General features: G+C 72.9%; 55 protein-coding genes (1 of these 55 running past the window's edge). 13 read left to right on the top strand and 42 right to left on the bottom strand.

What is annotated here, in order from left to right; all coding sequences use genetic code 11:
* The 5 genes from ACIRPK_RS20965 to ACIRPK_RS20945 form a co-directional block, all read right to left on the bottom strand.
* Positions 1–1,843 carry the 5' portion of a family 20 glycosylhydrolase gene (locus ACIRPK_RS20965; RefSeq protein WP_403040764.1) on the bottom strand. Its footprint begins 464 nt before the window's first position, so 1,843 of the gene's 2,307 nt are visible here — the first part of the coding sequence; it begins with the start codon at positions 1,841–1,843; its stop codon lies beyond the left edge, outside the window.
* A gap of 25 nt (positions 1,844–1,868) precedes the next feature.
* Complete coding sequence (locus ACIRPK_RS20960; protein ID WP_403040763.1) at positions 1,869–3,803, bottom strand: RICIN domain-containing protein; 1,935 nt, start codon at positions 3,801–3,803, stop codon at positions 1,869–1,871.
* 179 nt (positions 3,804–3,982) lie between these two features.
* Positions 3,983–4,513 (bottom strand): SixA phosphatase family protein, encoded by a 531-nt coding sequence (locus ACIRPK_RS20955; protein WP_403040762.1) that lies wholly within the window; start codon positions 4,511–4,513, stop codon positions 3,983–3,985.
* A gap of 73 nt (positions 4,514–4,586) precedes the next feature.
* Positions 4,587–4,709, bottom strand: coding sequence for an SGM_5486 family transporter-associated protein (locus ACIRPK_RS20950; RefSeq protein ID WP_403040761.1), 123 nt, complete (start codon positions 4,707–4,709; stop codon positions 4,587–4,589).
* A gap of 43 nt (positions 4,710–4,752) precedes the next feature.
* Positions 4,753–6,027, bottom strand: a complete 1,275-nt coding sequence (locus tag ACIRPK_RS20945; protein WP_403040760.1) for a CynX/NimT family MFS transporter — start codon at positions 6,025–6,027, stop codon at positions 4,753–4,755.
* A gap of 71 nt (positions 6,028–6,098) precedes the next feature.
* Between ACIRPK_RS20945 and ACIRPK_RS20940 the strand changes: the two genes are divergently transcribed.
* Entirely contained in the window at positions 6,099–6,764 is a 666-nt protein-coding gene (locus tag ACIRPK_RS20940; protein WP_403040759.1) for a FadR/GntR family transcriptional regulator, read from the top strand.
* Positions 6,765–6,817: 53 nt separating this feature from the next.
* On the opposite strand, the gene fabI is transcribed toward ACIRPK_RS20940, so the two are convergent.
* Positions 6,818–7,588 carry an enoyl-ACP reductase FabI gene (fabI, locus tag ACIRPK_RS20935; protein ID WP_403040758.1) on the bottom strand — a complete coding sequence of 257 codons (771 nt, stop codon included), beginning with the start codon at positions 7,586–7,588 and terminating at the stop codon, positions 6,818–6,820.
* A gap of 2 nt (positions 7,589–7,590) precedes the next feature.
* A complete protein-coding gene (fabG, locus tag ACIRPK_RS20930) occupies positions 7,591–8,310 on the bottom strand; it encodes a 3-oxoacyl-[acyl-carrier-protein] reductase (RefSeq protein ID WP_403040757.1) in 720 nt (239 codons plus the stop codon).
* 296 nt (positions 8,311–8,606) lie between these two features.
* Here fabG and ACIRPK_RS20925 point away from each other — a divergent pair, with 296 nt between their 5' ends.
* The 4 genes from ACIRPK_RS20925 to ACIRPK_RS20910 all read left to right on the top strand — a co-directional run bounded on the left by ACIRPK_RS20925 (position 8,607) and on the right by ACIRPK_RS20910 (position 13,437).
* Complete coding sequence (locus tag ACIRPK_RS20925) at positions 8,607–9,740, top strand: MBL fold metallo-hydrolase (RefSeq protein ID WP_403040756.1); 1,134 nt, start codon at positions 8,607–8,609, stop codon at positions 9,738–9,740.
* Between the two features lie 141 nt (positions 9,741–9,881).
* Positions 9,882–11,474: a TldD/PmbA family protein gene (locus tag ACIRPK_RS20920; protein WP_403040755.1), complete on the top strand. Its 1,593-nt coding sequence runs from the start codon at positions 9,882–9,884 to the stop codon at positions 11,472–11,474.
* On the top strand, positions 11,474–12,871 hold the full coding sequence (locus ACIRPK_RS20915; protein WP_403040754.1) for a metallopeptidase TldD-related protein: 1,398 nt from the start codon (positions 11,474–11,476) through the stop codon (positions 12,869–12,871). Before ACIRPK_RS20920 ends, ACIRPK_RS20915 begins: the two co-directional genes overlap by 1 nt.
* Positions 12,868–13,437: an RNA 2'-phosphotransferase gene (locus tag ACIRPK_RS20910; RefSeq protein WP_403040753.1), complete on the top strand. Its 570-nt coding sequence runs from the start codon at positions 12,868–12,870 to the stop codon at positions 13,435–13,437. Before ACIRPK_RS20915 ends, ACIRPK_RS20910 begins: the two co-directional genes overlap by 4 nt.
* On the opposite strand, the gene ACIRPK_RS20905 is transcribed toward ACIRPK_RS20910, so the two are convergent.
* Positions 13,420–13,743, bottom strand: a complete 324-nt coding sequence (locus ACIRPK_RS20905; RefSeq protein WP_403040752.1) for a GlsB/YeaQ/YmgE family stress response membrane protein — start codon at positions 13,741–13,743, stop codon at positions 13,420–13,422. The genes ACIRPK_RS20910 and ACIRPK_RS20905 overlap by 18 nt on opposite strands.
* 89 nt (positions 13,744–13,832) lie before the next feature.
* Here ACIRPK_RS20905 and ACIRPK_RS20900 point away from each other — a divergent pair, with 89 nt between their 5' ends.
* Positions 13,833–14,201 carry a DUF3099 domain-containing protein gene (locus ACIRPK_RS20900; protein WP_403040751.1) on the top strand — a complete coding sequence of 123 codons (369 nt, stop codon included), beginning with the start codon at positions 13,833–13,835 and terminating at the stop codon, positions 14,199–14,201.
* Positions 14,202–14,474: 273 nt separating this feature from the next.
* Positions 14,475–14,720 (top strand): hypothetical protein, encoded by a 246-nt coding sequence (locus ACIRPK_RS20895; protein ID WP_403040750.1) that lies wholly within the window; start codon positions 14,475–14,477, stop codon positions 14,718–14,720.
* Between the two features lie 7 nt (positions 14,721–14,727).
* Here the strand turns inward: ACIRPK_RS20895 and moaA are convergent, their stop codons facing one another.
* From moaA to ACIRPK_RS20875, 4 genes are all read right to left on the bottom strand, one after another.
* Positions 14,728–15,717 (bottom strand): GTP 3',8-cyclase MoaA, encoded by a 990-nt coding sequence (moaA, locus tag ACIRPK_RS20890; RefSeq protein WP_403040749.1) that lies wholly within the window; start codon positions 15,715–15,717, stop codon positions 14,728–14,730.
* A gap of 114 nt (positions 15,718–15,831) precedes the next feature.
* Positions 15,832–17,442, bottom strand: a complete 1,611-nt coding sequence (locus ACIRPK_RS20885; RefSeq protein WP_403040748.1) for a cation acetate symporter — start codon at positions 17,440–17,442, stop codon at positions 15,832–15,834.
* Positions 17,439–17,792, bottom strand: coding sequence for a DUF485 domain-containing protein (locus tag ACIRPK_RS20880; RefSeq protein ID WP_403040747.1), 354 nt, complete (start codon positions 17,790–17,792; stop codon positions 17,439–17,441). The genes ACIRPK_RS20885 and ACIRPK_RS20880 overlap by 4 nt, the downstream gene beginning before the upstream one ends.
* A gap of 208 nt (positions 17,793–18,000) precedes the next feature.
* Positions 18,001–19,044, bottom strand: coding sequence for a zinc-dependent alcohol dehydrogenase family protein (locus ACIRPK_RS20875; RefSeq protein ID WP_403040746.1), 1,044 nt, complete (start codon positions 19,042–19,044; stop codon positions 18,001–18,003).
* Positions 19,045–19,212: 168 nt separating this feature from the next.
* On the opposite strand from ACIRPK_RS20875, the gene ACIRPK_RS20870 reads away from it, so the two are divergent.
* From ACIRPK_RS20870 to ACIRPK_RS20860, 3 genes are read left to right on the top strand one after another with little or no spacing between them, the layout of a single operon-like run.
* Complete coding sequence (locus ACIRPK_RS20870; protein ID WP_403040745.1) at positions 19,213–20,202, top strand: DEDDh family exonuclease; 990 nt, start codon at positions 19,213–19,215, stop codon at positions 20,200–20,202.
* 30 nt (positions 20,203–20,232) lie between these two features.
* Positions 20,233–21,048, top strand: a complete 816-nt coding sequence (locus ACIRPK_RS20865; protein WP_403040744.1) for an SURF1 family protein — start codon at positions 20,233–20,235, stop codon at positions 21,046–21,048.
* Between the two features lie 29 nt (positions 21,049–21,077).
* Positions 21,078–21,839: an SDR family oxidoreductase gene (locus tag ACIRPK_RS20860; RefSeq protein WP_403040743.1), complete on the top strand. Its 762-nt coding sequence runs from the start codon at positions 21,078–21,080 to the stop codon at positions 21,837–21,839.
* Positions 21,840–22,114: 275 nt separating this feature from the next.
* Here the strand turns inward: ACIRPK_RS20860 and ACIRPK_RS20855 are convergent, their stop codons facing one another.
* The 9 genes from ACIRPK_RS20855 to ACIRPK_RS20815 all read right to left on the bottom strand — a co-directional run bounded on the left by ACIRPK_RS20855 (position 22,115) and on the right by ACIRPK_RS20815 (position 29,100).
* Positions 22,115–22,732 (bottom strand): alkaline shock response membrane anchor protein AmaP, encoded by a 618-nt coding sequence (locus tag ACIRPK_RS20855; RefSeq protein WP_403040742.1) that lies wholly within the window; start codon positions 22,730–22,732, stop codon positions 22,115–22,117.
* On the bottom strand, positions 22,729–23,262 hold the full coding sequence (locus ACIRPK_RS20850) for a DUF6286 domain-containing protein (protein WP_403040741.1): 534 nt from the start codon (positions 23,260–23,262) through the stop codon (positions 22,729–22,731). Before ACIRPK_RS20850 ends, ACIRPK_RS20855 begins: the two co-directional genes overlap by 4 nt.
* On the bottom strand, positions 23,259–23,579 hold the full coding sequence (locus ACIRPK_RS20845) for a hypothetical protein (protein ID WP_403040740.1): 321 nt from the start codon (positions 23,577–23,579) through the stop codon (positions 23,259–23,261). The genes ACIRPK_RS20850 and ACIRPK_RS20845 overlap by 4 nt, the downstream gene beginning before the upstream one ends.
* Positions 23,579–23,770 carry a hypothetical protein gene (locus ACIRPK_RS20840; protein WP_403040739.1) on the bottom strand — a complete coding sequence of 64 codons (192 nt, stop codon included), beginning with the start codon at positions 23,768–23,770 and terminating at the stop codon, positions 23,579–23,581. Before ACIRPK_RS20840 ends, ACIRPK_RS20845 begins: the two co-directional genes overlap by 1 nt.
* Before the next feature lie 25 nt (positions 23,771–23,795).
* Positions 23,796–24,254 carry an Asp23/Gls24 family envelope stress response protein gene (locus ACIRPK_RS20835; RefSeq protein WP_403040778.1) on the bottom strand — a complete coding sequence of 153 codons (459 nt, stop codon included), beginning with the start codon at positions 24,252–24,254 and terminating at the stop codon, positions 23,796–23,798.
* A 174-nt stretch (positions 24,255–24,428) separates the two neighbouring features.
* The gene (locus ACIRPK_RS20830) at positions 24,429–25,235 is read right to left on the bottom strand and encodes an enoyl-CoA hydratase/isomerase family protein (protein WP_403040738.1); all 807 of its coding nucleotides are present in this window, start codon (positions 25,233–25,235) and stop codon (positions 24,429–24,431) included.
* Positions 25,236–25,476: 241 nt separating this feature from the next.
* A complete protein-coding gene (locus ACIRPK_RS20825; RefSeq protein ID WP_403040737.1) occupies positions 25,477–25,710 on the bottom strand; it encodes a helix-turn-helix domain-containing protein in 234 nt (77 codons plus the stop codon).
* A 341-nt stretch (positions 25,711–26,051) separates the two neighbouring features.
* Entirely contained in the window at positions 26,052–27,650 is a 1,599-nt protein-coding gene (locus ACIRPK_RS20820; RefSeq protein ID WP_403040736.1) for an ABC-F family ATP-binding cassette domain-containing protein, read from the bottom strand.
* A 532-nt stretch (positions 27,651–28,182) separates the two neighbouring features.
* On the bottom strand, positions 28,183–29,100 hold the full coding sequence (locus ACIRPK_RS20815; RefSeq protein ID WP_403040735.1) for a hypothetical protein: 918 nt from the start codon (positions 29,098–29,100) through the stop codon (positions 28,183–28,185).
* Between the two features lie 185 nt (positions 29,101–29,285).
* On the opposite strand from ACIRPK_RS20815, the gene ACIRPK_RS20810 reads away from it, so the two are divergent.
* Together ACIRPK_RS20810 and ACIRPK_RS20805 are read left to right on the top strand one after the other, a co-directional pair.
* Positions 29,286–30,167 carry a neutral zinc metallopeptidase gene (locus tag ACIRPK_RS20810; protein ID WP_403040734.1) on the top strand — a complete coding sequence of 294 codons (882 nt, stop codon included), beginning with the start codon at positions 29,286–29,288 and terminating at the stop codon, positions 30,165–30,167.
* A gap of 149 nt (positions 30,168–30,316) precedes the next feature.
* Complete coding sequence (locus ACIRPK_RS20805; RefSeq protein WP_403040733.1) at positions 30,317–31,390, top strand: glycoside hydrolase family 26 protein; 1,074 nt, start codon at positions 30,317–30,319, stop codon at positions 31,388–31,390.
* On the opposite strand, the gene ACIRPK_RS20800 is transcribed toward ACIRPK_RS20805, so the two are convergent.
* The 8 genes from ACIRPK_RS20800 to ACIRPK_RS20765 form a co-directional block, all read right to left on the bottom strand.
* Positions 31,367–32,524, bottom strand: a complete 1,158-nt coding sequence (locus ACIRPK_RS20800; protein WP_403040732.1) for a GNAT family N-acetyltransferase — start codon at positions 32,522–32,524, stop codon at positions 31,367–31,369. The two genes, ACIRPK_RS20805 and ACIRPK_RS20800, sit on opposite strands and share 24 nt — an antisense overlap.
* A complete protein-coding gene (locus ACIRPK_RS20795) occupies positions 32,521–33,210 on the bottom strand; it encodes a lipopolysaccharide biosynthesis protein (protein ID WP_403040731.1) in 690 nt (229 codons plus the stop codon). The genes ACIRPK_RS20800 and ACIRPK_RS20795 overlap by 4 nt, the downstream gene beginning before the upstream one ends.
* Positions 33,211–33,274: 64 nt before the next feature.
* A complete protein-coding gene (locus ACIRPK_RS20790) occupies positions 33,275–34,456 on the bottom strand; it encodes a glycosyltransferase (RefSeq protein WP_403040730.1) in 1,182 nt (393 codons plus the stop codon).
* Complete coding sequence (locus ACIRPK_RS20785) at positions 34,453–37,014, bottom strand: lipid II flippase MurJ (RefSeq protein WP_403040729.1); 2,562 nt, start codon at positions 37,012–37,014, stop codon at positions 34,453–34,455. The genes ACIRPK_RS20790 and ACIRPK_RS20785 overlap by 4 nt, the downstream gene beginning before the upstream one ends.
* The gene (locus tag ACIRPK_RS20780) at positions 37,011–38,345 is read right to left on the bottom strand and encodes an O-antigen ligase family protein (RefSeq protein ID WP_403040728.1); all 1,335 of its coding nucleotides are present in this window, start codon (positions 38,343–38,345) and stop codon (positions 37,011–37,013) included. The genes ACIRPK_RS20785 and ACIRPK_RS20780 overlap by 4 nt, the downstream gene beginning before the upstream one ends.
* Positions 38,346–38,361: 16 nt before the next feature.
* Positions 38,362–39,867, bottom strand: a complete 1,506-nt coding sequence (locus ACIRPK_RS20775; protein ID WP_403040727.1) for a sugar transferase — start codon at positions 39,865–39,867, stop codon at positions 38,362–38,364.
* 333 nt (positions 39,868–40,200) lie between these two features.
* Positions 40,201–41,376: a glycosyltransferase gene (locus ACIRPK_RS20770; protein ID WP_403040726.1), complete on the bottom strand. Its 1,176-nt coding sequence runs from the start codon at positions 41,374–41,376 to the stop codon at positions 40,201–40,203.
* A 112-nt stretch (positions 41,377–41,488) separates the two neighbouring features.
* Positions 41,489–41,926, bottom strand: coding sequence for an SRPBCC family protein (locus tag ACIRPK_RS20765; RefSeq protein ID WP_403040725.1), 438 nt, complete (start codon positions 41,924–41,926; stop codon positions 41,489–41,491).
* A gap of 129 nt (positions 41,927–42,055) precedes the next feature.
* On the opposite strand from ACIRPK_RS20765, the gene ACIRPK_RS20760 reads away from it, so the two are divergent.
* Positions 42,056–42,925 (top strand): HipA family kinase, encoded by an 870-nt coding sequence (locus tag ACIRPK_RS20760; protein WP_403040724.1) that lies wholly within the window; start codon positions 42,056–42,058, stop codon positions 42,923–42,925.
* Between the two features lie 148 nt (positions 42,926–43,073).
* On the opposite strand, the gene ACIRPK_RS20755 is transcribed toward ACIRPK_RS20760, so the two are convergent.
* The 13 genes from ACIRPK_RS20755 to ACIRPK_RS20695 form a co-directional block, all read right to left on the bottom strand.
* The gene (locus tag ACIRPK_RS20755) at positions 43,074–45,188 is read right to left on the bottom strand and encodes a chromosome segregation protein ParM (protein WP_403040723.1); all 2,115 of its coding nucleotides are present in this window, start codon (positions 45,186–45,188) and stop codon (positions 43,074–43,076) included.
* Between the two features lie 93 nt (positions 45,189–45,281).
* Positions 45,282–45,794 (bottom strand): conjugal transfer protein TraB, encoded by a 513-nt coding sequence (locus tag ACIRPK_RS20750; RefSeq protein WP_403040722.1) that lies wholly within the window; start codon positions 45,792–45,794, stop codon positions 45,282–45,284.
* 17 nt (positions 45,795–45,811) lie between these two features.
* Complete coding sequence (locus ACIRPK_RS20745; RefSeq protein WP_403040721.1) at positions 45,812–47,917, bottom strand: hypothetical protein; 2,106 nt, start codon at positions 47,915–47,917, stop codon at positions 45,812–45,814.
* Between the two features lie 476 nt (positions 47,918–48,393).
* Complete coding sequence (locus tag ACIRPK_RS20740; protein WP_403040720.1) at positions 48,394–48,705, bottom strand: hypothetical protein; 312 nt, start codon at positions 48,703–48,705, stop codon at positions 48,394–48,396.
* Complete coding sequence (locus ACIRPK_RS20735; RefSeq protein ID WP_403040719.1) at positions 48,702–49,169, bottom strand: hypothetical protein; 468 nt, start codon at positions 49,167–49,169, stop codon at positions 48,702–48,704. Before ACIRPK_RS20735 ends, ACIRPK_RS20740 begins: the two co-directional genes overlap by 4 nt.
* A 186-nt stretch (positions 49,170–49,355) precedes the next feature.
* Positions 49,356–49,508: a hypothetical protein gene (locus ACIRPK_RS20730; RefSeq protein WP_403040718.1), complete on the bottom strand. Its 153-nt coding sequence runs from the start codon at positions 49,506–49,508 to the stop codon at positions 49,356–49,358.
* Positions 49,509–49,591: 83 nt separating this feature from the next.
* Positions 49,592–51,340, bottom strand: coding sequence for a DUF2637 domain-containing protein (locus ACIRPK_RS20725; protein WP_403040717.1), 1,749 nt, complete (start codon positions 51,338–51,340; stop codon positions 49,592–49,594).
* Entirely contained in the window at positions 51,337–51,750 is a 414-nt protein-coding gene (locus tag ACIRPK_RS20720; protein WP_403040716.1) for a hypothetical protein, read from the bottom strand. Before ACIRPK_RS20720 ends, ACIRPK_RS20725 begins: the two co-directional genes overlap by 4 nt.
* A 120-nt stretch (positions 51,751–51,870) precedes the next feature.
* Positions 51,871–52,434 carry a hypothetical protein gene (locus ACIRPK_RS20715; RefSeq protein ID WP_403040715.1) on the bottom strand — a complete coding sequence of 188 codons (564 nt, stop codon included), beginning with the start codon at positions 52,432–52,434 and terminating at the stop codon, positions 51,871–51,873.
* A 64-nt stretch (positions 52,435–52,498) separates the two neighbouring features.
* The gene (locus ACIRPK_RS20710) at positions 52,499–52,852 is read right to left on the bottom strand and encodes a hypothetical protein (protein ID WP_403040714.1); all 354 of its coding nucleotides are present in this window, start codon (positions 52,850–52,852) and stop codon (positions 52,499–52,501) included.
* Positions 52,853–52,976: 124 nt separating this feature from the next.
* A complete protein-coding gene (locus tag ACIRPK_RS20705) occupies positions 52,977–53,372 on the bottom strand; it encodes a hypothetical protein (RefSeq protein WP_403040713.1) in 396 nt (131 codons plus the stop codon).
* A 41-nt stretch (positions 53,373–53,413) separates the two neighbouring features.
* A complete protein-coding gene (locus tag ACIRPK_RS20700; protein WP_403040777.1) occupies positions 53,414–53,692 on the bottom strand; it encodes a WhiB family transcriptional regulator in 279 nt (92 codons plus the stop codon).
* Between the two features lie 238 nt (positions 53,693–53,930).
* On the bottom strand, positions 53,931–54,206 hold the full coding sequence (locus ACIRPK_RS20695) for a hypothetical protein (protein WP_403040712.1): 276 nt from the start codon (positions 54,204–54,206) through the stop codon (positions 53,931–53,933).
* Between the last annotated feature and the right edge of the window lie 50 nt (positions 54,207–54,256).

Raw genomic sequence — 54,256 nt, 5'->3', positions numbered from 1 at the left:
GGGTGCCGTACATCCGCAGGTAGCGGCCCGAGCCGGTCAGTCCGGTGAGGTTCTCGGTGCCGCCGCTGCCGGTGGTGGTGGAGTACAGGGTCCGCCAGGTCACCGCGTCGTCGGAGAGCTGGAGCTGGTACGCCTTGCCGTACGCGGCCTCCCAGCGGAGCACCACCTGGTTGACCGGGCGGACCGAGCCCAGGTCGACCTGGAGCCACTGCGGGTCGGTGTAGGCGCTGGCCCAGCGCGAGGCGGGGTCGCCGTCGGTGGCGGCGGCGGCCGGGAAGTTGGCCGTCTCGGTGCTGGAGGCGGTGGTCGGGCGGTTCAGTGCGAGGTTGCCCGGCCGGCCGCCCGCGCCGGTCCAGCCCGGGTGGTGCCCGACCGCGGTGACGATCGGGGTGAAGTCGGCGTAGCTCGCGACCGGCTTGGGCGATCCCCAGGTCTGCTGGGCCAGCCCGCGCAGCGGGAACATCAGGCCGGCGGCGATCTGGTCCTCGGTCTCGGCGTTCGGGTTGTCGCACCAGACGTGGATCAGCGAGCCGAGGTTCCTGGTGGCGTCGGTGATCCGGTTGCTCCCCTGGAACAGGTCCGGGGTCCAGGTCTCGTACATCCACCGGGTGTCCGGCTTGGCGCCGCCGAGCACGTAGTAGGTCGGCGTCCAGGACTCGTTGGCGACCAGGTGCCCGGCGTCCACCAGCTGTTGCGGCGTCAGGCCGTAGTTGTACCAGTACTCCACCACGATGCCCGGGTTCGGGCTGATCGTGCCGTCCCCGGACTTGATGCCGTCGTTCCACATCCGGGTGGTCTTGCCGCCGGCCCGGATGAGCGCGTCGGACCAGTTGACGAAGCCGTAGTAGGTGTCCTTGGCGGTGCTGTTGGCCCCGTAGGTGGCCCGGGCGTAGCTGAGCAGCTGCGGGTACTGGCTGTAGTCCGTGACGTACTCGTCCGCGCCGATGTGCCAGTACGGGCCGGGGAACAGCGGGAGGTACTCGTTGACCAGGTCCTTGACCAGGGTGTACGTGCCGGGCAGCGAGAGGTCGACGAACTCGTTGCTGACCACGCCGGAGCTGTTCCTGAGCTTGAGCTCGGGGTGGGCGGTCAGGATCGGGTTCATGTGGCCTGGGGTGTCGATCTCCGGGACGACCGTGACGTGGTAGCGGGCGGCCAGGGCGACCAGCTCGGCGATCTCCTGCTTGCTGTAGTGCTCGGCCGAGACGATCTCGGGGTGGGTGCTGCTCTCCAGCCGGAAGCCGAAGGTGTCCGAGAGGTGGAAGTGGAAGTAGTTCAGCTTGAGGTAGGCCAGCTCCTGGATGTGCTGCTTCACCCAGCCGACGGTGAAGAACTTCCGCCCCTGGTCGATCATCAGGCCGCGTTCGGCCTTGACCGGCCAGTCCACGGCCGTCCCGGCGGGCACGGTGGCCGACTGGTGCAGCAGTTGCAGGACGGTGCGGGTGCCGTAGAACGCCCCGGCGGTGCTGCCGGCCCGGATGGCGACGGTCTGACCGACCGTCATCCGGTACCCCTCGGCGGGGAGGGTGGCGTCGCCGAGGGTCAGCGCCAGGTCGCCGGGGGCGGCGGTGCCGTTCAGCACGGTCACGGTGCGGCCGGCCAGCGCGCCCAGGTCCGCCGCGAACGTGGCGGCGTCGCCCGCCAGTTGGGCGGCGTAGGCGGGGTCGACCACGATCCGGGAGCCGGGGCCGAAGGTGTAGCTGCCGGTGCCGGCCGTCCACTGGCGCAGTGCCGGGACGGTCCGGGGTGCACCGGCGGCGGCGGCCTGGGCGGCGGTCAGCGGGGGAAGGGCGAGGGCCGCCACGGTGCAGAGGGCGGCCAGCAGGAGCCTGAGTATGCGCATGGGATCCCTTGGTGAGGAGGGGAGTTCAGCGGATGGACCAGGTCTGGGTGCCGCCGCCGACGACGGCCTGCTGGGTGAGCGGGGCGCCGTCGGCGGTGCCCTGGGCGGTGAGCGCGAGGCCACTGAGCGCGGAGGTGATCCGCCGGCCGCCCGCGTCGGCGGTCAGCCACCAGCGCTGGTTGGCGCCCCCGGTGCAGGGCCACTGGATGACGGCTGCGCCCGGGCTGCCGGAACCGCCGTCGACGTCCATGCAGAGGCCGGACTTGACGTTCCGTACGGTGTAGCTGCCGTCCGGGGTGACGGTGAAGGTCCAGAGCTGGTTGGCGCCGCCGTGCCAGCTCCACTGGATCAGCTGGGTGCCGGGGGTGCCGACCGCTCCGGGCACGTCCACCGCCTGACCGCCGGCGGTGCGCTGGATGCCGTGGCTGGAACCGGACTCGACCGGCCCGGCCGGGCAGGGCACCCCGGGGCCGGCGTAGGCACCGACGTTCGGCGGCGTCGGCACCGGGTTGCCGAAGTAGTCCGAACCGCCGCTGTCCGGGACGGCCGTACCGGCGCCCAACGCGGGCGAACCGGTGCAGAGTTGGTAGCCGGTGGCGTCCGCAGGGCCGGTGGCCGTGCCGGGCGCGCGCAGCAGCGGGTCGGCGGTGCCGCCGGCTCCGGCGGGCGCGCCGGTGACGTTCACCAGGACGTTGTGGTCGAGCGTGTAGCCACCGCCGCGCAGGGTCAGGCCGGCCGTGCCGCTGCCGGTCTTGACCACCGTGTTGTTGCGGAACCTGACGGTGCGCCGGGTGGTGTTGTTCTCCTGGATCACCGACTGGCTGATGCCGGGGCCGATGGAGAGGGTGTTGTTGTACACGTCGGCGGACTCGATGGCGCCGGAGCAGTTCTCGACGCCCCGGTAGGAGTCGTTCTGGCTGATGTTGTAGCGGACCACGGCGTCCCGCAGGATGCCGGTCGCGTTGCAGAGCAGCAGGAAGCCGCCCGCGTTGTCGTGGCTGTAGTTGTACTGGAAGACGGTGCCGACGGTGCCCTGGTCGACGTCGTACGCCATGCCGTCCCGGGTGGTGCTGCCGCCGGAGGCCTCGTTGTACTGGAACAGCGCGTGGTCCGAGTCGTACGTCCAGATGCCCGCGTTGTAGCCGGCCGAGCGCTTCTGGAAGCCCGCCACGGTGTTGTGCTCGGTCAGCGCGCCGGTGGTGTTGCCGGGGACGATGCCGTCGCCGCCGATGTCGGTGAGGCGGTTGCCGGTGATCAGCACGTTCGGCCAGGGCAGGAAGCTGCCCGCGCTCGGGGCCTCGAAGCCTGAGCGGTTCCAGGTGGAGACCAGGAAGACGCCCTCCCGGTCCACCGCGCGCAGCGAGTTGTTCCGCAGCGTGATGCCGTCGAACCGGGTGGGAGTGGTCACCCCGGCGACGGTGAAGTAGATGCCGCCGCTGCCGTTCAGGTCCTTGGTGTCGTCCCCGTTGACGTCGTGGATGTCCAGGTTCTCCAGCACGAAGTGGCTCGCGGTGCCGTAGTCGGTCAGCTCGACCGAGACGGCCCGCCGACCTCCCTTCGCCGCACCGGAGTTGGTGATCTCCAGGTTGCGGATCTCCCAGCCCTGCTGGTTCCGCAGCAGCACCGCCCGGGCCGCGCCGCCGCCGGCCACCAGCGGCGCGGCGCCGGTGCCGTACGCGTCGACGGTGATCGGGCTGGCGGGGGTGCCGGAGCCCTGCGGCGCCAGGGTGCCCTCGCACCTGGTGCCGCGCTTGAGCAGCAGCCGGTCGCCGGGGGCGAAGGTGGTGGCGGCGACCTTGGCCAGGGTCCGCCAGGCGGTGCCGGGCGAGGTGCCCGCGCCCGCGTCACTGCCGGCGGCGCAGTCGAGGTGGTACGTGCTGCCGGTCGCGGCCGTCGCGGGGGTGGCGGCGGCGGTGCCCAGCAGACAGAGGAAGGCGAGGAGCAGAGGTCGAACGCGCATCTGTGTCTCCACTTGCCGCAACGCACGAGTGGTCCGGACCGCGGACCAGTGCAGCGCAGCGGGCAGTGGATGTCAAGAGATGCTCGAAGTACTGGCAGAACAAGCAGCTTCACGCACGAAGACCGGGCGGAGAACCGCCGAAGGCCCCGACGGCGTCGCCGTCGGGGCCTTCGGGCAGGTCAGTCCTCGTGCGGGGTGTGGAAGGTGTCGAGCCGGGCGACGCCGGGCTCGACCGACTTCCAGGCGCCGCTGAAGCCCAGCACCGCGATCGCGGCGGTCGGGAAGCCGCCGTTCTGGAGCCTGGTCAGCGCGTCCGGGTCGCCCTGGTCGCCGACCAGGATCTGGGTCAGGCCGAGCACACCCGGGTTGTGGCCGACCAGCACCACGTCGCGGTACTCGTCGGGGGTCTCCTGGAGCACCGCGATGATCTCGCCCGGGCTGGCCTCGTAGATCCGGTCCTCGTAGACCGTCTTTCGCGCGCGCTTGGGCAGTTCGTGCACCGCGAGCTTCCAGGTCTCCCTGGTCCGCAGCGCGGTGGAGCAGAGCACGTAGTCGGGGTTGATGCCCGAATCGGTCAGCCAGCGGCCGGCGTCCGGAGCCTGGAGACGGCCACGGTCGGCCAGCGGCCGCTCGTGGTCGTCCACCTGGTTCGGCCAGTCGGCCTTGGCGTGGCGGAGAACGATGATCCTTCGAAGGGTGTCGGCGCTCATACCCCGAGCTTTCCAGAAAACCGCCCATCGGGCGCGGCGCTCGGCGGTCCGGCCACTCCCAGGGGTGGCGGGGTCAGCCGAAGCCGTTCGCGACGGTGGCGATCACGGAGACCAGCACCACGATGCCGGCGATCACGGCGAGCAGCTGGAGCAGCTTCTTCTGGCCGTTCGGGGGGTTGGGTTCGAGTACGGGCATGGTCAGCAGTCTCGCACCGTTCACCTCCGGCCCCACCGCCGGGTCAGGCCCGGCGGGCGTGCCCCTCGTCCTCGATGTGCCGGGCCTGCCCGGCGCGCAGGCCGACGGCCATCTGCGGGATCAGCAGCAGGGCCAGGAAGCCCAGCGGCAGGTACCACTCGCCGGTGGCCTGGTAGATGGTGCCGACCAGGATCGGGCCGGGGATGGAGATCAGGTAGCCGAGGCTCTGCGCGAAGGCGGACAGCTGGGCCACCCCGCCCGGAGTGCGGGCGCGCAGCCCGATCATGGTGAGGGCGAGCGGGAAGGCGCACATCGACAGACCCACCAGGCAGGCCCAGAGCCAGGAGACGGTGCCCGCCGCGAAGGCCAGGCCGGTGTAGCCGACGATCCCGCACAGCGCCAGCACCACCACGAAGAGGCCCTGCTCACCGCGCCGGACGGCGAGGTTGGGCAGGATGAACGAGGCGGGCACGCTGATCACCATCACCAGCGCGAGCAGCACCCCGGAGCTGCCGTCCGAGACCCCGGCGTCCTGGTAGATGGTGGGCAGCCAGCCCATGGTGGCGTACGCGCTGGTGGCCTGCAGGCCGAGGAAGAGCGCCAGCGCCCAGGCCGTCCGGCTGCGCAGGATCGGCAGCTTGGCGGCCGCGGCGGGGGCCTCGGCCGCGCCGGACCGGTCCCGGCGGAGGAAGCGGGTGACCAGCCAGATCAGCAGCCCCGCCACCGCGAGCAGCCCCCAGGCGCCCAGGCCCTCGCGCCAGTTGCCGCCGAGCGCCTTGGTCAGCGGGACGGTGGCGGCGGCCGCGGCGGCGGTGCCGACCGAGAGCGCCATCGAGTACAGCCCGATCATCGGGCCGACCCGGTCGGGGAAGTACCGCTTGATCACCACCGGGATCAGCACGTTGGAGACCGCGACCCCGGCCAGCGCGACGGCGGTCAGCAGCAGGAAGACCGCGGTGCCGCCGCTGAACGAGCGGGCCAGCACGCCGAGCGCGATCGCCCCCATCCCGGCGGTGACCACCGTGATCGGCCCGAACCGGCGGGACAGCGCCGGGGCGGCCAGCCCGAACAGCGCGAAGCAGAGCGAGGGCACCGCGGTGATCAGCCCGGCGACCGCGGCGCTCATCTGGAGGTCCGCCTGCACCTGCTTGAGCAGCGGGCCGAGGCTGGTGACCACCGGGCGCAGGTTGAGCGCGGCCACCGCGATGGCCACCGCGAGCAGCCAGCCGAGGTGTCGGCGGACGGGGCCGCCGGCGGGTGGCGCGGTCCGGGCGGGCAGGTCGGTGGTGGTCTCAGCTGCGATGGGCATGCGCCCCATCATAGAATGATGGGATGACTTTGGGCACCCCGCTATCCTGAACGTGTCCTCCACCGCTGACAGGGAGTCCGATGGCACTGTCGACCACCCGCCGCACCCCGCTCTCCGACCAGGTGATCGCCCAGCTCCGGGCACAGATCACCTCCGGCGAGTGGCCGGTCGGCTCCCGGATCCCCACCGAGCCCGCCCTGGTCGAACAGCTCGGGGTGGCCAGGAACACCGTCCGGGAGGCGGTCCGGGCGCTCGCCCACAACGGGCTGCTGGACATCCGGCAGGGCTCGGGCACCTACGTGCTGGCCACCAGCGAACTGGCCGGGGTGATGCACCGTCGGTTCGCCGACGCCGACCAGGACCAGGTCGCCGAGCTGCGCTCGATGCTGGAGACCTCGGCGGCCGGGCTGGCCGCCACCCGCCGCACCCCGCGCGACCTGGACCTGCTGGAGACCACGCTGGCCCGCCGCGAGGCGGCCTGGCACTCCGGCGTGGCCGAGGACTTCGTGCAGGCCGACGCCGCCTTCCACCAGGCCGTGGTGGCCTCCGCGCACAACGACGTGATCGCGGCGGTCTACGCCGACCTGGGCGAGGTGCTGCGGGCCCACCTGCGGCACGACGTCGGCCCCGAGCTGATCGCCGACCGGTACGTCGGGCACGGCGGCATCCTGGACGCGGTCCGGGCCGGGGACGCCGCCCGGGCCTCGGTCGAGGCGGGCCGGGCGATCGGCATGTGCGGGGACTAGGAAACGCCGAGGGGGTACGGGGCGCAGGCCCCGTACCCCCTGGTGACGATCCGTCAGGCGCCGATCGCGTGCAGCCCGCCGTCGACGTGGATGATCTCGCCGGTGGTCTTCGGGAACCAGTCCGACAGCAGCGCGACCACGCCACGACCGGTCGGCTCCGGGTCGGTGAGGTCCCACTTGAGCGGCGAGCGGTCCTCCCAGGTGGCGGCCAGGTCGGGGAAGCCCGGGATGGACTTGGCGGCCATCGAACCGATCGGGCCGGCCGAGATCAGGTTGCAGCGGATGTTCCGCTCACCGAGGTAGCGCGCCAGGTAGCGGTTGGTCGACTCCAGGGCGGCCTTGGCCGGGCCCATCCAGTCGTACTGCGGCCAGGCGTACTGCGCGTCGAAGGTCAGGCCGACCACCGAGCCGCCGTCCTGCATCAGCGGGAGCAGCGCCGTGGTGAGCGACTTCAGCGAGAAGGCGGAGACCTGCATCGCGGTCGCCACCGACTCCCACGGGGTGTTCAGGAAGTTGCCGCCGAGCGCGTCCTGCGGGGCGAAGCCGATCGAGTGGACGATGCCGTCCAGGGTCGGCAGGCCGGCCGCGCGGACCTGGTCGGCGATGCCGGCCAGCTGCTCGTCGCTGGAGACGTCCAGCTCCAGGGTCTCCACCGGCTTCGGCAGCTTCTTGGCGATCCGCGCGGTCAGGCTCGGCCGCGGGAAGGCGGTGAGGATGATCTCCGCACCCTGCTCCTGGGCCAGCTTCGCGGTGTGGAAGGCGATGGAGGACTCCATCAGCACACCCGTGATCAGGATGCGCTTGCCCTCGAGAATTCCACTCATGTTCAGTGACCCATGCCCAATCCGCCGTCGACGGGAATGACGGCTCCGGTGATGTATGCGGCCTCGTCGGAGGAGAGGAAGCGCACCGCGGCGGCGACCTCGGCGGGCGCGGCGTAACGGCCGAGCGGCACGCCCGAGACGATCTCCTTGCGGCGCTCGTCGCTGAGCACCGCGGTCATGTCGGTGTCCACGAAGCCGGGGGCGACCACGTTGACGGTGATGTTGCGGGAGCCGAGCTCGCGGGCCAGGGAGCGGGCGAAGCCGACCAGGCCGGACTTGGAGGCGGCGTAGTTGGCCTGGCCCGGCGAACCGAGCAGACCGACCACCGAGGAGATCAGCACGACGCGGCCCTTGCGGGCCCGCAGCATCTTGGCCGAGGCCCGCTTGACCACCCGGAAGGCCCCGGTGAGGTTGGTGTCCAGGACGGAGGTGAAGTCCTCCTCCGTCATCCGGAGCAGCAGGGTGTCCTTGGTGATCCCCGCGTTCGCGACCAGGACCTCGACCGGGCCGTTCGCGGCCTCGATCTCGGTGAAGGCGGCGTCCACCTGCGCAGCGTCGTTGATGTCGCAGCGGACGGCGATGACCTGGTGCTTGGCCAGCTCCTCGGGCAGCTCGCCGGAGCGGCTGGTGATGGCGACCTTGTCGCCCGCCTCGGCGAAGGCCAGGGCGATCGCGAGGCCGATGCCCCGGTTACCTCCGGTGACGAGAACCGAGCGGCTCACGGACACACCTCTCTCCGTAGAAGATCTGCGGACGCAGACCCGGCACGTGAGGTGCCGTCCTGACCGCGTGGGTACGCGGTGCACGCGTACGCACTGTGACGCTATCGGTCGTTTCCGGCCAGCGGCGAATCCAGCTCCCACAGGTCCGTCCGGCCCGAACTGTCGCATCCCGACAATGCGTGCACCCACCGACGTCCGACGAATCGGCCCGCCGCCGGGAACACCCGCCGTGCCGAAGCCGTTGGCCACGTGGGCCGGGTTCCGGCCACCACGGACCGAGAGCGAAGAAGAGACGGATGAGCGAGCGACGACCCGGCAGCCGCAAGACCCTGCTGGCACTGGCCGCCCTGACCGCCGCGGCCGGTGCCGCCGCGTGGGCGTTCCGTGAGGTACCCGCCTCCTTCGGCCGTCGGCCCGACGCGGCCGACCCCCGGGTGCGCAGCTCCCCGCAGTTCCGGGACGGCGTCTTCCACAACGCCCCGTCCGAGCTGGCCAGGCCCGCCCCGGAGACCCCGGTCAACCGGGACACCCTGCGCCGGATGCTGTTCGAGCGGCAGGGCAAGCCCAGCGGCCCGGTGCCGCTGGCCCGGTTCGACGGCGGCGCCCACCGGCCGGCCGCCGAGGGGGTGGAGATCACCTGGTTCGGCCACGCCTCCGCGCTGGTCGAGGTGGAGGGCAGCCGGGTGCTGCTGGACCCGATCTGGAGCGACCGCTGCTCGCCGTCCGCGCACGTCGGCCCGAAGCGGCTGCACCCGGTGCCGGTCGAGCTGGAGGAGCTGCCGCCGGTGGACGCGGTGCTGATCTCGCACGACCACTACGACCACCTGGACATGGCCACCGTCCAGCGGCTGACGACGGCTCAGTCCGCGCCGTTCGCGGTGCCGCTGGGCATCGGCGGCCACCTGCGCCGCTGGGGCGTGCCGGAGCACCGGATCATCGAGCTGGACTGGGACGAGACCTGCACCCTCGGCGACCTGACCCTGACGCTGACCTCGGCGCACCACTTCTCCGGCCGCGGCACCACCCGCAACACCACCCTCTGGGGCTCCTGGGTGATCGCCGGGCCGACCCGCAAGGTCTACTACACCGGCGACTCGGGCTACTTCGAGGGCTACGCCCGGATCGGTGAGCAGCACGGCCCGTTCGACGCCGCGCTGGTCCAGATCGGCGCGTACGACCACGCCTGGGCCGACATCCACATGACGCCGGAGGACGCCGTCCGGGCCCACCGGGAGCTGCGGGCGGAGCTGCTGGTGCCGGTGCACTGGTGCACCTTCGACCTGGGGCTGCACCCGTGGGCCGAACCGATCGAGCGGCTGCTCGCCGAGGCCAAGCAGCAGGCGGTGCCGATCGCGGTGCCCCGACCGGGCCAGCGGGTGGACGTGGACAACCCGCCGGAGCTGGACGGCTGGTGGGAGTCGGTGGCCTGAAAGCCGCCCCCGCCGGGCCGGTCGTGACCCGGTGGCCGGTCTAAATCTGCTGGCCCTGGGTCGCCGGACAGGCGATGATGCGATGCGGGTGCCCCTGCCCGGGGCGCCCGCCGCCGTTCGTCCCCCGACCCAGGGAGCCCGATGCCCCCGACGCCCAGCGCAGGCCGTACCCAAGGCCGCGCCGTCGATCCGCTGTTCCTCGCGTACCCGCTGCGCACCCTCGCCGACGCCGCCCTGGGCCGGGCGACCGCGTTGGGCGCCGCCCATGCCGACTTCCGGCTGGAGCGGGTCCGCAGCGCCGCCTGGCGGCTGCGGGACGCCCGCCCGGCCGGCTCCTCCGACAGCGTCCAGCTGGGTTTCGCGGTCCGGGTGCTGCTGGACGGCGCCTGGGGCTTCGCGGCCGGGGTCGACCTGACCCCGGAGGCGGCCGTGCTGGTCGCCGAGCAGGCCGTCGCGGTGGCCCGGCTGTCCGGCGGGATCAGCCGCGCGGCCGGCGGCACCGACCTGGTCGAGCTGGCCGAGGAGCCGGTGCACGCGGACGCCACCTGGGTCTCCGCGTACGAGATCAACCCGTTCGACGTGCCGGACGCGGAGAAGACCGCGCTGCTGGCCGAGTGGAGCCGGCGCCTGCTGGCCGCCGACGGCGTCTCGCACGTCTCGGCCTCGGTGCTGACGGTGCAGGAGAACAAGTTCTACGCGGACACCGCGGGCACCGTCACCACCCAGCAGCGGATCCGGCTGCACCCGACCCTGGAAGCCACCTCGGTGGACGAGCGGACCGGCGCCTTCGACTCGATGCGCACGCTGGCTCCGCCGGTGGGTCGCGGCTGGGAATACCTTGCGGGGGTCCGGGGGTCGTCCCCCGATGGACAGAGCCTGCTCGGCACCGGCTGGGACTGGAACGCCGAACTCGCCGAGCTGCCCACCCTGCTGGCCGAGAAGATGAAGGCGCCGAGCGTCGAGGCTGGCCGCTACGACCTGGTGATCGACCCGTCCAACCTGTGGCTGACCATCCACGAGTCGATCGGCCACGCCACCGAGCTGGACCGCGCGCTCGGCTACGAGGCCGCGTACGCGGGCACCTCGTTCGCCACCTTCGACAAGCTCGGCTCGCTCAGGTACGGCTCCGAGATGATGCACGTCACCGGTGACCGGACGGCCGAGCACGGCCTCTCCACCATCGGCTACGACGACGAGGGGGTGGCCACCCAGAGCTGGGACCTGGTCAGGGACGGCGTCCTGGTCGGCTACCAACTCGACCGGGCGATGGCCAGGTTGAAGGACCTCGGCCGCTCCAACGGCTGCGCCTACGCGGACTCCCCCGGGCACGTCCCGGTGCAGCGGATGGCCAACGTCTCGCTCCAGCCGGCCGCCGACGGGCCCAGCACCGAGGGCCTGTTCGCCCAGGTGGAGAACGGGCTGTACATCGTCGGCGACCGCTCCTGGTCGATCGACATGCAGCGGTACAACTTCCAGTTCACCGGCCAGCGCGCCTACGCCATCAAGGACGGGCAACTGGCGGGCCAGGTCAAGGACTTCGCCTACCAGGCCACCACCACCGACTTCTGGGGGTCGATGAGCGCAGTCGGCGGCCCGGAGACCTACGTGCTCGGCGGTGCCTTCAACTGCGGCAAGGCCCAGCCGGGCCAGGTCGCGGCGGTCAGCCACGGCTGCCCGTCCGCGCTGTTCCGCGACGTCAACGTGCTCAACACCCAGCAGGAGGCGGGTCACTGATGCCCTACATCCACCCGCACGAGCTGGTCGAGCGCGCGCTCGAACTTTCCCGGGCCGACGGCTGCGTGGTGATCGCCGACGAGGAGTCCACCGCCAACCTGCGCTGGGCCGGCAACGCGCTGACCACCAACGGCGTCACCCGCGGCCGCCGCCTCACCGTGATCGCCACCGTCGACGGCGCCGAGGGCACCGCCTCCGGCGTGGTGGCCCGCGAGGCCGTCACGCTGGACGAGGTGGAGAGCCTGGTCCGGGCCGCCGAGGCCGCCGCCCGCGATGCGGGGCCGGCCGAGGACGCCCAGCCGCTGGTACCGGTCCGCGAATCCTCCGCGGACTTCACCGCGCCGCCGGCCGAGACCTCGGTCGAGGTCTTCACGGCCTTCGCCCCGGCGCTCGGCGAGGCGTTCGCCCGGGCCCGCCGGGACGGCCAGCTGCTCTACGGCTTCGCCCGGCACGAGCTGACCAGCAGTTACCTGGGCACCTCCACCGGCCTGCGGCTGCGGCACGACCAGCCGACCGGCACGGTCGAGCTGAACGCCAAGACCGGCGACCTGACCGGCTCCGCCTGGGCCGGCGCCGCCACCCGCGACTTCACCGACGTGGACGTGGCCGCGCTGCACGCCGAGGTCACCAAGCGGCTGGCCTGGGGCGCCAAGAAGATCGACCTCCCGGCCGGCCGGTACGAGACGCTGCTGCCGCCCACCGCGGTCGCCGACCTGATGGTCTACCTGAGCTGGTCCTCCGGCGGCCGGGACGCCACCGAGGGGCGGACGGTCTTCTCCAAGCCCAACGGCGGCACCCGGATCGGCGACCGGCTCAGCCCGCTGCCGCTCACGCTCCGCTCGGACCCGGCCCACCCGGGCCTGGAGGCCGCGCCGTTCGTGCTGGCCCGGTCCTCCGGCGAGGACAGCTCGGCCTTCGACAACGGCCTCCCGCTGACCGCCACCGACTGGATCACGGACGGCGAGCTGACCAACCTGCTGACCACCCGGCACTCCAGCGGCCTGACCGGACTGCCGCTCACCCCGGCGATCGACAACCTGGTGCTGACCGTCCCGGACCAGGAGGGTGCCCCCACCCTGGACGAGATGATCGCCCGCACCGAGCGCGGCCTGCTGCTCACCTGCCTCTGGTACATCCGCGAGGTGGACCCGGCGACCCTGCTGCTCACCGGCCTGACCCGGGACGGCGTCTACCTGGTCGAGCACGGCGAGGTGGTCGGCCAGGTGAACAACTTCCGCTTCAACGAGTCCCCGGTGGACCTGCTGAACCGGATCACCGAGGTCGGGCGGACCGAGCCCTGCCTGCCCCGCGAGTGGGGCGACTGGTTCACCCGCACCGCGATGCCGCCGGTCCGGGTGGCCGACTTCAACATGAGCTCGGTCAGCCAGGCGTCATGACCGCGGACGCGAAGCGGACCGTACGGGTCTCCAAGACGCTCTCCCGGGTGCTCCGGCACGACCCGGCCTCGGTCGGCGTGACGCTGGACGAGGCCGGCTGGGTCGCGGTCGACACCCTGCTCGCCGCGCTGGGCAGGCACGGCACCCGGGTCTCCCGGGCCGAGCTCGACCACGTGGTGGAGACCAACAACAAGCGCCGCTTCGCGTACTCGGAGGACGGCTCGCGGATCCGGGCCAGCCAGGGCCACTCGGTGGCGGTCGACCTCGGTCTGTCCGCCACCGAGCCGCCCCCGGTGCTGTACCACGGCACCACCGGGCGGAACCTGGACGCGATCTTCCGGGACGGCCTGCGGCCGATGAGCCGTCAGGACGTCCACCTGTCCGCGGACACCGAGACGGCCGTGCGGGTGGGTTCCCGACACGGCCGTCCGGTGGTGCTGGCGGTGGACGCCGCCGCGATGGCGGCGGCCGGTCACGAGTTCCGGGTCAGTGCCAACGGGGTCTGGCTGACCGACCTGGTCCCACCGGCGTTCCTCGGAGAGGCGCCCCTAGACACGCTTGCGTGAGCTCCAGACCGGGGCGATCACCACGATCAGCAGCACGGCGGCACCGAGCTGGAAGGCGTGCCGCCACCAGTCGAAGCCCCGGGTGTCGGCCACCCCGAACAGGTGGGCGACCAGATTGCCCAGTAGTGCCCCGACCATGCCGAGCACCATGGTCAGCCAGATCGGGATGTCCTGCTTACCGGGGATCACCAGCCGGGCGATGCCGCCCAGGATCAGCCCCTCGATCAGCGCCGAGATGATCGACCACATGTCAGCTCCCGAGAGCGCGGCCCGCCGACGGTCGGCGGTGCTGCCCTTCTGGACCACAGTTTTTGCCTCACCCGGCCCATCCGCACCTCGGGTGGGCCGTTTCATGCCCCCGCTCTCCTCCGGCCGTGTGAACCAGGCGTACGGTGATGACGCCGAACCAGGGTGCCGACGAGGGTGGTAGCAGCATGGGCAAGCGGGGCGAGGTCTTCCGGATCACCGGGGCGCGGAGCAGTCTCTCCGAGGACGTCCGGGGGCGCCAGCGGCGCTACGTGATCTCGATGCTGGCGCGCACGCTGTGCGTGCTGCTCTCGGTGGTGCTCTGGGACGTGCAGCGGTACCTCGCGTTCGCGGCGCTCGCCGGCGCGGTGCTGCTCCCCTACTTCGCGGTGCTGATCGCCAACGCCGGGCGGGAGCGGGCCCCGGGTCTGCCGAGCACCTTCGCGGTGCCCGCCGACACCCCGCTGATGCTCGGCCCGGGCGGCACCGGCGGCGGCGGTGACCGGAGCGCGGCTTGATCCGGCTGCCCGATTTGCCGCTGTATCAAGCGATTTGACCGACAGAAAGCTCAGAACAAGCTCAGATTAATCTTGGCAGAGCTAGGCACACCGGCGGTCGAGCGTGACATACTGCGTACGCGCTCCGCATCCCCCGTCGGAGCGACAGACCGACGCCGGGCGGCTCCCCCCGTGGCTGCCCGGCGTCGTCATGTCCTGCTCCGGACGGGTGCTGATGGGCCGGGTGCGAGACTGGCGGTGCACACTCCCGCCACGGCTCCAGGACGGCACACCATGGACACCCCCGCGCTCAGTCTCTTCGGCGGCCCGACCGGTCCCGAGGGCCCGCCGGTCTGCTCCGGCAAGGGCTGCCGCCGGCCCGCCGAGTGGGTACTGGTGTGGAACAACCCGAAGCTGCACACCCCGGACCGCCGGAAGACCTGGCTGGCCTGCGAGGACCACCGTGAGCACCTGTCGCAGTTCCTGGGCGTGCGCGGCTTCCTGAAGGAGACCGTCGCCTTCGAGCAGTGGCAGGGCTGACCGGCCGTCAGCCGCCGATCGCCGACATCGGGCGCTCGGGCTGCAGGAACTCCGGGTCGTCGATCCCCGCGCCCGCCTTCTTGCCCCACATCGCGGCCCGCCAGAGCGCCGCGATCTCGGCGTCGCTGCCGCCCTCGCGCAGGGCGGTGCGCAGATCGGTCTCCCCGGTCGCGAACAGGCAGTTGCGGACCTGCCCGTCGGCGGTCAGCCTGGTCCGGTCGCAGGCCCGGCAGAACGGCCTGGTCACCGAGGCGATCACGCCCACGCTCGCCGGGCCGCCGTCCACCAGCCAGCGTTCGGCGGGCGCCGCGCCCCGGGCGGCCGACGGTTCCGGGGTGAGCGCGAACCGGGTGCCCAACCGCTCCAGGATCTCCCCGGCGGTGACCATCTGCGAGCGGTCCCAGCCGTGTTGGGCGTCCAGCGGCATCTGCTCGATGAACCGCAGCTGGTAGCCGTGCGCCAGGCACCAGGCCAGCAGGTCGGGCGCCTCGTGGTCGTTCACCCCGCGCATCAGCACCGCGTTCAGCTTCACCGGGGTCAGCCCGGCGGCCTCGGCGGCGGCCAGCCCGTCCAGGACGTCCTGGTGGCGGCTGCGGCGGGTCAGGGTCCGGAAGACCTCCGGGTCCAGGGTGTCCAGCGAGACGTTCACCCGGTCCAGACCGGCCGCCTTCAGCGCGGCGGCGATCCTGGCCAGGCCGATCCCGTTGCTGGTCAGCGAGAGCTCCGGGCGCGGCGCGAGCTCGGCGCAGGCGGCCACGATCGCCACCAGCCCGGGCCGCAGCAGCGGCTCACCGCCGGTGAACCGGACCTCGGTGACGCCCAGGTCGGTGACCGCGATCGAGACCAGCCGGACGATCTCCTCGTCGGTCAGCAGCTCGCTCCGGCCGAGCCACTGGAGCCCCTCCTCGGGCATGCAGTACGTGCAGCGCAGGTTGCACCGGTCGGTCAGGGAGACCCGGAGGTCCACGGCCTGTCGGCCGAAGGTGTCGAGAAGCACGATGTCGGCCCCCTTCCCAAGGAACGCGGCTGGCCCGGCCACCGAAGGCGGTGGGCCGGGCCAGCTTAACTCCGTGAACCCTCAGGACAGCAGCGCCGTCCGCCGGGCGGGACGTCAGTGCGCGCCGAGACCGGTCAGCGAGCGGACCTCCAGCTCGGCGGCCTTGACCGGGTCGGCCTTCTCCTTGGAGAGCAGGGTGCCGACCGCACCGGCCAGGAAACCGACCGGGATCGAGACCAGGCCCGGGTTCTCCAGCGGGAACCAGTGGAAGTCGCTGTGCGGGAAGAGCGACTTGTCGGTGCCGGAGACCACGGTGGAGAAGAACACCAGGGTGACCGAGCTGATCAGGCCGGCGTAGACCGAGCTGACCGCGCCGACGGTGTTGAAGCGCTTCCAGAACAGCGAGTAGAGCAGGGTCGGCAGGTTGGCCGAGGCGGCCACCGCGAAGGCCAGCGCCACCAGCGCGGCGGTGTTGAGCTTCTCCGCGAACAGGCTGAGCACGATGGCGACCGCGCCGATCCCGATCGCGGCCAGCTTGGCCGACCGGACCTCCTCCTTCTCGCCGGCCTTGCCGCGCCGGATCACATTGGCGTACAGGTCATGGGCGAACGAGGCCGAGGAGGCCAGCGTCAGCCCGGCCACCACGGCCAGGATGGTGGCGAAGGCGACGGCCGAGATGACCGCCAGCAGGATCGCGCCGCCGGTGGTGCCGCTGCCCCCGCCGAGGTGCTCGGCCAGCAGCGGGGCGGCGGTGTTGCCCGCCGCGTTGGAGGCCTTGATGGTCTTCGGGCCGACCAGCGCGGCGGCGCCGAAGCCGAGGGCCAGGGTCATCAGGTAGAAGCCGCCGATGATGCCGATCGCCCAGAGCACCGACTTCCGGGCCGCCTTGGCGGTGGGCACCGTGTAGAACCGGACCAGGATGTGCGGCAGCCCGGCGGTGCCCAGCACCAGCGCCAGACCCAGGCTCAGGAAGTCCAGCTTGCTGGTCCCGGTGGCGCCGTACTTGAGCCCCGGTTCCAGGAAGGCCGAGCCCTTGCCGGAGGCGTCGGCGGCGGCGCCGAGCAGCGCGGAGACGTTGAAGTTGTACTTGGCCAGCACCAGCACGGTCATCAGCCCGGTGCCCGCGATCAGCAGCACCGCCTTGACGATCTGCACCCAGGTGGTGCCCTTCATGCCGCCGACCGCGACGTAGATCACCATCAGCGCACCGACCGCGACCACCGTCCAGCGCTTGGCACCGTCCCCGGTCACCCCGAGCAGCAGGGCGACCAGCGAGCCCGCGCCGACCATCTGGGCCAGCAGGTAGACGATCGACACCACGATGGTGGAGATACCGGCCGCGGTGCGCACCGGGCGCTGCCGCATCCGGAAGGCCAGCACGTCGGCCATCGTGTAGCGGCCGGAGTTGCGCAGCGGTTCGGCCACCAGCAGCAGCGCGACCAGCCAGGCCACCAGGAAGCCGATCGAGTACAGGAAGCCGTCGTAGCCGAACAGCGCGATCGCCCCGGCGATGCCGAGGAACGAGGCGGCCGACATGTAGTCGCCGGAGATCGCCAGGCCGTTCTGGAAGCCGGTGAAGCCGCGCCCGCCGGCGTAGAAGTCGGCGGCGTCCTTGGTCTGCCGCCCGGCCCAGACGGTGATGCCCAGGGTGGCCAGCACGAACAGGCCGAACAGGGTCATGGTCAGGCCGCGGTGTTCGGTCGCGGCGGTGGCCAGGTCGTTCATTCGCCCGCCTCCCTGGGGTTGATGACGGTGGCCCGCTCGCGGATCAGGGTGGCGGGCGGGTCGAGGCGGCGGTCGGCGAAGCGCGCGTACCAGGCGGCGATCGCGAAGGTGCTGGCGAACTGCAGGAGTCCGAGCAGCAACGCCATGTTGACGTGGCCGAACAGCTTGATGCCCATGAAGGCGGGGGCGTAGCCGGAGAGCAGCACGTACAGCAGGTACCAGAGCAGGAACCCGGCGGTGACCGGGAAGACGAATCCCCGGAAGGTCTTCCGCAGGGCGACGAACTCGGCGCTCTCCTCGATCAGTTGGACGTGGGTCGGGGCACTCTCGGCGGTCGGTGGGCTATCCATTCGGCGTCTCCTGGGTGTTCGGGCGGCACTGGGGGAAACGAGGGGACGTGAGGCGCGTCACAGTCGCGGATCCGCTGCATGCTAGGGCCTACGAACGGCCCGTGGGAGACCCCGTACCGAACTTTGATCAGAAGCCGTCAAGAAGACGTCAGATGGCGGCACCGCCCAGCGGTGCCGCCATGTGAGTGATCGTCAGACCGTTGCTGCCTCAGAAGGCGATCCGTACCTTCAGCGCCGACCGGTCGTCCATCGCCCGGTAGCCGTCCGGCACCCCGTCCAGGTCGACCGTGCGGTCGAAGACCAGGCCCGGGTTGATCGTCCCGGCCAGCACGTCGGCGAGCAGCTCGGGGATGTACGCGCGGGCCGGTGCGACGCCGCCGCCGACCGAGACGTTCCGGTTGAACATCTGGCCGATGTCCACGCCCGCGCTGCCGCCGTGCGGAACGCCGACGTAGCCGACCCCGCCGCCGTCCCGGGTGATGGAGATCGCGGTGCGCATCGACTCCTCGGTGCCGACCGCCTCCAGCACGGCGTGCGCGCCCTGACCGCCGGTCAGCTCGCGGACCGCCTCGATCGCCGCCTCGCCGCGCTCGGCCACCACGTCGGTGGCGCCGAACGCCCGGGCGATGTCGGTCCTGGCCTGGTGCCGGCCGAGCGCGATGATCCGCCCGGCGCCCAGCCGGTGGGCGGCCAGCACGCCGCACAGGCCGACCGCGCCGTCGCCGACCACGGCCACCGTGGCGCCGGGCCGTACGCCCGCCGAGACGGCCGCGTGGTGGCCGGTGCTCATCACGTCGGACAGCGCCAGCAGCGAGGCGAGCAGCTTCTCGTCACCCACCGCCTCCGACGGGAGCTTCACCAGCGTGCCGTCGGCCCACGGCACCCGGACCGCCTCGCCCTGGCCGCCGTCCGAGCCGACCTCGCCCCAGAAACCGCCGTGCGGGCAGGAGGTCTGCAGGCCCTCGCGGCAGAACGCGCAGATCCCGTCCGACCAGACGAACGGCGCGACCACCAGGTCACCCGCCCGCACCCCGGTGACCTCCCGGCCGACCTCCTCGACCACGCCGAGGAACTCGTGCCCGATCCGCTGACCGGGCTGACGCGCCGCCACACCCCGGTAGGCCCACAGGTCACTGCCGCAGATGCAGGCGTTCACCACCCGGACCACCGCGTCGGTCGGCCGCTCGATCCTGGGGTCGGGGACCTCCTCGATCCGGATGTCGTTCGGGCCGTGGATCACGGTGGCGCGCATGAGGGATCTTCCTTCTGCCTGGTGCGTTGTGCGGGGTCGCCCTGGTAGGACCACTCCGGTTCCCACGATATTCCGGGGTGTCGCGTACGCCACTTTCGGCGCTCGCAGGCGGTCCGGAATCCGCCGAACGACCTTGGGTGTGGGCGCGCGCCCTTAAGCTGGTCCACCATGTACGCGATCCAGTCCCCGAGCGGCGAACCCACCTGGGCCGCACCGCTCCCGGCGCAGCGCAGCACCGAGCACGGTCAGGGCTTCGCCGTGGTCGACGTCGAGACCACCGGGCTCGGCCGCACCGACCGGGTGATCTCCGCCGGTGTCTACCAGCTGGACGCGCACGGCGAGGTCACCGACCACTGGTACACCCTGGTCAACCCCGAGCGCGATCCCGGCCCGACCTGGATCCACGGCCTGACCAGCCGGGAGCTGGCCGGGGCCCCGACCTTTCCGGAGATCGCCGCCGAGCTGGGCGAGCGGCTGGCCGGGCGGGTGATGGTGGCCCACAACGCGCTCTTCGACTGGAACATGATCTCCCGTGAGTACTCGCGCGCCGGGCTGCGCGCCCCGGTGGAGCAGCGGCTGTGCACCATGGTGCTCTCCCGCGACCTCGGCCTGCCGCTGCCGAACGGCAAGCTGGCCAGCCTGGCCGAGTACTTCGGCGTCCAGCAGCGCCAGGCGCACAACGCGCTGGACGACGCCCGGGTGCTGGCCGAGGCGTTCCGCCCCAGCCTGCAGCTGGCCCGGCAGGTCGGGGTGCCGCTGCCGCTGACCAACTGTGTGGCCGTCACCGACCTCGGCGAGGACGCCTCCGCGCCCGCCAGGTCCGGCTTCTCCTCGTCCTACCGCCCGAGCCGGAAGCGGCCCGCCTGCCCGTACCCGAACCCGGGCCGCTGGGCCGACGGCAGCCCGCTGATGCAGGGCATGCGGGTGGCCATCACCGGCGACACCGCCACCGACCGCGAGCTGCTGGAGGACCGCGCGATCGAGGCCGGCCTGCACATCGCCTCCTCGGTCAGCCGCCTGACCAGCCTGCTGGTCACCAACGAGGCGGGCAGCTGGAGCGGCAAGGCCCGCAAGGCCCGGGAGTTCGGCACCCCGGTGGTCGGCGAGGACGCCTTCCTGCACCTGCTCCGCGAGGTGGTCCCCCACCCCGGTGTGTGAGCGCGGTGTAGGTGCGCGTAGTTTGCCGATGTGTACCGATTTCTGCTCTCCTGGCGCTGGGCGGCGTTCGCCCTGCTCGCCGCGCTGCTCGTGCCGACCATGGTCGAGCTGGGCTTCTGGCAGTTCCACCGGCACCAGGACCGGGTCGCCCGCAACGGGCTGATCACGCAGAGCCTGACCGCCGCGCCGGTCCCGTTCGACTCGGTCTCCAAGCCCGGTTACACCGTGCCCAAGGACCTCACCTGGCGCACCATGAGCGCCACCGGGCAGTACGACCCCGGCCACGAGTTCGTGATCCGCAACCGCACCGAACCCGACGGCAGCAGCATCGGCTACTTCGTCATCACCCCGCTCACACTGGCCGACGGCAACGGCTCGGTGCTGGTCAACCGGGGCTGGGTGGACTCCGGTGGCGACGCCGCCAGCTACCCCACCGTCCCGGCGCCGCCCACCGGCCAGGTCACCGTGACCGGCCGACTGCGCGCCGACGAGACCCCCGAGAGCAGCGGCATCAAGGTCCGCGGCAAGCTGCCGGACCGTCAGTTCCAGCTGATCAACAGCGGTCAGCAGGCCGAACTGACCGGCGGCCCGGTGCTCGGCGGCTACCTCGAACTCGCCGCCTCCGCCCCGGCTCAGGGCGACTCCCCGATCCTGCTCTCCGAGCCCGACCACTCCTCGATCGGCCCGCACATGGCGTACGCCGTCCAGTGGTGGCTGTTCGCCGGACTGGTCCCGGTCGGCCTGGTGGTGCTGGCCCGCCGCGAGGCCCGCGAAGGTCCGGACGCCGAGGCGGAGTCCGAGGCGGAGTCCGAGGCCGGGGCCGACCCCGCACCGGTCGCCGTCTGACGCTCCGTCCATCGGGCAGGATGGCCCTCATGGATCTCGGACTTCAGGACAGGGTGTACGTGGTGACCGGCGCGACCCGGGGCCTCGGCCTCGCCTCCGCGCGCGAACTGGTCGGCGACGGCGCCAGGGTGGTGCTCAGCGGCCGCACCGAGCAGGCCGTGGCCGCGGCGGTGGCCGCCCTCGACGCCCCCGGCCGGGTGCACGGCGTGGTCGCCGACAACGCCGACCCGGCCGCCGCCCGGCAACTGGTCACCGCCGCCCAGCAGACCTTCGGCCGCCTGGACGGCGTCCTGGTCAGCGTCGGCGGCCCGACGGCCGGCACCGTGCTCGACACCACCGAGGCGGACTGGCAGCACGCCTTCGAGACCGTGGTGCTCGGCGCCCTGCGGATCGCCCGCACCGCAGCCGCCGCCCTCGGCGAGGGCGGCGTGATCGCCTTCGTGCTCTCCACCTCGGTCCGCCAGCCCGTCCCCGGCCTCGGCATCTCCAACGGGCTCCGGCCCGGTCTGGCGATGGCCGCCAAGTCCCTCGCCGACGAGCTCGGCCCCCGCGGCATCCGGGTCCTCGGCCTGCTCCCCGGCCGGATCGACACCGACCGGCTCCGCGAGCTCGACGCACTCGGCGGCGACGCCGGTGCGGCCCGCGCCCGCGCCGGTGCCACCATCCCGCTCGGCCGCTACGGCACCCCCGAGGAGTTCGGCAAGGTCGCCGCCTTCGTGCTCTCCCCCGCCGCCTCCTACCTCACCGGCATCATGCTCCCCGTCGACGGCGGCGCCCTGCGGTCGCTCTAGGCCAACCGGGGCTCGGGTCCCTGCTGATGTGCGGCTCCGCCGCGTGGGCGACACCGACCCTTCCAGCAGGTGGTTCGGAAGAGTCAGGGGCTCGGGGAACTGCGACGCCGGCCTCGGAACAGGTGATCCGTGCGTAGGTGGTCAGGCACTTTCGCAGTGACCCGAACAGCAGATCTCCTCGCAGTTCCCCGAGCCCCTGACCGTAGATGCCCGGGCGCCTGCCTACAGCGCAGCCCAGAGCCCCTGGACCGTAAGTGGCTGAGCGCCTGCCGAGGTCAGACGACCCGGCGGGAGGCTTCCCGGCGGGGGCCCGGGGGGCGGGCGACCTGGAGGCGGAGGTCGGTGGGGAGGTCCCGGCCGAGGGTGGTGCGGGCGTGGGCGAGCGGGCCGGCGTGGAAGTCGTCCACCGCCGTGGCCGGGTCGCCGTCGGGGGTGAGGCGGACGGCCGCCCGCAGCAGCAGCCGCTTCGGACGCCCCGTCAGCCGGGCCTGCACCCGGACCACCTCGGGCAGCGCCACCGTCTCGGTCTCGACCGCGTCGGCCAACGCCCGCGAGCGCACCCGCAGCCTCACCCCCTCCGCCGCCACCGGCACCGTCACCGAGCCGGGTCCGCTCCGCCGCACCTGGGCGAACAGCCACCACAGGCTGCCCGCCACGGTCAGCCCGAGCACCGCGAACACCACCGGCCACCACCACGCCTCGCCCGACCACCGGGTCCGCGAGGCATAGCTCAGCACCGGTTGGTCCGGCGAGGTGAGCGGCCACCAGTGCGGCATCCGCACCCCGAGCCGGCCGTAGAGGTCGAGGCCCCCGGCCAGCACCAGCGCCCCGCCGGCCAGCAGCAGGACCCCGGCCAGGCCCAGCAGGACCCGGTTCACCGTGCTCCGGCTCATCGCCGCACCTTCCCGGCCCGGACGTCCAGCCGGTTCTCCCCGGCCAGCGGCACCCGGGCCAGCTCCGCCCGCAGCTCGCGCTGCACCTCGGCCGGGTCGGCGGACCCGCCCGCCGTGACCTTCGTCCTGGACCGCCGCACCTTGATCCGCACCCCGTCCACCCCGTCCAACTGCCCGGCCCGCCGGGTGAGCAGAGCGGCCACCCCGGCCCGGTCGATCACCGCGCCGGGCTGCCGGAGCGCCAGCCAGCGCCGCATCCCGGGCGCCACCGCCAGACCGAGCAGCAGCACGCCGAGCAGCACAGCCACCCCTGCGGAGACCAGCACCACCGGGTCGTCCAGGTGCAGGGTGGCCAGCCGGTCCGCGGTCTCGGCCCGCCAGGGGCGGGCCCGGTGGCCGGTGCGGACGGCCGCCGCGTCGTACAGCAGGCCGCCGCCGACCACCAGCGCGGCCACCACCACCAGCACCGTCCAGCCGGTCCGGGGCGAGCGCAACCGGCGGACGCGGGGCCGGGCCTGATCCACCGTCATACCGTCGGCACCAGCCGTTCGACCACCACCACGACCTCGCCGACCGGGCGTCCGGTCAGCGCGGCCAGCTCGGCCGCCACCGCCCCCCGGACCGCCGTGGCCAGCGCGGCCAGGTCGGCCGGGAACGGCAGTTCGACGCCGAGGTTCAGCCGGACCGGCTCACCGGCGCCGGTGACCGCGACCCGGCGGACCGCGCCGGACCCGCCGAGCGCCTGCCCCGCCGCCCGTTCGGCCAGCCGGACCAGCACCCGGTCGGCGATCCGCAACCGGCCGCGCTCGGCGGCCGGCCGCGCGGCGGGAACCACTGCCGCCGACATCAGCGGCGCCGGTCGCGGCCGCGCAGCAGTTCACCGAGGTCACCGAGATCGAGGTCGCCCTCGATCAGCCGGCCGGCCACGAAGCCGACCCCACCGAGGACCGCGACCAGCAGGAATGCGGCGAACCCGCCGAAGTACCCGGCAAAGCCCAGGGCCATCCCCACCACCAGCCCGATCAGGCCGAGATTCATCCGCTTCTGCTCCTGTCCCGTTGCTCTACTGGACCCTGGGCCGCTGACCGCTGCCGGTCACCGGCTCCTCTTCCTCGTCACTGTCCGGCTCGTCGGGCAGGTGGACGTCGTTCACGGCGATGTTCACCTCGACCACCTCCAGGCCGGTCATCCGCTCCACCGCGGCGATGATGTTGGCCCGCACCTCGGCGGCCAGCTTCGGGATCACCACGCCGTACTCGACGATCAGCGCGATGTCGATCGCGGTCTGCTTCTCGCCCACCTCGGCCTTGATGCCCCGGCCGACGCTGGACTTGCCGCCGGGCACCCGGTCCCGCATGGCACCGAAGGTGCGGGAGAGTCCGGAGCCGAGCGCGTGGATGCCGGAGATCTCCCGCGCGGCCATGCCGGCGATCTTCTCCACCACGCCGACCGCCAGCGCGGTACGGCCGCGCTCCTCGGCGGGCTGCGGGTCGGTGGCCTTGTGGGTGTCGGTCTTCGGCATCGCAGCGGGCGTCGGGGTGTCGGGCATGGCGGGCTCCTGTCTGTGCGTCCAGCTATATCGCAAATCAGCTCAACTCTGGCATTCCGCCACGACCCCCGCCTGCCGGAGGCCCCCGGACAGCGCAAAGGGCCCACCCCGTCGGGGTGGGCCCTGCACCAAAGGGATGACCGGCCGTCAGTCCCCGAGGCCCGCCAGGTCGCGCAGGCGGCGGGCCTGGGCGGCCCGCTCGGCGGCGCGCTGCTGCTCGAAGGAGCGCTCGCCCGCCCCCTGGAGCAGCGCCTTGGTCTCGATCACCGCACTGCGCGGTGCGGCCAGCAGCGCGGCGGTCAGGTCCCGGACGGTGTTGTCCAGCTCGGCGGCGGGCACCGCCAGGTTGGCCAGCCCGGTGGCCACCGCCTCCTCCGCGCCGACCCATCGGCCGGTCGCGCAGATCTCCAACGCCCTTGCGTAGCCGACCAGTTCGGTGAGCGGCTTGGTCCCGGCCAGGTCCGGCACCAGACCGAGCGAGGTCTCCTTCATGGCGAACTGGACGTCCTCGGCCACCACCCGCAGGTCACAGCCGAGCGCGAGTTGGAAGCCCGCACCGACCGCGTGCCCCTGCACGGCGGCGATGCTGATCACGTCCGGCCGGCGCCACCAGGTGAACGCCTCCTGGTAGGAGGCGATGGTCTCGTCCAGGTCCTTGTCGTCCGCGGCGGCGAGCTCCAGGAAGCTCCGCTCCCCCGGAATGCCTTCGGGGGTGAACATCGCCCGGTCCAGCCCGGCCGAGAACGAGACACCCTCGGCCCGCAGCACCACGACCCGTACGGTGCCCGCCAGGCTGCGGCCGATCCCGGCCAGCGCGCGCCACATCGCCGGGGACTGGGCGTTCCGCCGCTCCGGCCGACAGAGTGTTACCACGGCGGTCGCGCCGTCGAGGTCGAGCCGTACTCCGGCCTGCTCCCAGAGCTGCGGGTCGGTGTCCAGGATAGGGGTGGTCATGGCGGTACCTCCGGCGACGGCGCAATTGGCTACCGGAGAGTAACAAAAACCGGCGCCGCCGGACAGGACCCACCCGGGGGCCCATGCCAACGACACCGGGAAACGACGATCGGCGGTCCGGATCTCCGGCCGCCGATTCGTCTCGAGCTGCTTGCTGTTCACTGAACTGCTGGCACGCCACTCAAATCAGCACCGCGCACGATCGGCGCTGCCCGACCGGGTCGGATTTCCTGACAATGCGTCAGGACCCGGCCGTTGCAGCCACCTTGCCCTTGCCACGCGTGGCACCACCGCGACCTCGGAGGATCACTCCGGACTCGCTCAACATGCGGTGCACGAAGCCGTAGGAGCGGCCGGTCTCCTCCGCCAGCGCGCGAATGCTCGCGCCGGAGTCGTATTTCTTCTTCAGATCGGCCGCGAGCTTCTCACGCGCGGCACCAGTTACCCGGCTGCCCTTTTTCAGAGTCTCGGCCACCCGTGCCTCCTCGTAGCTTTGCTCGGTCAGATTCCCATGATCACCCATAGCCAGGCTCCTGGCCACCCATTCGACAAGGTCGATACCGGGAAAGCGCAGTCTGCCGGTCGTGATCGCAGCGCACAAGGGCGCTCACTGAGGGTGCTCACGCCCCCTCGGGCAGCGGTCGGCCGGCTGCGGCGGGGGACGAAATTGCTGATCAGCACGGGCGGGCCGGGGACTGAACACGGCTCCACCAGCAAGGGAACTCTCCAAACGGAATCCGGGACTCTCCCATTCCCGGATTCCGTCGGTGACCGGCTTTTCTACGCCGGAGAAGGTACTCGCCGTCTACCCGGCGGTCAGGCCAGCGCCACCAGGTCCAGGTACCCGGGGCTCCACAGGTCCTCGACGCCGTCCGGCAGCAGGATGATCCGCTCGGGCTGGAGCGCCTCGACGGCGCCCTCGTCGTGGGTCACCAGGACCACCGCACCGGAGAAGGTGCGCAGCGCGCCGAGGATCTCCTCGCGGCTGGCCGGGTCGAGGTTGTTGGTGGGCTCGTCGAGCAGCAGCACGTTGGCGCTGGAGACCACCAGCGAGGCCAGCGCGAGCCGGGTCTTCTCGCCACCGGAGAGCACCCCGGCCGGCTTGTCGACGTCGTCGCCGGAGAACAGGAAGGAACCGAGGATCTTCCGGATCTGCACCAGGTCGGTGTCCGGCGCGGCGGACCGCATGTTCTCCAGCACCGTCCGCTCCGGGTCGAGCGTCTCGTGCTCCTGCGCGTAGTAGCCGATCTTCAGGCCGTGGCCGGGAGTCACCTCGCCGGTGTCCGGCTGCTCGACGCCCGCAAGCATCCGCAGCAGGGTGGTCTTGCCGGCACCGTTGAAGCCCAGGATGACCACCCGGGAGCCCCGGTCGATCGCCAGGCCGACGTCGGTGAAGATCTCCAGCGAGCCGTACGACTTGGAGAGCCCGCTGGCGGTCAGCGGCGTCTTGCCGCACGGGGCCGGGTCCGGGAAGCGCAGCTTGGCGACCTTGTCGGAGGCCCGGACCTGCTCGAGGCCGGAGAGCAGCTTCTCGGCCCGGCGGGCCATGTTCTGCGCGGCGACGGTCTTGGTGGCCTTGGCCCGCATCTTGTCGGCCTGCGAGTTGAGCGTCGCGGCCTTCTTCTCGGCGTTGGCGCGCTCGCGCTTGCGGCGCTTCTCGTCGTCCTCGCGCTGCTGCTGGTACTGCTTCCAGCCCATGTTGTAGATGTCGATCTGGGACCGGTTGGCGTCCAGGTAGAACACCTTGTTGACCACGGTCTCGACCAGTTCGACATCGTGCGAGATCACGATGAAGCCGCCCTTGTACGTCTTCAGGAAGTCCCGCAGCCAGACGATCGAGTCGGCGTCCAGGTGGTTGGTGGGCTCGTCGAGCAGCAGGATGTCAGAGTCCGAGAACAGGATCCGGGCCAGCTCGACCCGGCGGCGCTGGCCACCGGAGAGGGTGTGCAGCTGCTGGCCCAGGATGCGGTCCGGCAGGCCCAGCGCGGCGGCGATGGTGGCGGCCTCGGCCTCGGCGGCGTACCCGCCCTTGGTGAGGAACTCGGTCTCCAGGCTGGCGTACTTCTTCATCGCCTTGTCCCGGGTGGCGCCCTGGCCGTTGGCCATCCGGTCCTCGTTCTCACGCATCTTGCGGAGCACGGTGTCGAGGCCACGGGCGGACAGGATCCGGTCGCGGGCCAGCACGTCCAGGTCGCCGGTCCGCGGGTCCTGCGGGAGGTAGCCGACCTGGCCGGTGCTGGTGACGCTGCCGCCGGCCGGGATGCCCTCGCCGGCCAGCACCTTGGTGAGCGTGGTCTTGCCCGCGCCGTTGCGGCCGACCAGGCCGATCCGGTCACCCGGGGCGATCCGGAAGTTGGCGGACTCGATCAGGACGCGGGCGCCGGCGCGCAGCTCCAGGGCGGTGGCGGAAATCATGGCTGTGGGAACTCCTGAGACAGGCGGGGCGGCGGGAGGTGGACGGGGCTGGGGTGAGGCGCCTCGGGCGCCGCTCGCCCGCTAATGCCCGGAGAGAACAGCCATGCCTCCCAGTCTACCGGCACCCGTCCAGAGCCTTTTTCGTCAGGCAGCGGCGGGGCTGCGCCGTCGGCAGGCGCTCCGCTTCGGGCAGGGCGTCCAGCTGCACTACCCAGGGGCTCGGGGAACTGGGAGGAGATCTGGCGTGCGGGTCACTGCGAAAATGCCTGACCGCCTACGGACAGATCACCTTGCACGAGGTCGGCGTCGCAGTTCCCCGAGCCCCTGACCGTAGATGCCGAAGCACCTGCCAAAGAGCCCGGCGTCGCCCACGCGGCGGAGCCGCACATCAGCAGAGTCCCGAGCCCCTGGCTCCGTAGCGGGGCTGAGCACCTGCCAAAAAGTCGGCGTCGCCCACGCGGCGGAGCCGCACAACAGCACAGCCCCGAGCCCCCTGGGGGTGCGCCACGTGCCAGAAGGTCGGGCGTCGGCGTCAGCTGGTTGGGCAGCCCGGGGTGGGGTGGAGGGCGGCGAAGGGGACGGTGCAGGTGGATTCGGGGACGGCGAGCTTGGTGTCGTAGGTGCGGGTGCCCAGGACGGGGCCGTCCTCGATGGTGACGCGGGAGTCGTCGAGGCGGCGGAGCTGCACGTTGGGCCCGACGTCGAGCTGGAAGGTGCGGGCGGAGAGCCGGAAGCCGGTGATGCCGCCGGGCAGCGGGTTGCCCGCGCCGTTGGTGCCGGTGCAGGAGCGCGGCACCAGGACCGCGTAGGCGGTGTGCACCGCCCGCAGCGGGTCGTACGAACACCCGGCCAGCGGGCGGGAGTTGAAGCGGAGGTCGCCGTCACTGTCGCGGAAGCCCATGGTCAGGGCCGGGGTGACCACCGCCACCCAGGTCTCCTCGCCGTCGACCGGCTGGAGGGCCGCTGCGGCCCGCCGGACCGAGCCTGCCAGCTTCTCCTCGTCGCTCCGCTCGACGCCCTCCTTGAGGTCCGAGCCGTGCAGCCAGTCGGCCAGTCCTGGGACGGCCCGGTGCCAGCGGACCTCGTGGTCGCTCGGGCGGACCGAGGTGATCATGCCGTCGTCCCAGATCACCACGGCGCTCTCGCCGACCATCACCTGGTGCAGTGCGGTGGCGCCCTCCCGGCGGTAGGACCAGAGGTGCTCGCCGCTCAGCCGGTCGAAGGCCTCCAGACCGGGGCCGACCCGGAGCTCCAGGCTGCCGGCCGAGCGGGTCTGGGCGCCGACCGGGCTGGCCTCCATGCCCTGGGTGTCACCCGGCTTGACCAGGACGTCGCCGAACGGCACCGGGCGGTTGGCGTGCGCGGCGGCACCCACCCCGAGGACCGCCAGGACGGCGAGCGTGGGCAGCACGGATCGACGGATGAGGGCACGCAACGGCTTCCTGGACACTGGCGGAGCGTACCCAACCCGCGCGCCCCGCGTCAGCCAGGCGCGACCGCGCACCCCGGCCCGAGGGGCGTCCGGCGGGCCGCGACACGGGCCGGAAGCCCAGGTCGGCCAACGCGCGACCGGCCCGGAGCGCGGCTAGGGTGCGACTGCGGTCACTGGACGGACTGTTACAGAGGTGGTACGCGATGCAGTTTGACGACCAGGCGGATCTCGACACCTCGCAGGTGCAGGACCGGCGCGGGATGTCCGGCGGAAAGGTCGCGCTGGGCGGTGGTGCGGTGGGGATCGTCGGGTTGATCATCGCGCTGCTGCTCGGGGTGGATCCGAGCACCGTCGGGGTCTCCGACGGCGGTGGCGGCACCGCCGGGCAGACCTCGGCGGGCCAGGTGCAGGACAGCTGCAAGAAGGGCTCGGACGCCAACCAGCGGCAGGACTGCCGGATGGTCGCGGTGGTGAACAGCGTGCAGAACTTCTGGCAGAGCGAGTTCACCCGGCGGGCCGGGGCGTACCAGCCGGCCGAGACGGTGCTGTTCACCGGCCAGGTGCGGACCGCCTGCGGGGCGGCGAGCTCGGCGGTCGGGCCGTTCTACTGCCCGGGCGACCGCAAGGCGTACTTCGACCTCGGCTTCTTCAACGAGCTGAGCAGCCGGTTCGGCGCCAAGGGCGGACCGTTCGCGGAGGCGTACGTGGTGGCGCACGAGTACGGGCACCACATCCAGAACCTGACCGGGCAGATGAAGAAGGTCGGCCAGGACCGGCAGGGCGCGAACAGCGGCTCGGTGAAGCTGGAGCTGCAGGCCGACTGCTACGCGGGGGTCTGGGCGTACGCCGCGACCCGGACGCCGCAGGCGAGCACCGGGCGGCCGCTGATCACCTCGCTGACCGACGCGGACATCGCGGCGGGGCTGGACGCGGCGGCGGCGGTCGGCGACGACCGGATCCAGCAGCAGGCCCAGGGGCGGGTGAACCCGGAGAGCTGGACGCACGGGTCCTCGGCGCAGCGGCAGCAGTGGTTCACCACCGGGTACCGAACGGGTGACATGGCGCGGTGCGACACGTTCGGGTGACCGGACCGCCGATCCCGTTGGCCTGCTGGGCCAACCCCCTGCGCGACCTACCACTATCGAGTGACATGAGGCTTTTCTGACGGTCTGTGGGATTACCGTCGTGCCTACGGGCCGGACGGGCCCGGCACGCCGTCCCGAGGAGAAGACCCATGCGATTGGCCCGCCTGACGCTGGCCGCCGCCGCGCTGCTGTTGGTGACCACGGCGAGCGTTCCCTCCGGTACTCCGCTGAGCCAGACCGAGCGGCACACCGCCCTCTCCTCGGACGCCATCGAACCGCGCGGCGCGGCCCCCCGCCCGGCCGTCCAGCGGGCCAGGCACGAGCCGCCGTTCGGCGCCTTCGTCGGATCGTGGGACAACTACATCCCGAACGTCGCCCGGATGGCCACCTGGCTGAACGGGGCCGACATGCAGGTCGGCCACACCTACCTGGCGGGCAACGGCTGGGGGGACGTCGAGGGCGAGACGGTGGTGCTCGGCCTCTGGTCGCAGTGGAAGCTGGCCGACCCGCAGCGCAAGCTGGTGCTGGGGGTGCCGATGCTGGTGCCGAACGAGAACAACACCCCGGACGCCGAGGTGGCCAGGCTGCTGGCCCGGGCGAACAAGGGCGAGTTCGACCTGCACTTCCTCAAGCTGGCCAGGAAGCTGGTCGCGCTCGGCGGGCAGGACACCATCCTGACGCTGGGCTGGGAGATGAACGGCACCACCTACACCAGCCGTTGCAAGCCCGACCCGACGGCCTGGAAGGCGTACTGGCGGCGGATCGTGACGGTGATGCGCTCGGTGCCCGGGCAGCACTTCCAGTTCGACTTCAACCCGACCCGGGGGCTGGACGCCATCCCGTGGACGCGCTGCTACCCGGGCGACGACGTGGTCGACATCATCGGCATGGACAGCTACGACCAGCCGGCCGGCGGCACCTTCGACGAGTACGTCTCCGAGCCGTACGGGCTCCAGGACCAGGTGGAGTTCGCCGCCAAGCGCGGCAAGCCGGTCTCGTACCCGGAGTGGGGGCTGTTCCGCAACGGCGACAACCCGGAGTTCGTCCGGCGGATGGTGGAGTGGATGCGCACCCACGACACCGCCTACCAGACCGTCACCGACTACTGCCCGCACGGCTTCTGGCAGTGCGACCGGAATCCGAGGTCGTCCGCGGCGTTCAAGCAGCTGATGTCCGGCTCCAAGGGGGCCACCGCGCCGTCAGCTCCGCATCCGGGCCAGTAGCACCCGCTTCACGCCGGGCAGCCTGGTGCGCAGCTGGTGCACCAGGGCCTGCCTGACCCGGACCCGGACCGCCCGGCCGGCCGCCCACGGGGCGAGCCGGCCGGGGCCCAGCACCAGCCGCTGGTTGGGGAGTTGGTCGGGGCGCCAGCGCTGCTTGTACGGCTCCTGGCCGCGCAGCAGGCTGAGCACCGGGATCTCGGCCGCCCGGACCTCGTCCAGCGCGGCGCCGAACAGCAGCCCGGCGATGTCGAGCCGCTCGCGCAGCGCGGGCTTGGCGCCGTACATGTACAGGCCGCCGAACGGCGGGCTGAGCAGCAGCAGGTTCACCGCGACCAGCTCGCCGTCCAGGTGGAACCGGTGGACCGCGGCCCGGCCGGTGGCGACCAGTCCGGTGGTGGACTCGACCAGGTGGGCGGCGAACCGTTCGGTGCGGTGCTCGGGGGTGACGCCGCGGTCCTGCCACTGCTCGATGTGCAGCCGGAGCAGGCCCGCGATCGCCTCCGGCACCTCGGCCGGGGTGGCGCTGCGGACCTCGATGCCGGACTCGGCGATCTTGCGCTGCTTGACCCGGCTGCGCTGGGCGGTCTTGCCGGGCAGCCGCTTGAGCAGCTCCTCCATCGGCACCGCCGGGAGGTACTGGCAGAGCGAGTCGGCGAACCGGTGCCGGCGGCCCCGCCACTGCCGGAACACCTGCTGGACCGCGGCCTCCGGGCGCACCTCGCGCAGCTCCAGCGAGTGCCAGGGACGGGTCAGCGGCAGCGCGGCGGCCAGTTCGGCGGCGGCCCGGTCGGCGCAGGAGTCGTCCAGCAGGACGTCGGTGAAGTCCACCAGGCCCGCGCCGAGGTTGGTCAACCCGCCGAACGGGCCCCGGCGTCGCAGGGCGGCGGCGGCCACCAGCCGGTCGTCCCGGCGGACCAGCACCAGCACCAGCGCGCCCGGGCGGCCGTAGTGGCGCCACCAGGAGGCCAGCCAGGCGGCCGACTGGAAGGAGGTGGCCGTGGCACAGCGGGCCGCCAGGCCGTCCCACTCGGCGGCGATCCGGTCCAGGGCGTCGTCCGCCCGGCAGACCTCGGCGCGCCAGCGCGGGGCCCTGCTCTGCGCGGGCAGCGAACCGACGGAGAGTTCGGTGGTCATCCACGGCTCCCGGTCTGCTGCGGTTCCTTGGCGGCGGTCTCCGTGCGGCCCTTGGGGACCTCCGGCGCGAGCTGGACGGTCTGCTCGGACGGGGTCCCCTCGGAGGCCCCGGGCTCGGCGGCGCCGGCCGCCCTCGGGCGACGGGTCATCAGCACCAGCGCGCCGAGCAGCAGCCCGCCGGCCGCGCCGACCGCGACGTCCAGCTGGGCGGAGGGGGTGGCCGGGCGGTCCGGTACGGCGGCCCCGGCCAGCGGGACCAGTTTGACGCCGGTCTCCTTGGTGCTGGTGTTGGCGAAGGCGATCAGCGACTTGGCCACCGCGTCGGCGGCCCGCGCGGCGTCCACGCCCTGGCTGCCGGAGCCGGTGATCTCGATCACGGGGGCGTCCGGCGAGGTGGTCCCCCGGACCAGCTCGGCCAGCTCGTTGATGGTCCGGCCGGTCTCGGCCGCCGCGCCCGCCAGCACCTGCGGCTGGCCGGCCAGCCGCCCGTACGCCTGGGCGAAGTTGACCGCGGTGGCACCCTCCCCCGGCCCCTGCGGGACCACCACCACGTAGGAGTTGGCGGCGTAGCCGGGGTGCGAGACGACGGCGTACCCGGCGCCGGCCATGGCACCCAGCGGCACGGCGAGCGCCACCGGCCACCAACGGCGGGTCAGGGTGCGCGCGCGCCTGCGCAGTTCGGACATGGGAAGCTCCTTGGCTAGAACGTTCGATTCGGGACTGGGGCGCCGTGCGGCGCCCCGGGCCGGTTCAGCGGGACCGGGCGGCCACCGGTGCGGGGGCGTCCGACACCCGGCCGGGCGCTCCCCCGAGCCGGTCGTAGAGCAGCGCCAGCCGGTCGGCGATCCGGGCGATGTCGTAGTGCGCGACCGCCGGGGGCTGCGGCAGCACGGTGCTGCGACGGCTCCAGAGTTCGCACAGCGAGGTGGTGTAGGCGTCCGCCGTACCGGGCAGCCGGACCGCCCCCGGGGCCGCCTCGGGGGGCAGCTCGTCGAGCGCCGGGCAGGCGCTGTGCCGGACCGGGAGTCCGGCGGCCAGGCCCTCCAGCACGGTCAGGCCGAAGGTCTCCTCGGCCGAGGGGGCCGCCAACACGTCCATCGCGGTGAGCAGTTCGGGCACGTCGGAGCGCTCGCCGGTGAGCAGCACCCGGTGCAGCACACCGAGTTCCCCGGCCTCCCGGAGCAGCGCCGCCCGCTCCGGCCCGGCGCCGACCAGCAGCAGCCAGGGCTCCCGCAGCGCCGGGTGCTGGGCGGCCAGCCTGGTCAGCTCGGCCAGCACCCGGACCAGCAGCCCGAACTGCTTGCCGGGGACCAGCCGGCCGACCGCGCCGATCACCCAGGCCGACTGCGGCAGGCCGAGTTCGGCCCGGACGCCCTGCCGGAGCGCCAGCCGGGAGGCGGTCGGCAGGCAGTACCTGGCGGTCTCGATGCCGTTCGGCAGCAGCTCCACCCGCTGCGCCGGCACCCCCCAGTCGTCCAGGGTGGCGGCAACCTGCCGGGAGACCGCGACGGTGGCCGAGCCGAGCCGCTCGGCGGCCAGGTAGAGCGCCTTGACGCCGGGGGTGACCGGACGGCCCTCGATCACCGTGGCGTGCAGCGAGTGCTCGGTGGCCAGCACCGGACGCACCCCGGCCAGCCGGGCGGCCAGCCGCCCGTACAGCCCGGCCCGGTAGAGGTGGGTGTGCACCAGGTCGTACCGGCCGTGCCGGATCAGGCCGGTGAGCCGGGGCAGCACCCCGAAGTCGCGGTTGCCGCGCATCCGCAGGTCGTGCACCGGGACGCCGTCGGCGGTCAGTGCGGCGGCCACCGTGCCGGGGTTGGTCAGGGTGGCCACCTCGCACCGGTGCCGCTCGGGCAGGTGACGGAGGATCAGCTCCAGCTGGCGTTCGGCGCCGCCGGAGGCCAGGCCGGTGATCACGTGCAGGACCTTCATCGGCCGATCCGCCGGGGACGGTGCGCGCGCACGGCGGTGAGCAGGTCCCGGACCCGGTGCCGGCCCCGCTTGGCCCGCAGCCGCAAGGCGCCGTCCCGGTCGCCGACGTAGCTCCGGGGCAGGGCGTAGCGGCCGGTGAGCCCGCCGTGCGCGATCGCGCAGGCGTAGTCGTACCCGGCGTCCCGGACCGCCCGGGCGGCGGCCAGGTCGACCGCGCCGTACGGGTAGCAGAAGCCGGTGACCGGTCCGCCGATCAGCTCCTCCAGGGCCCGGCGGCTCTCCCCGGTCTGCGCCGCGAGGTCGGCGGCGGGCAGTCCGGGCAGCGCCTGGTGGCCGAGGCCGTGCGAGCCGATCTCCCAGCCGGCCCGGGCCAGTTCGGTCACCTGGTCCAGGGTGAGCAGCTGCTTGCGCGGGCCCTCGACGTCCCAGCCGTTCTCGGTGCCGAGCAGGTCGGGCACCACGTACGCGGTGGCGGTGAAGCCGTACTCGTGCAGCACCGGGACGGCGTGCCGGGCGAAGTCGGCGTAGCCGTCGTCGAAGGTCAGGCCGACCAGCTGCCCGGCGGTGCCCTCGGCCCTGGCGCGGAGCAGCTCGCGCACGCTGACGCCGCGTCGGCCGGTACGGTGCAGCCAGCCCATCTGGGCGGCGAACCGCTCCGGGCTGACGGTGAGCAGGTACGGGTCGTCCTCCTCGTCGGCCACCGAGTGGTACATCAGGATCCACGGGGCGCTCCGGCCGGACCCGGCCGGACGTTTGGTGCGACCGGCGGTTGCCTGCGCCGGGAGGCGCAACTGCTGGGCGGAGTCGACGTCCATGGAGCGGTTTCCCTTCAGCGGCCGAAGGTGGGGGGTGGGGGCGGGCGGGGTGGGGGCGGGCCCGGCCGGTTCGGCCCTGGTGCGCGGGCCGGGGCCGAACCTGGCCAGGCCCGCCAGCAGCGGTTCGCGGATCTCGGCCGCGCCGAAGGCGGCGCCGAGGGCCGCGAAGACCAGCAGCACCGTGACCCCGCCGGCCAGGGTGGCCGGCAGCGGGGAGGCGGTCAGCCCGTCGGCCAGGTAGCCGACGGCCGCGGCGCCCACCGCGGCGGCCAGCAGCCGGGACTGACCGGTGATCACCTTCGGCACCCGGATCGCCAGGCCGCGCAGCAGCAGCCCGCGGAGCAGCAGCCCGGCGGTGGTGGTGATGCCGGCGGCGTTCCCGGCGGCCAGGCCCAGGCCGCCGAAGTGCGGGGTGGCGGCCAGGCCGACGGTGACGGTGACCAGCAGGCCGATCGCCATCGCGGCGACCGGGTACCAGTCCAGCCGGGTGACCCGGAAGCTGGCCGGGTCCTCGTCGGCCCGGCGGACCACCGGGCGGACCGAGAAGTACGGCCGGACCATCACGCCGATCAGCGCCTGGGCGGGAAGGCCGAAGCTGTAGACCCGGATCACGGCTGCGGTGGCGGCGGTGTCGTGCGGGGTGAACGCGCCGCGCTCGAACAGCAGCGCCACCACCGAGGGCGCACAGGCCATCAGGAACGCGGTGCCGACCAGCACCAGCGCGGTGGCCTGGCCGATGTCCTTCTCCACCCGGTCCCGGGCGGTCCGCAGGTCACCCGCGGCGAGGGCCCGGGCCACCAGCGGGAAGGTGACGGTGCAGATCAGGATGGCGGCGGTCATCGCGAGCTGGGAGACCTTGGCCGCGTAGTTCAGGTGCGAGATGGTGCCCGGCGGCAGGCCCGAGCCGAGGTGACGCTCGATGAAGACCTGGGACTGCCGGGTCAGCGTGAAGCCCGCGACCGGCAGTATCGCCAGCGGGATCAGCACCAGCCCGGCCGGGCCGCCCCGACTGGACTTCCGGGGCCGACGGCGGCTCACCCGGAGCCGGCGCAGGAACGGGCCGACCAGCACCCCGGCCATCAGCAGACTGCCGACCGCGACCCCGATCGCGGCCGACCGGACGCCCAGCGCGGTGTGACCGACCAGCAGGACGCCGAGGATCGCCAGGTTGTACGCGACGTAGATGCCGGCCGGGGCGGTGAAGCTGTGGTGCGCCCGCAGCGCGCTGCCCAGGTACCCCGCGATGCCGAACGGCAGGATGGTCAGCGCGGTGATCCGGGTGCAGGTGACCGCCAGCGCCGGGTCGACCAGCCCGGGGGCCAGGAACCGGACCAGCTGCGGGGCGCCGACTGCGGTCAGCACGGAGAGGCCGCACAGCGTCAGCAGCAGCCAGGGGAGCGTGGCCCGGACCAGCTGCCGTACCGGGTCGGGGCCCTTCGGGCGCTCCTCGCGCAGCACCAGGGCCAGGCTGAACGCCGGGACCATCAGGAACGCCATCGCGTCCTCGATCAGCAGCGGCGCGGCGGTCTCCGGGACCGTCCAGGCCACCAGGAAGGCGTCGGTGCCCTGGTTGGCCCCGAAGTACCTGGCCAGCAGCAGGTCGCGGAGCAGGCCGAAGGCGGAGCCGGCGGCGGTGAGCAGCGCGGTGACCCCGAACGCCTTGGCGAGGAAGTCCCGCCGGGGCGCCGGGGGGGCCGGCGGGGCGGCTGCCCCGACCGCGGCGACGTGCTGGTCCGTACTCATGTCTGGGGTGCCTCACCGGCGTTCGGGCCCGGCAGCGCCGTCCGGGCGGCCAGGCCGAGGATCACCGAGGTGAGCACCGTGGTGGTTCCCCCGATATCGGCGTACAGGAAGTCCACCAGCACCCAGACCAGCAGCCCGAGGGCCGCCAGCCGGGGGCCGTCGACGCCTCTGGCGGCACCGGCCCCGGGGGCCGAATCACCGACCCGGCGGAGGCAGTTGACCAACAGGGTGAGGAGCAGCGCCAGATAGGCCAGCACCCCGAGCAGGCCCTGTTCGCTGAGCACCAGGAAGTACATGTTGTGCGGCGAGAGCAGCGGCTCGCGGGTGAAGCCGATCTGCGAGTCGGCCGCGTCGCTGCCCGAGGAGAGCCGCAACGGGGCGTGGCTGTCCCGGAGTTGCTGGAACGCCTTGGGGCCGGCACCGGTCACCGGGTGGTCCTGCCAGATCCGTCCTGCGGTGCCCCAGAGGTCGTAGCGGTCGGTCACCGACTGGTCAGGGGTGTCGGAGACCGCACCGATGCTGGAGAGCCGGTTGGTCACCCCCGAGCCGCCCAGGCCGAGGCCGCCGACCAGGACCAGGGCGAGGGCCGCGCCGAGCACCGCGCCCCGGATCGCCAGCCGGGCGTCGGCCCGCAGCAGCAGCACGGTGGCGGCGACCGCGCAGGCGATCCAACTGCCCCGGCTGAAGGAGACCGCGAGCGGGAAGGTCAGGAAGCCGGCGACGGCCCAGCAGCCGATCCGCAGGCGGCGGTTGCCACCGGGGCCGCGCTCCCCCAGCGCCAGCGCGAGGGCGGCCAGCAGGCCGAAGCAGACCACCGTGGACATCGCCATGATGTCGAGCGCCCCGAAGGTGCCGATCGCCCGGATCGGCTGCCCGGTGTACGAGGCGCCCGTCCCGGTGAGGAACTGCTTGGCGCCCACCACCCCCTGCACCAGGGCGGCCACCACCAGGGAGCCGAGCACCAACTGCTGGTCCCGCCGGTCGCGCAGCGAACACAGCACGCCGGCCGGTACCAGCACGAAGACCTGCACCAGCCGGACGAAGCCGGTGACGCTGGCCGTCGGGTCGATCGAGTGCACGGTGGCGACCGCCGCCGAGCAGACCACCGCACCGAACAGCAGGCAGACCGTGCGGTTCAGGGCCGGCAGCCGGCCGCGCAACAGACCCACCGCCATGGTGCCGACCAGCGCCAGCGAGGCCAGGTCGGCCGCGGTCACGTGCACGGCGGCGGTGACGTCCTTGTCGCCGGTCGGCACGCAGACCAGCAGGACGGTGGCGGCCGCCAGCAGACTGGGCCGGGCCGTCAGCCGGCCGGGTAAGGCGAGGGGCATGGTGAGGGCCACCGGCTCAGCTCCCGTCCGGGTGCAGCATCAGGGCGGCGGTGCGGAACAGCAGCTTGACGTCGAGCCAGAGACTCCAGCTCTCGATGTAGCGGTTGTCGAACCGGGCCCTGGCCTCGATCGAGGTGTCGCCGCGCAGGCCGTTCGCCTGGGCCAGCCCGGTCAGGCCGACCGGGACCCGGTGCCGGTCCGCGTACTCGGGGTACGCCTGGCTGAACCGCATGACGAAGTAGGGGCGTTCGGGCCGGGGGCCGACCAGGCTCATGTCGCCCCGGAGCACGTTCCAGAGCTGCGGGAGCTCGTCCAGCGAACTGTGCCGGAGGAAGTGGCCGACCCGGCTCATCCGGTGGTCCTGGGCGATGTTCCAGTGGGTGGCCGACTCGTGCTCGTCGGCGGGGCGCAGGGTGCGGAACTTCAGCAGGGTGAAGACCTTGCCGTCGAGGCCGGTGCGCTGCTGGCGGAAGAGCACGCCGGGGCCGGTGTCCACCCGGACCGCGAGGGCGCAGGCGGCCAGCAGCGGGGAGACCAGCAGCAGGCCGAACAGGGCGGCGGTGATGTCCAGCAGCCGCTTGGCGGCCCAGCCGGGCCGGCGCATCGCCGGGCGGTCGAGCTGCAGACAGGGGAAGCCCCAGAGGTGGTCCCCCCGGCTCCGGTCGGCCACCGCGCCGTACTCGCGCAGGGCGGGCACCAGCCACACCCGGCAGCCCAGCCGGGCGGCCTCGCGCAGCGCGGCGGCGGTCTCGGCCTCGTCGGCGGCCCCCTCGGTGGCCACCACGTGGTGCACCCGGTGGCGGCGGATCTCCCGCTCCAGCACCTCGCGGCCGCCGAACACCGGGAGCTTGGTCTCCTCGGCCAGCAGCACCGGATCGGGATCCAGGAAGCCGACCGGGCGCAGCCCGTACTCCCGACGCTCCGTCAGGGCGGCGGCCACCTGCTGGCCGAGCTGCCCGGCGCCGAGCACCAGCACGGGGCTGGGGCGGCGGCGGCGGGCCTTGCGGAGCAGGTGGTAGACGAAGGCCCGGCCGACCGAGGCGACCAGCAGGAAGGCGGCCAGCAGGGAGAGCAGCCGCAGCGGGGTGGCCGGCCCGCTGTCCGGCCAGCCGTCCAGGCAGGCGGAGAGCGTGACGGCGAAGGCCGTCGCGACCGTGGCCCGGGCCGCCAGGGCGGGGAACTCGTCCAGGGCGGAGAGGGTGAGCCGGTTCCGGTACAGGCCGGCGGTCAGGTTGAGCGGCAGCAGCAGCGGCAGGACGGCGGCGGCGCCGAGCAGGGGGCGCCCCGGGTCGGTGGCGGTCAGGACCGCGGCCGCGCAGACCGCCAGGCCGTCGGCGGTCAGCAGCCCGACCGGGTGGGCGAGTCGGGACCGGAACGGACGTCGGTGCCGCCCGACCGGCGGAGCGGATCGGGCCTGCACCGGGCGCCGGGGCGGGCGCCGGTCGAGGAGCTCGGTGGTGACCCGGCGGGAGGGCGGCAGGGGTTGGCCCGGCCGTGGCACACTCTCGTGGTCAATGGTCATCAGCGCACGAACTCCCCTGCTGTGTACCCGCCGTGACGGGACACCCGGACCCGGAGTCGGACCGACGAGTTGATCCCGGCCGACGGATGCGGTCCAGGTAGCACCTGCTGCCAAGGGCGGCATTCGGGCCACTCCGAGAACCGCGCTCAGAAATGACCACGAAGCAGGCAAAATCAGACAATACCGAACGCTGGCTTGATTGCCGGAAGTTGACTTGCCATTTCATTCCACCCGCCCATTAATCAGACTTTCGGACTTTGAATCCTCGGTCACCCGGTCGAGATGCGAACACGGCAGCACCCTCGCGGCGAGCATTCACGGTCTGAGAAACGATCAGGACCGCCCTGGGACACGGGTGTCGCGGCGCTGCGCCGCACGGGGGCCGGGAACGCCGTCCCGAAGAAGGTTTCGATAGAGCAGCTCCACCTGGCGGACCACCCCTCGGACATCGTGATGATCGGACATTCGTTCACGAGCCACCAGGCCAAGCCGTTCGCACTCGATCGGATCCCTCAGTGCACGGACGATCAACTGTGCGAGTCCGGCCGGATCCTCCGGCGCGACCAGTCCGCCGTCGAGCAACTCCGGCGGCAGGCACTCCCGCGCACCGGGCACGTCCGAAAGCAGCACCGGGCGGGCGGTGGCCATCGCCTCCAGCGGCGCCAGCGCCATCCCTTCCCAGCGGGACGGCAGCACCACCAGGTCGGCAGCGGCCAGCCAGGGCCTGGGGTCGGTGACGTCCCCCGCCAGGCGGACCCGGGACGGGTCGGGGAGCTCGCGCACCCGGTCGGCCAGCGCGGTGGCGTCCGGGCCGCCGCCGACCAACGCCAGCCGGGCCTGCGGCAGTTGCCCGGCGACGGCGGGCCAGGCGGAGAGCAGGACGTCCTGCCCCTTCTGCCGGCAGAGCCGCCCGACGCAGACCGCGAGCGGGTCCTCCAGATCCAGGCCGAGCGACATCCGGGCGGCCCGGCGGGCGGCCGAGTCGGCGGGCGCGTGGTGCCGCAGGTCCACCCCGTTCGGGATCACCTGCCAACGGGCCGTCAGGCCGGCCCGCTCGCCGTCCTGCCGCTCCTGCGCACTGACGCAGAGCACCGCGCGGGTCCAACGGGTGGCGAGCCGCTCCCAGCGCAGGCTGGCCGCCGCCACCGGACCCTGCACGGCGGCGAACGACCAGGCGTGCGGCTGGAACACGGTGGGGACGGCGCCCCGGACGGCCAGCCGGCCCGCCAACCCGGCCTTGGCGCTGTGCAGGTGCAGCACGTCGGGGTTGGCGCCGCGGACGATCCGGCGCAGCCGCCACGCCTCCGCCACCGTCCCGGGACCGGGCGAGCGGCCCGCCTGCCAGTCCAGCACCAGGGCGCCGGCCGCGGCCGCCTCGGCCGCCAGCCGGCCGTCGGCGGGGCAGGCCACCAGCACCCGGCAGCCCGCCTCGCGCTGGCCCCGGACCAGATCGACCACCACCCGGGCGACGCCGCCGTCCACGGGCTGGGAGACATGAAGGATCGTCATATGCACGGCCGTGAGCCTAGATCGGCGCGTACGCTACGTGATCCCGCTGTCACCCGGACCGGCGATCAGAACCACTCGTTCGGGAATTCGGGCCCCCTCCGGCCGGTCGGGCTCAGGCCACCTCGGTCGCGAGCGCGACCAGGATCCGGTCGTGGATCCGGTTCAGGCCCTTGGGGGCGAAGGTCCGCTCGAAGAAGCCCCCGATGCCGGTCGCCCCGGTCCAGCTCGCCTGCACGGTGACCTTGCTGCCCGCGCCCTGCTCGACCACCTTCCAGGTGATCACCATCGAGGAGTTGGCGTCGGTCTCCATCAGCGTCCGGGTGCCCGGCTCGGTCACGCTGAACAGGCAGTCCCTGACCCGCTTCTCGGTCGCCTGCAGGCGCCAGTGCACCTGCGTCCCGGCGCCCGTGCCGCCGGCCCGCACCTCGTACTCGCTGTACTGCTCCGGCAGCAGCTTCGGCCGGGTCACCGCGTAGTCGGCCAGTGCCTCGAACACCCGCTCGGGGCTGGCCGGGAAACTGCGCTCGGTGGTGGCGTACACCTGTCCCATGATCCGTACTCTCCTCTGGAAACCGCGCCGGCTCGACCGCGCCGGGCCCTGCGGACTGAGCCAAGCCAACCACAGCGGCGACCGGGCCGAGGCCGCCCCCCAACTGCCGGTCGGGCTAGGCTGGCCGGTGTGCTGACCGAGGTGACCGCTCTCCGCTACCTGGACCCGCTGCGCGCCGGGGGTTCCGTCCCCGGCATCGTGGAGACCGACGACCTGGGCACCTACGTGGTGAAGTTCAGCGGCGCCGCCCAGGGCCACAAGGCGCTGATCGCCGAGGTGGTGGTCGGCGAACTGGCCCGGCGGCTCGGCCTGCGGGTGCCCGAGCTGGTCCTGGTGGACTTCGACCCCGAGGTGGCCGCGCACGAGCCGGACCCGGAGATCCAGGACATCCTGCGCGGCAGCGCCGGGCGCAACCTCGGCATGGACTACCTGCCGGGCGCCCGGGACTTCGAGCCCGGCATGATCGACGTCGACCCGGTCGAGGCCGGCCGGGTGGTCTGGCTGGACGCGCTGACCGGCAACGTGGACCGCAGCTGCCGCAACCCCAACCTGATGGTCTGGCACGGCAGGCTCTGGCTGATCGACAACGGCGCCGGGCTGGTCTTCCACCACCGCTGGTCCGGCGCGGCCGGCTCGGTGCTCAAGCGGTACGACCTCAGCGACCACGCACTCGGCGTGCACCACCCCGACGTCCGGGCCGCCGACGCCGCGCTGGCCCCGCTGGTCACCCCCGAGCTGCTCCGCGAGGTGGTCGCGCTGGTGCCCGAGGAGTGGCTGACCGACGAGCCCGGCTTCGACTCGGTCGAGCAGCTCAGGGACGCGTACGTGACCCAACTCGCCACCCGGGCGGCCCAGTCGGCCGCCTGGCTGCCGGACGGCTTCGCCACCCCCGAGCAGCTCCGGCGGACCGCCGCCGACCGGGCCGCCGCCACCCGGGCGGGCCGCCCGACCTGGCTCCAGGACGTCCCCGACCTCTCCGGCCGGCCCCGGACCCGCTGAGCGGGGGGGGGGGGGGGGGGGGGGGGGGGGGGGGCCGCGCCCCCCCCCCCCCCCGCCGGGCGGGCCCCCCCCCCCCGCCCCCCCCCCCCCCCCCCCCCCCGCCAGGGGTGGTCGATTCGGTTGTGCGGCGGCCGTTGGAGCGTCGGCGTCACCTGAACCCGTTGCGCAGGGCCGCCAGGGCGTCCTGCGGGCTGGTGATGTTGCTGCGGCCGGCCATGCCGCCGCCGCGGGCCGCACCCTTGCCCTTGGCCGCCTTGGTGCGGGACTTGGGCTCGTCGTCGAAGTCGTCGAGGTCGTCCTCGTCCTCCTCGTCGCCGAACTCCCCCGGCTGGGGCGGCAGGTCCCAGTCGAACCACAGGCCCAGCACCGTGAGTTGCTTGATCTCGTAGTCGGTGAGGCCGAAGACGGCGTCGGGGAACAGCGGGGCGATGGGCTCGCTGAAGTCCATGAACAGGGTGCGCATGGTCTCGGGCTTGGCGATCGGGACGATCCAGCCCGCGCCGCCCGTGTTGGAGTCGGTGGGCGGCTCGGCCTCGCCCTGCATGATCCGCTCGATCCGGCCGCCCGCGGTCTTGGCGAACGAGCGCGGGAGCGGGTCGGGGATGTCGTCGGCCGCGACGGAGAGGGCCTTCATCATCTCCGTGACCTTCTTCGGCCCGGGGTCCAGGGCCACCGGGATGCCGTTCGCGCGGAGGTTCTGCAGGAGCAGCGACGGGAAGCCGTCGTGCACGTAGCAGCTCTGCCCTGCCAGCGTCTCGCCGAGGGCGTACTTGCGGCCCTTCACCGACAGCGTCACGGCGTGGCGCTCGACCTCGTTGCCGTACTCGTCACCGGTCGCCGCCGACAGGAACTCGTCCCAGAACGCCGCCAGCGGCCGGTAGGGGCAGCCGGGCTTGCCGGCCTCCCAGTCGTGGATCCTCCCGTCGGCCCACACCATCCGGCCGCGGATGTCGATCAGCGCCACCATCGCCCGCATCGCCCGCACCATGTAGAGCGCGCCGATCCCGTACTTGTCGCAGTGCTCGCCCAGGGCCGCGGTCTTCTCGTCGGGGGCCTCGGTCACCAGCCAGATCACCGCACCCCAGTGGGCGTTGGCAGCCACCTGCAGAGCCATGACCTGGGTCTTGCCGCCGCCGGAGGGGGCCACCAGCAGGCCGTGCGCGGCGCCGCGGTCGGTGTGGACCCGGTTGCGGGCCGGCTGGCCGTTGGCCAGGAAGCCGGTGGTGTACCAGCCGTTGGCGTCCGGCGTGAGGAGCTCGACGGTGGCCGGGTAGACCTTCGCGAGCGGGGAGACGTCCCAGTGCGTCACCAGCAGGTTGTTCCCGTCGACGACGGTGAACACCTCGCCGGCGTCGTAGGTGGTGCCCAGCGCCCTGCACAGGGCGACCAGGTCGATGCGGGGCTCCCCCATGCTCTCGGGCAGGTGCGCCGTCCAGTAGGTGACCTGGCGTTCGTCGTTGCGGATGCGGTCGTCCAGCTTGGAGCCGGGGATCGCGTTCCTGCCGATCCCGTCCTCCCACCACTCCGCGAGGGTCGGGCGCTGCCGGCGGCGCTTCCTCTCGTCCGGGATCACCTGCGCCTCCAGCCAGCCCGGGCCGGCCTGCCGCCCGGCCATCTGGGTGGTCTCGACGAGGAGGACGTCGCTCTCGTGGACCCCGAACGCGGCCGCGACGTCCGCCTGCTTCAGCCCGGAGATCGGCCGGCCCGGCTCGCTGGAGCGCAGGAGAAGGGTCAGGTCGTGCTGCTTGCCCGGGTGCGGCTTGGCGACGACCACGTGGGTGCGCGAGGGGCTGCCGGCCTGCTCCCAGATGGTGCGCGCCTGGCGGGTGAAGTGGTCGGCGCCGTCGTCGGCCACCGCCGCGGCCACCGGCTGCGGGGCGGCGGGCAGGATCTGCGGGACCGGTCCGGCCGCTGCGGTCAGGGCGCGGCGGCGGTGGCCTCGGGAGGTCCGTGACAGCGGCACGAAGGCGCAGAACACCAGCGCCCAGGCGCCCGCCAGGCCCCAGTCCCAGGCGGCGCCGGGGACGTGGTGGGCGGCGACGTCCACGGCGGCGGCCAGAGCCAGCGGCGACAGTCGGGTCAGCCAGCGGCCCTCGTTGCGGGCCTTGGCCGCGACCACGACGACCGCAGCGGCGGCGCCGGTGCCCACCGTCCAGTTGACGGTGTCGGCGATCGGGTGGCCGGGGGGAAGGCTGGCGGCCATCCCGAGGAAGGGGGCGGCCGCCAGGTAGATGGTGCGTTCGAGGGCCTCGGAGGCGGCCACGGCAGCGGGTTCCTTTCATGGTTGCGAACGGGGGCCGGGGTGGGTCCGCCGGGGTGGCGGTCCCACCCCGGCGGGGTGTGGTGGCGGGTGCGGTCAGCCGGCGAAGAAGCCCGGCTTGGGGGTTCGGTGCTTGCGGCCGCGCCGGACGCGGTCCAACGCCGCGTACATCCGGCGGTGGGCGCGCTTCGCCGCGATCGCGGCCTTCTTCGCCTCGCGTGCGGCTTCCAGCACCCGGCGGGCGGCCGCGGCCGCCTCCTGCTGGGCCTTGCCGACCTCCAAGGTCAGCTCGACGAAGACGGTGTCGAGCTCGGCGTAGGCGGCGTCGTCGGCGACCTTGCCGGTCTCCTCTGCGGTCCGGCGCAGCCTCTTGTCGATCTGGACCAGGTTCCTGGTCGCGGTGGACATGGCCTGGGCGACCTGGTCGAGTTTGCGCTGGACGTCTTCGTAGCCGTGCTCGCCGTCGGCCAGGACCGGCACGCGGGTCTTGCGGCGGCGGCGAGCGGGGGGCGCGGGTGACGGTCCCGGTGTCGGGCCGGGTGTCGGGGCCGGTACTGCCGGGGCGGTGCTCGCGGCGGGTGCCGGCAGGTTGCCGGTCTGCGGTTCCACGGTGCTGCTCCTCTTCTCTAGGCGTGGTGGACGGCCGCGGACGCCTGCTCCAGGCCGCCGTCCTTCATGGCGTCCTTGTCCTGGCCGTAGACCTGGGCGACGGAGTGCGCCGCCAGCTCGGCCGCCTCCGCCGCCTTCTGGGACATCTCGGAGAGGATCCGGGCCTGCCCTGCGCACACGTCGGCCAGTTCGGACAGGCTCTCCACCAGGCGGGTCACCTTGGGGCTGATGTTGTGGTCGCCCAGCAGGTCCTTGACCATCTCCCGCAGCTCCAGGGCCAGGGCGGTCAAGGTGTCGACGGCCGCCGTCACCGACTCGTGGTCGGTGATGGAGTCCTGGGCGCTGTTCACCATCGCGACCAGGTACTCGTCGAAGGTGATGTCGGTCCGGTGCTGCCTGGCCATCCGCTGTCCGGGGACTGCGGCCGAGGCGGGGGTGCGGGTCACGGGCGGCTCCGTCGTGCTCGGGTCCGGCCGTGTGGTTCCCGGCCTGTTGAATCGCTGTTCGTGTTCGGTCTCGGGTCCGGGCGGCTGCGGCGGCCCGGTGCGCGGGGCGGGGGGCTCGTCCTCCACGATCTCGGCGTCGACGATCCCGTCGCCGTCGGACGTGGCCTCACGCGCCGGCTGGTCGGGCCGGCCGAAGGTGACGGTCTCCGGCTCCGGGTCCGGATCCCAGCGGGCGTTCGCCTCGAACACGCTTCGCAGGAAGGCGTTCCAGTCGTCGCCCGTGCCCGCCCCCCAGGCGGAGGACCCGGCCGTGTTCGGGCCGGTCGCGTTGTGCGGCCCGGCTCCCCCGGGAGAGGCGCCGGCCGCAGTGCCCGTGCTGTTGGTCGCGGTCGGGCCGCCGGACGCGCCGGCCTTCGACGACGCGCCGTTGTCCTTCAACGCCTCCTTCACGAACTTCAACCAGCTGTCCCCGGTGCCGGCACCCGTGCCGCCTGCGGCGGGTCCGCCGGTGTTCTGCCCGGGCGGACTCTTCGGCCCGGCGCCCGCCGCGGTGCTCCCGGTGCCCGCCCCGCCTGAGCCGTTGGCGTTCGGCGCCGCGCCGGCGGCCGTACTCCCGGCACCGTTCCCGGCGGCCGCCCCGTTGGCGGCGCCAACCTTCGACGACGCCCCGTTGCCCGGCCAGGCCTGCTTCAGCCAGCCGGCCGCGCTTCCGTTGGTCGGGCCGCCTCCGGGCTGCGCCTTCGACGACGCGCCGCCACCCTCCGACGTGGGACCGGCGGGCTTCAACGGCGTACCGCCGGCCTTCGACGACGGACCGGGGCCCTTCAGCGACGGCCCGCCGGGTTTCAACGGCGTACCGCCGGGCTTCAACGGCGGCGTGGTGGGCTTCAAGAGCGGGGCGGCGCCGTTCGACGGCGGGGTGTTCGTCCCGCCGGCGGTGCCGCCGGCCGCCTTCTTGGCCTCCTTCTCGGCCTTGCGCCGGTCGCGCTCGGCCTGGCGCTCGTCCCTGCGCCGGTCGCGCTCGGCCTTGCGCTCGTCGTGGCGGTCGTCCAGCTTCCGCTGCCGGTTCTGCCGGTCCTGGTCGCGGTTCTTGGTGCGGTCGCCCAGGTCCGCGCTCTGCCGTGAGGCGCGGCGCTCGTTGCGGGCCCGGGTCCGTTCGGCGGCCGAGCTGACGGGGGCGCTGCCGCCTCCGTCCCGGCCTCCGGAACCCTTGGATCCGCCTCCGTCCCGCCCTCCGGAGCCCTTCGGCCCGACCGAGCCCGAGGTGACCCCAGAGCGACCGTTCGACCCCCCGGACCGCTCCGATCCACGACTACCGCCACCAAGGCCGCCAGAGGGCCCGCCAGGGCCCTTGCCGGACCCATCCGCGCGGCCGCCACGGTCACCACCGCGACCATGAGGCCCGCCGCCCTGCGGCCCGCCCGGCTTCCCCCCGCCACCCGTACCGCCGCCGGTGCCACCGCCCAGGCCGCCGGAGCCGCCGTTGCGACCCGACCCGGACGGGCTCTGGTTCGAGGACTTCCCCAGGCCCTTGCCCGACTCGCCGCCCTTGCCACGCCCGCCCAGCTGCGCGCCGCGGGCGTCCACCTCCGCCATCCGCAGCTTGTTCTGCTGCGCCATAAGGCTTGTTTCCCGGTCGGTCTGCGCGGTCAGGCGGGCGACTTTGTCCGCGACCATTGCTTCGCGATAGGGCGCTTCCTCGTCGTTCTGCGCGCGGATTCGGTCGACGACGGATTGCAGGTATTCGGAGATGACTTCGGCGAGGGAACGCCTTTCGCGGTATTCGTATTCGCCGCTTTCCGCGTATTCCTCTCCTGCGGTTTCCTCCTCGGGAACGGAGGGCCGTTCGGGAATTCCCTCGGTCCGGAGGTACGACTCCGGGGGTGCGGGCTGGGGAATGGCCGGGATTTCCGGCGTTTCGCGCGGCGGTTCGGGCCGCCGGGCGGTGTCCGCGTGGCGCGGGATGGCCGGGGTGCCGCCGCCCGGGAAGGGCAGCACCCGGCCGTCGTTGGTGTCGTCGGTCACGACTCACTCCCTCCAGGAGGTTGACAGAGCGTGGGTGCCTCGTGCACGCGTGCACACGTGCACGGGTGCACGCGTTTCGCGCGGGAGGCCCCGCCGGGCTTCCGGCGGGGCCTCGCGGTGACTCCTCGTCACTGGGGCGGGAACTGCTGGGTGACGTCCTGGGCGTAGCGCTGGAGGTCGTCCCAGAGCTTCGGTTCGCCGGCCGCCCGCCGCTGCATCGCGGTCAGGAAGAGCCGGCAGACCATCGCGAAGCCGAGTCGTACATCGGCGTGCCCGGCCCGCTCCTGTTTAGCGATCTCGGATCGTGTCGTGCGGAGCCAGTTCTCCGCGACGCCTTTCTCTCCGCGCTTTCCCATGGCTTCACTCTCGCCGTTGAGGCGGAATTCCTGAATGTTCGCCACGGTGCGCTCGACGCCCACCAGGGGGCGCGGCCGCGTCATGCCGGCCTCTTCATGTCGAAGATGTTCTGGGGCTGCTCACTGTAGCTGGAATTCGCGGCCGGGGGAACCTGCGGCGTGTTTCCGTTTACCGGCTGGTTCTTCGGGGCCTTCTTGTTCGCCTTGTTCAGTGCCTTGAGTGCGCGCTGGCCGGGCAGTGAATTCACGAGGTCGTCGTGGGCGTGGCGCCGGTAGACGGCCCGCTCGACGGCGGAGGCCGCGCTCTCCAGGTCCTTGATCGCGGCCTTCAGCCGGCGCTCGACGGGCAGGGCCCGCAGCGGCGCGTGGTAGCGCCGGTCGCCCTCGATGTGGGTGGCGCGCAGTTCCGCGCGGGTCTCCTCCAAGAGCAGCTCCAGCGAGCCGTGGAGGCCCCGCAGGTGCTGCTGCATGTCCGCCAGGTAGGCGGCGAAGGACGCGGGATCGCGTGCGACGCCGCGCATGGCCAGGCGGCGCTGGTCGTCGGTCATGGTTCCTCCCGGGATACGGGCCAGCGGCCGGGGAAGGGCTGGTGGCCTGCGGTGGTGGTGGTAGTAGTCGGGACCCGGGCTCCGGCCGGATGTCCGGGTCGTCGGTGGTGCTCGGCGCGTGGTGTCCGGCGCCTTCGGCGGCCACCGGGGCGGGTGCTCCGGTGGCCCCAGGAGGGGCCGGGCTGATCAGCGCCGACCGGGGCGGGGGCGGCACCACCGACAGGTGGGGCCGTGGTCGTGGCGGGCGCGCTCGTGGACGAGCAGGGGCACGGTGACCACGGTCGCGGCCAGGGTGGCCAGGACCAGCAGCAGGCCGATCGCGTACTGCCAGAGGGTCATCGAGGTCTCCTTCGCACGGGCCCCGGCCTAGTCGCGGCCGGGGCCCTCAACGGGGTGGTTGGCCAGCCGCGTCGCGGCCGGGGTCAGGTGGTCAGAGCTGCCTGGCGGGTCTGCTCGAACAGGGCCCGCAGGGGGCTGGCGGGGTCGTCCAGGTGGGTGCGGGCGGTGGCCCGGCGGGTGGACGCGGTGCCGACGGAGCACCGGAGCTGACCTGCGATGACGTCGATGGTCACGGCGGACTCGTCCTCGGCGTCCACCAGCATCGCCATGATCGCCAGCACGTCCCAGTCGGACTGGGACAACCGCGCCCGGGCGGCCGCCTCGTTGAGCTTCGCCAGGGCTTCAACCTCGCGGGCCTGAGCTTCAACGGCGCTCAGCGCGCTGAGCGCCGTCGTGGCCCGCAGCGCCTCCGCCTCGGCGGTCTCCGCCTCGGCCTTGCGCTCGGCTTCAACCGCACTGCGGTGGGCTTCAACCGCAGCCGCCCGATCTTCAGCGGCCTGCTTCTCGGCCTGCGCGGCCCTTGCCTCGTTGGCCTTCGCGGCGAGCAGCTCCGTGGACTCCGCGAGCCGCTCCAGCGCTCCCATCTGCGCCTCGTGGGCGGCGGCTTCAAGGGCGAGCTTCCGGGTCTGCTGGTCGGTCTCAAGCTCCAGTCGCTGCTGGGCGAGAGTGGCCATGGCCTGCTGTTTCTTGCGCTCCAGGTCGGCCAGGAACCGGCGGTGCTCGGTGTCGTCCTTGATGGCCTCGATGTCGGCCTCGGCCTGGTCTTGAAGGCGCGCGAGTTCGGCTTGACGCTCGGCCACGCGCTTTTGAAGCTCTGCCTCTCGGGCTTGAACCTCGTTCTCGATCTCGGCATCGGTCTCGATCTTCGCGAGCTTCAACCGGCCCTCGGCCCGGGTCTGATCGGCCTCCCCTTGAAGCTGGGCCTCGCGGATTTGAAGGTCGGCCTGGATCTTTTGAACCTCCGCCTGGGCCAGTTGAAGGGCGGCCCGCCCCTCACGGTCCAGGACCTTCAGCTTCTCCTCCCAGGGAAGGCCCAGGGCCCTGTCGACGCTCAGGCCGGACTTCGCCATCTTGAAAGGCAGCATCTGGTCGGGGGTGGCCTTCTTCCTCCAGTCGGACCCGAGCTGCTGGGCCAGGCGCTGCTCGTAGACCTCAAGGTCCAGACCGAGCTGCACGACCTGGGAGTAGGGCATGTCCCACAGCGCCATCCGGCGCGCCGCCCAGCTGGTCTTGAAAGGGGCCAGCAGCCAGCTCCGCAGCGGCGGGGCACCGAGGTCGGTACCGCCGTGCAGGAGTGCGGCCCGGCGGCCGATGTAGTGCCGGCCCGCCTCGGCCAGCGCCACGTAGAGGATGGGGATGACGCCGTGCATCGCGGCGCCGAGCGGGTCCTGAAGGACCGGCCCCTTGGCGGCGGCGGCGTTGAAGGCGATGGTCGCCAGGGTGAGGCCCATAGCCAGCCAGCGCAGCATCGGGAACTTGATGCGCTTGTGGACGAGGAACAGGTCGATCGCCTGGAGGGCGATGATGCCGGCGTCGATGCCGATCGGGAAGGCGTAGGAGAAGAGGCCGAAGCCCTTCTTCAGCGCGAGGTCGCGCAGGGCGGCGTAGGAGCCGACGAAGCCGATCGCGGCCACCACGGCCCCCATGACCAGGGCGCCGCCGGCCACGACCGCCAGCGGCTTGCTCTCCTGCGGATTCTCGGCCGGGACGGTGTCGGGGTCGTACACGCTGTCGTTCGGGTCGGCCGGCGGGTTGGTCTGCCCGTTGGCGGTGATCTTCTGGATGGGAAGGCGGCTGGCGTGGCCGTTCGCCTTCGCGATGGTGACGGTCACGCCGTCGTCTCCTCTCCGGGGAATGCGCGGGCGGGCACCGGGTGCGGCGCTCGCCAGGAAGCCGGGCCGCTGCCCGGCAGCGGCTGGCCCGCACGGGCCAGATGCTGGTCCAGATCTCTGTGCAGCTGCGCCAGCTGGGCCTCCGCCTCGTCGGCTTCGGCCTGGATCGCGGCGGCTGCCTCGGCGGGGCTGGGTTCGGCGGGCTGGGTCGGCTCGCCGGTGTGGGGCAGATACACCGTGTCGAGGTCGAGGCCAGCCTCGATGTCGGCGGCCTCGGCCGGGCTGAGCTGGTCGCCGGGCTCGTAGACGTCGGGCCCGGGCCGGTGGAGCAGCGCGCGGGCCCGCTCGACCATGACGATCAGGAGCAGGGGCACGAGCGCGAACACGGTCTGTACGAGCGGGTCGGGCATCTGTGCCTCCGCGGTCAAGCGGCCGGGCCGTCCGGCTCCCCGTCACCGCCCGACCGCCGACCCCGTTCGTGCTCGGGTCGGCGGTCGGGCGGATCAGGCAGCCTGAGGAACGGCACCGCTTCAGACCTCGACGGACGGAGCCGCGCTCAGGATCTCCACCGCCCGGGCCACCTGCTCGGCCCACTGCTCCAGGTACGGCCGCGTCGGCGTCGCCCGCACGCTCGTGGGCCCGCTCGTCAGGTTCACCAGCAGCTCCGCCGCCGTCCACGCCGCCTCCACGGGGTAGGTGAAGTGGGCGTTGGTCAGCAGCGCCGTCAGCGAGGCGAGGCCGGAGGCGAGGTTCCTCGTGGTGTCCCGCATCCACGGGTGGGTCTCCGGGATCGGGCTGCGCAGCACCAGAGCGATGCGCAGCCGGGTCGCCTGGGCGAGGTCCAGCGCGAGCTGGGTGAGGTCCAGCCGGGCCTTGGCCTCGGTGGTCTTCTCCCGGCGGTTGACCTCGCCCTCCAGGCCGCCGGGCGGCTTCGCCCGGAGCTCCAGCGAGGCGAGCTCGCGGTCGTGGCGGAGGCGGTGGAGCCGGGCCCGGCGCTCCGGGTCGTTCAGCCAGTTCCCGTGCACGCGCAGGGCGGCGAACGGGTCTGCGGCGCTGTCCTGGTGGCCCTTGAGCCACTCCGGATTGGTTGCCATGTCGTCTTCTTTCGTTCAGCTGTGGGGCTTGGGCGGTGCTCGGCAGGCCGTGGGCGGGGCCGGGCTACGGTGCGATGTCGGTCTGGAGCACCGGGGTTCGGGGGACGGTCAGGTAGGCGATGACCGAGTCGGTGGACACGATCAGCACTGGCGTGTCCTCCGGCAGCGCGATCAGCGCCTTGTTGAGGAGGTCGGCGAGGGCGCGCGCCTCGGCCCGCAGGGACCGCATCCGTGACCACAGGGAGTCCGGGGTGAGGCTGGGGTCCATGTAGTCGGAGGTGGTGAAGAGGACCGAGGCGGCCCGGGCCACGGCGAGCTGGGCGGTGATCGCGGCGAGCAGGCCCTCCTGGCCCGCCGGCAGCCGGTACTCACCGGTCATCAGCGGGTGCAGGTCGATCTCCGGCGACGGGGTGTACACGGGCGTCTCCTTCGGGTCGGATCGCTGGGCTGTCCAGCTCCCCTTCACCGCCGCCCGGCCGCACCCCAGGTCTCGTCCGGGGGCGGGGCAGGGCGGCGGATCGGGCAACCGGCAGACCTCGCTCTCACCGCGCGTCGGCGCCGGGGTCGAAGCGGCGGGCCTGCTCGACCAGGGCCGCGACCTGCTCCGGATGAGCGGCCTCCGCCAGCACGTGCCGCTGTTCGACCACCGCCGCGTACGTGCTCGCGGCGGACAGGACGAAGTCAGCCCAGTAGGTGAGGGCAGCCTCGCCCGGCTCGGCCAGGACCCGGTCGCCGCGCGGGTCCCAGGCGGTGCAGTGGGTCCGCGCCTTCACCTGGCCGAGGGTGCGCACCGTCAGGTTCGGCCACTGCGGGTCGGAGTCGATCGCCAGGACCTCGTACGCCTCGCTCCAGTAGCCGCACCAGTAGATGCCGCCCACCTGCTGCGGGCCGTACAGGCGCTCCAGCACCATCGCCCGCACCTTGTCGTTGCTCGTCATGCCAGGAACCTCCGGATCGGATCGGGTGGACATGCGCGGGGTCAGGCGGACTTCGCGCGGCGGCGGGCGGCCCGGCGCTTCATCGAACGCCGTTCGTCCTCGCTGAGCCCGCCCCAGACACCGGCGTCCTGCCCGGCGTCGAACGCCCATGCGAGACAGACATCCCGGACCGGGCATCGACGGCACACCGCCTTCGCCTCTTCGATCTGCAGCAGAGCAGGGCCGGTGTTCCCGACCGGGAAGAAGAGCTCCGGGTCCTCCTCCCGGCAGGTGGCGCGGTGGCGCCAGTCGTCGGTTGCCGTCGACCCCGTACGGGCCAGTGGGGCCACCGGCAGGTAGGCGCTGACGGTCCGGCTCAGCTGGTAGAGGTCGCCGGGCTCTGGCGGCCGGTGCACATTCAGCAGGTAGGGGTACTTCACTTCGGGCCCTCCTTCGGGCTCGCGGGCGGCGACTTCGGCTTCGGGTCGCCGCCGCCGATGTAGCTGCGGCACAGCAGGTGCTCGTACACGGGCATGTCCTCCAGGACGTGGGGTCCGGCCGGGTGCTCCGCCCGTCCGGTCAGGCCGCGATCTGTCCGGCCTCCCGGTCCGCCTGGTAGCGGAACGGCGGCCACGGGCGGATCGGGGTGGTCGGGGCCGGCGGCCGCGACGGCTTGCGCACACCGCGGGCCTTGCCGCCGTTCGGGTAGCGGCCCGAGCGGCACACGAAGCGGGGATCGGCACGCTTCTCGTTGAACGGCGACGTCTTCTTCAGGGCCTCGGTCTCGGCCGCGCTGCGCCGGTCCGGGTTGTCCTTGGGGGTGATCTTGGGGCTGGGTGTGTTCGGGTGGGCCATGTGCCCTCCTGGGCGGTCTTGGTGGAGGGGACCGTGGTGGTCCCGGAGCT

The organism is Kitasatospora sp. NPDC101801 (assembly GCF_044766665.1).
In the GTDB taxonomy this organism is placed as follows: Bacteria; Actinomycetota; Actinomycetes; order Streptomycetales; family Streptomycetaceae; genus Kitasatospora.
Note: the sequence above shows the minus strand (reverse complement) of the source record. Positions and strands in the feature narration are given on the sequence as shown.

What these genes read in the sequence shown, in the direction of transcription:
- ACIRPK_RS20705 (WP_403040713.1), bottom strand. Translation starts at nt 53,372, where the DNA reads ATGACGAGCAACGACAAGGTGCGGGCGATGGTGCTGGAGCGCCTGTAC.
- ACIRPK_RS20775 (WP_403040727.1), bottom strand. Translation starts at nt 39,867, where the DNA reads ATGACCATTGACCACGAGAGTGTGCCACGGCCGGGCCAACCCCTGCCG.
- ACIRPK_RS20800 (WP_403040732.1), bottom strand. Translation starts at nt 32,524, where the DNA reads ATGACCACCGAACTCTCCGTCGGTTCGCTGCCCGCGCAGAGCAGGGCC.
- ACIRPK_RS20820 (WP_403040736.1), bottom strand. Translation starts at nt 27,650, where the DNA reads ATGATTTCCGCCACCGCCCTGGAGCTGCGCGCCGGCGCCCGCGTCCTG.
- ACIRPK_RS20790 (WP_403040730.1), bottom strand. Translation starts at nt 34,456, where the DNA reads ATGAAGGTCCTGCACGTGATCACCGGCCTGGCCTCCGGCGGCGCCGAA.
- ACIRPK_RS20880 (WP_403040747.1), bottom strand. Translation starts at nt 17,792, where the DNA reads ATGGATAGCCCACCGACCGCCGAGAGTGCCCCGACCCACGTCCAACTG.
- ACIRPK_RS20860 (WP_403040743.1), top strand. Translation starts at nt 21,078, where the DNA reads ATGGATCTCGGACTTCAGGACAGGGTGTACGTGGTGACCGGCGCGACC.
- ACIRPK_RS20695 (WP_403040712.1), bottom strand. Translation starts at nt 54,206, where the DNA reads ATGGCCCACCCGAACACACCCAGCCCCAAGATCACCCCCAAGGACAAC.
- ACIRPK_RS20960 (WP_403040763.1), bottom strand. Translation starts at nt 3,803, where the DNA reads ATGCGCGTTCGACCTCTGCTCCTCGCCTTCCTCTGTCTGCTGGGCACC.
- ACIRPK_RS20910 (WP_403040753.1), top strand. Translation starts at nt 12,868, where the DNA reads ATGACCGCGGACGCGAAGCGGACCGTACGGGTCTCCAAGACGCTCTCC.
- ACIRPK_RS20950 (WP_403040761.1), bottom strand. Translation starts at nt 4,709, where the DNA reads ATGCCCGTACTCGAACCCAACCCCCCGAACGGCCAGAAGAAGCTGCTC.
- ACIRPK_RS20870 (WP_403040745.1), top strand. Translation starts at nt 19,213, where the DNA reads ATGTACGCGATCCAGTCCCCGAGCGGCGAACCCACCTGGGCCGCACCG.
- ACIRPK_RS20785 (WP_403040729.1), bottom strand. Translation starts at nt 37,014, where the DNA reads ATGAGTACGGACCAGCACGTCGCCGCGGTCGGGGCAGCCGCCCCGCCG.
- ACIRPK_RS20850 (WP_403040741.1), bottom strand. Translation starts at nt 23,262, where the DNA reads ATGACGGTGGATCAGGCCCGGCCCCGCGTCCGCCGGTTGCGCTCGCCC.
- ACIRPK_RS20875 (WP_403040746.1), bottom strand. Translation starts at nt 19,044, where the DNA reads ATGCGCGCCACCGTGATCCACGGCCCGAACGACATCCGGATCGAGGAG.
- ACIRPK_RS20715 (WP_403040715.1), bottom strand. Translation starts at nt 52,434, where the DNA reads ATGGCAACCAATCCGGAGTGGCTCAAGGGCCACCAGGACAGCGCCGCA.
- ACIRPK_RS20900 (WP_403040751.1), top strand. Translation starts at nt 13,833, where the DNA reads ATGACGCCGAACCAGGGTGCCGACGAGGGTGGTAGCAGCATGGGCAAG.
- ACIRPK_RS20745 (WP_403040721.1), bottom strand. Translation starts at nt 47,917, where the DNA reads ATGGTCGCGGACAAAGTCGCCCGCCTGACCGCGCAGACCGACCGGGAA.
- ACIRPK_RS20895 (WP_403040750.1), top strand. Translation starts at nt 14,475, where the DNA reads ATGGACACCCCCGCGCTCAGTCTCTTCGGCGGCCCGACCGGTCCCGAG.
- ACIRPK_RS20730 (WP_403040718.1), bottom strand. Translation starts at nt 49,508, where the DNA reads ATGACCCTCTGGCAGTACGCGATCGGCCTGCTGCTGGTCCTGGCCACC.
- ACIRPK_RS20885 (WP_403040748.1), bottom strand. Translation starts at nt 17,442, where the DNA reads ATGAACGACCTGGCCACCGCCGCGACCGAACACCGCGGCCTGACCATG.
- ACIRPK_RS20835 (WP_403040778.1), bottom strand. Translation starts at nt 24,254, where the DNA reads ATGCCGAAGACCGACACCCACAAGGCCACCGACCCGCAGCCCGCCGAG.
- ACIRPK_RS20915 (WP_403040754.1), top strand. Translation starts at nt 11,474, where the DNA reads ATGCCCTACATCCACCCGCACGAGCTGGTCGAGCGCGCGCTCGAACTT.
- ACIRPK_RS20720 (WP_403040716.1), bottom strand. Translation starts at nt 51,750, where the DNA reads ATGCCCGACCCGCTCGTACAGACCGTGTTCGCGCTCGTGCCCCTGCTC.
- fabI (WP_403040758.1), bottom strand. Translation starts at nt 7,588, where the DNA reads ATGAGTGGAATTCTCGAGGGCAAGCGCATCCTGATCACGGGTGTGCTG.
- ACIRPK_RS20765 (WP_403040725.1), bottom strand. Translation starts at nt 41,926, where the DNA reads ATGGGACAGGTGTACGCCACCACCGAGCGCAGTTTCCCGGCCAGCCCC.
- ACIRPK_RS20810 (WP_403040734.1), top strand. Translation starts at nt 29,286, where the DNA reads ATGCAGTTTGACGACCAGGCGGATCTCGACACCTCGCAGGTGCAGGAC.
- ACIRPK_RS20955 (WP_403040762.1), bottom strand. Translation starts at nt 4,513, where the DNA reads ATGAGCGCCGACACCCTTCGAAGGATCATCGTTCTCCGCCACGCCAAG.
- ACIRPK_RS20945 (WP_403040760.1), bottom strand. Translation starts at nt 6,027, where the DNA reads ATGGGGCGCATGCCCATCGCAGCTGAGACCACCACCGACCTGCCCGCC.
- ACIRPK_RS20845 (WP_403040740.1), bottom strand. Translation starts at nt 23,579, where the DNA reads ATGTCGGCGGCAGTGGTTCCCGCCGCGCGGCCGGCCGCCGAGCGCGGC.
- ACIRPK_RS20855 (WP_403040742.1), bottom strand. Translation starts at nt 22,732, where the DNA reads ATGAGCCGGAGCACGGTGAACCGGGTCCTGCTGGGCCTGGCCGGGGTC.
- ACIRPK_RS20840 (WP_403040739.1), bottom strand. Translation starts at nt 23,770, where the DNA reads ATGAATCTCGGCCTGATCGGGCTGGTGGTGGGGATGGCCCTGGGCTTT.
- ACIRPK_RS20925 (WP_403040756.1), top strand. Translation starts at nt 8,607, where the DNA reads ATGAGCGAGCGACGACCCGGCAGCCGCAAGACCCTGCTGGCACTGGCC.
- ACIRPK_RS20795 (WP_403040731.1), bottom strand. Translation starts at nt 33,210, where the DNA reads ATGTCCGAACTGCGCAGGCGCGCGCGCACCCTGACCCGCCGTTGGTGG.
- ACIRPK_RS20920 (WP_403040755.1), top strand. Translation starts at nt 9,882, where the DNA reads ATGCCCCCGACGCCCAGCGCAGGCCGTACCCAAGGCCGCGCCGTCGAT.
- ACIRPK_RS20780 (WP_403040728.1), bottom strand. Translation starts at nt 38,345, where the DNA reads ATGCCCCTCGCCTTACCCGGCCGGCTGACGGCCCGGCCCAGTCTGCTG.
- ACIRPK_RS20940 (WP_403040759.1), top strand. Translation starts at nt 6,099, where the DNA reads ATGGCACTGTCGACCACCCGCCGCACCCCGCTCTCCGACCAGGTGATC.
- ACIRPK_RS20740 (WP_403040720.1), bottom strand. Translation starts at nt 48,705, where the DNA reads ATGACGCGGCCGCGCCCCCTGGTGGGCGTCGAGCGCACCGTGGCGAAC.
- ACIRPK_RS20830 (WP_403040738.1), bottom strand. Translation starts at nt 25,235, where the DNA reads ATGACCACCCCTATCCTGGACACCGACCCGCAGCTCTGGGAGCAGGCC.
- ACIRPK_RS20770 (WP_403040726.1), bottom strand. Translation starts at nt 41,376, where the DNA reads ATGACGATCCTTCATGTCTCCCAGCCCGTGGACGGCGGCGTCGCCCGG.
- ACIRPK_RS20735 (WP_403040719.1), bottom strand. Translation starts at nt 49,169, where the DNA reads ATGACCGACGACCAGCGCCGCCTGGCCATGCGCGGCGTCGCACGCGAT.
- ACIRPK_RS20805 (WP_403040733.1), top strand. Translation starts at nt 30,317, where the DNA reads ATGCGATTGGCCCGCCTGACGCTGGCCGCCGCCGCGCTGCTGTTGGTG.